46 protein-coding genes (1 of these 46 cut by a window edge) are annotated in these 49,165 nt (G+C 59.9%); 29 read left to right on the forward strand and 17 right to left on the reverse strand.

Going from position 1 to position 49,165, the window contains the following annotated elements; translation table 11 throughout:
- Together mrcB and gloA2 are read left to right on the forward strand one after the other, a co-directional pair.
- On the forward strand, positions 1-838 hold the final stretch of the coding sequence (gene mrcB / locus BN1139_RS04175) for a penicillin-binding protein 1B (protein WP_005354670.1). 1,481 nt of this gene lie to the left of the window's left edge; only the last 838 of its 2,319 coding nucleotides appear in the window; its start codon lies off the left edge, out of view; its stop codon occupies positions 836-838.
- Positions 839-896: 58 nt separating this feature from the next.
- A complete protein-coding gene (gene gloA2, locus BN1139_RS04180) occupies positions 897-1,298 on the forward strand; it encodes an SMU1112c/YaeR family gloxylase I-like metalloprotein (RefSeq protein ID WP_005354672.1) in 402 nt (133 codons plus the stop codon).
- 78 nt (positions 1,299-1,376) lie between these two features.
- Here the strand turns inward: gloA2 and BN1139_RS04185 are convergent, their stop codons facing one another.
- Positions 1,377-1,697, reverse strand: a complete 321-nt coding sequence (locus BN1139_RS04185; RefSeq protein WP_005335659.1) for an SMR family transporter — start codon at positions 1,695-1,697, stop codon at positions 1,377-1,379.
- Positions 1,694-2,080, reverse strand: coding sequence for a DMT family transporter (locus tag BN1139_RS04190; protein ID WP_005354675.1), 387 nt, complete (start codon positions 2,078-2,080; stop codon positions 1,694-1,696). Before BN1139_RS04190 ends, BN1139_RS04185 begins: the two co-directional genes overlap by 4 nt.
- 158 nt (positions 2,081-2,238) lie before the next feature.
- Here BN1139_RS04190 and BN1139_RS04195 point away from each other — a divergent pair, with 158 nt between their 5' ends.
- The 3 genes from BN1139_RS04195 (at position 2,239) to ppa (ending at position 5,557) form a co-directional block, all read left to right on the forward strand.
- Positions 2,239-3,120, forward strand: coding sequence for a LysR family transcriptional regulator (locus BN1139_RS04195; protein ID WP_005354677.1), 882 nt, complete (start codon positions 2,239-2,241; stop codon positions 3,118-3,120).
- A gap of 109 nt (positions 3,121-3,229) precedes the next feature.
- Complete coding sequence (locus tag BN1139_RS04200) at positions 3,230-4,810, forward strand: DUF3369 domain-containing protein (RefSeq protein WP_005354680.1); 1,581 nt, start codon at positions 3,230-3,232, stop codon at positions 4,808-4,810.
- A gap of 216 nt (positions 4,811-5,026) precedes the next feature.
- The gene (ppa, locus tag BN1139_RS04205; protein ID WP_005335667.1) at positions 5,027-5,557 is read left to right on the forward strand and encodes an inorganic diphosphatase; all 531 of its coding nucleotides are present in this window, start codon (positions 5,027-5,029) and stop codon (positions 5,555-5,557) included.
- A 28-nt stretch (positions 5,558-5,585) separates the two neighbouring features.
- On the opposite strand, the gene BN1139_RS04210 is transcribed toward ppa, so the two are convergent.
- Positions 5,586-5,933 carry a hypothetical protein gene (locus BN1139_RS04210; protein ID WP_005354682.1) on the reverse strand — a complete coding sequence of 116 codons (348 nt, stop codon included), beginning with the start codon at positions 5,931-5,933 and terminating at the stop codon, positions 5,586-5,588.
- Positions 5,934-6,072: 139 nt separating this feature from the next.
- Here BN1139_RS04210 and BN1139_RS04215 point away from each other — a divergent pair, with 139 nt between their 5' ends.
- The 10 genes from BN1139_RS04215 (at position 6,073) to BN1139_RS04260 (ending at position 15,320) form a co-directional block, all read left to right on the forward strand.
- Positions 6,073-6,963 (forward strand): hypothetical protein, encoded by an 891-nt coding sequence (locus BN1139_RS04215; RefSeq protein ID WP_005354684.1) that lies wholly within the window; start codon positions 6,073-6,075, stop codon positions 6,961-6,963.
- Positions 6,964-7,183: 220 nt separating this feature from the next.
- The gene (locus BN1139_RS04220; RefSeq protein WP_005354687.1) at positions 7,184-7,726 is read left to right on the forward strand and encodes a YtfJ family protein; all 543 of its coding nucleotides are present in this window, start codon (positions 7,184-7,186) and stop codon (positions 7,724-7,726) included.
- Between the two features lie 44 nt (positions 7,727-7,770).
- Positions 7,771-8,070, forward strand: a complete 300-nt coding sequence (locus tag BN1139_RS04225) for a DUF2607 family protein (protein WP_005354689.1) — start codon at positions 7,771-7,773, stop codon at positions 8,068-8,070.
- A 32-nt stretch (positions 8,071-8,102) separates the two neighbouring features.
- Positions 8,103-8,699, forward strand: coding sequence for a DUF2796 domain-containing protein (locus BN1139_RS04230; protein ID WP_005354691.1), 597 nt, complete (start codon positions 8,103-8,105; stop codon positions 8,697-8,699).
- Between the two features lie 4 nt (positions 8,700-8,703).
- Positions 8,704-9,393, forward strand: coding sequence for an ABC transporter ATP-binding protein (locus BN1139_RS04235; RefSeq protein ID WP_005354693.1), 690 nt, complete (start codon positions 8,704-8,706; stop codon positions 9,391-9,393).
- Positions 9,387-10,634, forward strand: coding sequence for an ABC transporter permease (locus BN1139_RS04240; protein ID WP_005354695.1), 1,248 nt, complete (start codon positions 9,387-9,389; stop codon positions 10,632-10,634). Before BN1139_RS04235 ends, BN1139_RS04240 begins: the two co-directional genes overlap by 7 nt.
- Before the next feature lie 32 nt (positions 10,635-10,666).
- A complete protein-coding gene (locus tag BN1139_RS04245; protein ID WP_041202809.1) occupies positions 10,667-11,140 on the forward strand; it encodes a DUF3299 domain-containing protein in 474 nt (157 codons plus the stop codon).
- Between the two features lie 104 nt (positions 11,141-11,244).
- Positions 11,245-12,105 carry a TIGR03899 family protein gene (locus BN1139_RS04250; protein WP_005354697.1) on the forward strand — a complete coding sequence of 287 codons (861 nt, stop codon included), beginning with the start codon at positions 11,245-11,247 and terminating at the stop codon, positions 12,103-12,105.
- Positions 12,106-12,381: 276 nt separating this feature from the next.
- Positions 12,382-14,019, forward strand: a complete 1,638-nt coding sequence (locus BN1139_RS04255; RefSeq protein ID WP_005354698.1) for a methyl-accepting chemotaxis protein — start codon at positions 12,382-12,384, stop codon at positions 14,017-14,019.
- A gap of 578 nt (positions 14,020-14,597) precedes the next feature.
- A complete protein-coding gene (locus tag BN1139_RS04260) occupies positions 14,598-15,320 on the forward strand; it encodes an FRG domain-containing protein (RefSeq protein WP_005354699.1) in 723 nt (240 codons plus the stop codon).
- 663 nt (positions 15,321-15,983) lie between these two features.
- On the opposite strand, the gene cysC is transcribed toward BN1139_RS04260, so the two are convergent.
- From cysC to cysG, 5 genes are all read right to left on the reverse strand, one after another.
- Positions 15,984-16,574 carry an adenylyl-sulfate kinase gene (gene cysC / locus BN1139_RS04265; protein WP_005354700.1) on the reverse strand — a complete coding sequence of 197 codons (591 nt, stop codon included), beginning with the start codon at positions 16,572-16,574 and terminating at the stop codon, positions 15,984-15,986.
- 138 nt (positions 16,575-16,712) lie between these two features.
- Complete coding sequence (locus BN1139_RS04270; protein ID WP_005354701.1) at positions 16,713-18,437, reverse strand: SLC13 family permease; 1,725 nt, start codon at positions 18,435-18,437, stop codon at positions 16,713-16,715.
- Positions 18,438-18,441: 4 nt separating this feature from the next.
- Positions 18,442-19,869, reverse strand: coding sequence for a sulfate adenylyltransferase subunit CysN (gene cysN / locus BN1139_RS04275; RefSeq protein ID WP_005354710.1), 1,428 nt, complete (start codon positions 19,867-19,869; stop codon positions 18,442-18,444).
- Positions 19,870-19,881: 12 nt separating this feature from the next.
- Positions 19,882-20,814, reverse strand: a complete 933-nt coding sequence (gene cysD / locus BN1139_RS04280) for a sulfate adenylyltransferase subunit CysD (protein WP_332306667.1) — start codon at positions 20,812-20,814, stop codon at positions 19,882-19,884.
- Positions 20,815-20,886: 72 nt separating this feature from the next.
- The gene (gene cysG / locus BN1139_RS04285; RefSeq protein ID WP_013723474.1) at positions 20,887-22,335 is read right to left on the reverse strand and encodes a siroheme synthase CysG; all 1,449 of its coding nucleotides are present in this window, start codon (positions 22,333-22,335) and stop codon (positions 20,887-20,889) included.
- Positions 22,336-22,532: 197 nt separating this feature from the next.
- Between cysG and BN1139_RS04290 the strand changes: the two genes are divergently transcribed.
- Entirely contained in the window at positions 22,533-23,456 is a 924-nt protein-coding gene (locus BN1139_RS04290; RefSeq protein WP_005335703.1) for an SPFH domain-containing protein, read from the forward strand.
- Positions 23,453-23,908 carry an NfeD family protein gene (locus tag BN1139_RS04295; protein WP_005354718.1) on the forward strand — a complete coding sequence of 152 codons (456 nt, stop codon included), beginning with the start codon at positions 23,453-23,455 and terminating at the stop codon, positions 23,906-23,908. Before BN1139_RS04290 ends, BN1139_RS04295 begins: the two co-directional genes overlap by 4 nt.
- A 69-nt stretch (positions 23,909-23,977) precedes the next feature.
- Here BN1139_RS04295 and BN1139_RS04300 read toward each other — a convergent pair whose 3' ends face one another.
- Complete coding sequence (locus BN1139_RS04300; RefSeq protein WP_005354720.1) at positions 23,978-26,083, reverse strand: methyl-accepting chemotaxis protein; 2,106 nt, start codon at positions 26,081-26,083, stop codon at positions 23,978-23,980.
- Positions 26,084-26,223: 140 nt separating this feature from the next.
- On the opposite strand from BN1139_RS04300, the gene nadA reads away from it, so the two are divergent.
- Positions 26,224-27,297: a quinolinate synthase NadA gene (gene nadA / locus BN1139_RS04305; RefSeq protein WP_005354725.1), complete on the forward strand. Its 1,074-nt coding sequence runs from the start codon at positions 26,224-26,226 to the stop codon at positions 27,295-27,297.
- A 70-nt stretch (positions 27,298-27,367) separates the two neighbouring features.
- On the opposite strand, the gene BN1139_RS04310 is transcribed toward nadA, so the two are convergent.
- Positions 27,368-28,234 carry a D-hexose-6-phosphate mutarotase gene (locus BN1139_RS04310; protein ID WP_005354726.1) on the reverse strand — a complete coding sequence of 289 codons (867 nt, stop codon included), beginning with the start codon at positions 28,232-28,234 and terminating at the stop codon, positions 27,368-27,370.
- Positions 28,235-28,320: 86 nt separating this feature from the next.
- The gene (gap, locus tag BN1139_RS04315) at positions 28,321-29,316 is read right to left on the reverse strand and encodes a type I glyceraldehyde-3-phosphate dehydrogenase (RefSeq protein ID WP_005335708.1); all 996 of its coding nucleotides are present in this window, start codon (positions 29,314-29,316) and stop codon (positions 28,321-28,323) included.
- Positions 29,317-29,663: 347 nt separating this feature from the next.
- Between gap and malQ the strand changes: the two genes are divergently transcribed.
- The 4 genes from malQ to msrB all read left to right on the forward strand — a co-directional run bounded on the left by malQ (position 29,664) and on the right by msrB (position 36,724).
- The gene (malQ, locus tag BN1139_RS04320; protein ID WP_005354727.1) at positions 29,664-31,853 is read left to right on the forward strand and encodes a 4-alpha-glucanotransferase; all 2,190 of its coding nucleotides are present in this window, start codon (positions 29,664-29,666) and stop codon (positions 31,851-31,853) included.
- Between the two features lie 82 nt (positions 31,854-31,935).
- Positions 31,936-34,113 carry a 1,4-alpha-glucan branching protein GlgB gene (glgB, locus tag BN1139_RS04325; protein ID WP_005354728.1) on the forward strand — a complete coding sequence of 726 codons (2,178 nt, stop codon included), beginning with the start codon at positions 31,936-31,938 and terminating at the stop codon, positions 34,111-34,113.
- Positions 34,113-36,269, forward strand: a complete 2,157-nt coding sequence (gene glgX, locus BN1139_RS04330; RefSeq protein ID WP_005354729.1) for a glycogen debranching protein GlgX — start codon at positions 34,113-34,115, stop codon at positions 36,267-36,269. The genes glgB and glgX overlap by 1 nt, the downstream gene beginning before the upstream one ends.
- Positions 36,270-36,337: 68 nt before the next feature.
- Positions 36,338-36,724 (forward strand): peptide-methionine (R)-S-oxide reductase MsrB, encoded by a 387-nt coding sequence (gene msrB / locus BN1139_RS04335; protein ID WP_005354730.1) that lies wholly within the window; start codon positions 36,338-36,340, stop codon positions 36,722-36,724.
- Positions 36,725-36,797: 73 nt separating this feature from the next.
- On the opposite strand, the gene chrA is transcribed toward msrB, so the two are convergent.
- Entirely contained in the window at positions 36,798-37,964 is a 1,167-nt protein-coding gene (chrA, locus tag BN1139_RS04340) for a chromate efflux transporter (protein WP_005354738.1), read from the reverse strand.
- A gap of 58 nt (positions 37,965-38,022) precedes the next feature.
- Complete coding sequence (locus tag BN1139_RS04345) at positions 38,023-38,478, reverse strand: nucleotide triphosphate diphosphatase NUDT15 (RefSeq protein ID WP_005354740.1); 456 nt, start codon at positions 38,476-38,478, stop codon at positions 38,023-38,025.
- A 206-nt stretch (positions 38,479-38,684) separates the two neighbouring features.
- Between BN1139_RS04345 and BN1139_RS04350 the strand changes: the two genes are divergently transcribed.
- Complete coding sequence (locus BN1139_RS04350; protein WP_005354741.1) at positions 38,685-38,912, forward strand: hypothetical protein; 228 nt, start codon at positions 38,685-38,687, stop codon at positions 38,910-38,912.
- Positions 38,913-39,057: 145 nt separating this feature from the next.
- Positions 39,058-39,375 (forward strand): hypothetical protein, encoded by a 318-nt coding sequence (locus BN1139_RS04355; RefSeq protein ID WP_005354742.1) that lies wholly within the window; start codon positions 39,058-39,060, stop codon positions 39,373-39,375.
- A 135-nt stretch (positions 39,376-39,510) separates the two neighbouring features.
- On the opposite strand, the gene BN1139_RS04360 is transcribed toward BN1139_RS04355, so the two are convergent.
- The gene (locus BN1139_RS04360; protein ID WP_005304871.1) at positions 39,511-39,987 is read right to left on the reverse strand and encodes an Lrp/AsnC family transcriptional regulator; all 477 of its coding nucleotides are present in this window, start codon (positions 39,985-39,987) and stop codon (positions 39,511-39,513) included.
- Between the two features lie 311 nt (positions 39,988-40,298).
- Positions 40,299-40,922 carry a helix-turn-helix transcriptional regulator gene (locus BN1139_RS04365; RefSeq protein WP_005354743.1) on the reverse strand — a complete coding sequence of 208 codons (624 nt, stop codon included), beginning with the start codon at positions 40,920-40,922 and terminating at the stop codon, positions 40,299-40,301.
- A gap of 106 nt (positions 40,923-41,028) precedes the next feature.
- Between BN1139_RS04365 and BN1139_RS04370 the strand changes: the two genes are divergently transcribed.
- Positions 41,029-42,258: an MFS transporter gene (locus tag BN1139_RS04370; protein ID WP_005354744.1), complete on the forward strand. Its 1,230-nt coding sequence runs from the start codon at positions 41,029-41,031 to the stop codon at positions 42,256-42,258.
- 110 nt (positions 42,259-42,368) lie between these two features.
- Positions 42,369-43,187: a Cof-type HAD-IIB family hydrolase gene (locus BN1139_RS04375; RefSeq protein WP_005354745.1), complete on the forward strand. Its 819-nt coding sequence runs from the start codon at positions 42,369-42,371 to the stop codon at positions 43,185-43,187.
- Positions 43,188-43,238: 51 nt separating this feature from the next.
- On the opposite strand, the gene BN1139_RS04380 is transcribed toward BN1139_RS04375, so the two are convergent.
- The gene (locus BN1139_RS04380) at positions 43,239-43,802 is read right to left on the reverse strand and encodes a DUF2799 domain-containing protein (protein ID WP_005354746.1); all 564 of its coding nucleotides are present in this window, start codon (positions 43,800-43,802) and stop codon (positions 43,239-43,241) included.
- Between the two features lie 206 nt (positions 43,803-44,008).
- Here BN1139_RS04380 and BN1139_RS04385 point away from each other — a divergent pair, with 206 nt between their 5' ends.
- Together BN1139_RS04385 and BN1139_RS04390 are read left to right on the forward strand one after the other, a co-directional pair.
- Positions 44,009-44,848, forward strand: coding sequence for an isopenicillin N synthase family dioxygenase (locus BN1139_RS04385; protein ID WP_005354748.1), 840 nt, complete (start codon positions 44,009-44,011; stop codon positions 44,846-44,848).
- Positions 44,849-45,059: 211 nt separating this feature from the next.
- Positions 45,060-46,373, forward strand: coding sequence for a sodium-dependent transporter (locus tag BN1139_RS04390; protein WP_005354750.1), 1,314 nt, complete (start codon positions 45,060-45,062; stop codon positions 46,371-46,373).
- Between the two features lie 3 nt (positions 46,374-46,376).
- Here the strand turns inward: BN1139_RS04390 and BN1139_RS04395 are convergent, their stop codons facing one another.
- Positions 46,377-47,096: a substrate-binding periplasmic protein gene (locus tag BN1139_RS04395; protein ID WP_005354753.1), complete on the reverse strand. Its 720-nt coding sequence runs from the start codon at positions 47,094-47,096 to the stop codon at positions 46,377-46,379.
- Between the two features lie 432 nt (positions 47,097-47,528).
- Here BN1139_RS04395 and BN1139_RS04400 point away from each other — a divergent pair, with 432 nt between their 5' ends.
- The gene (locus tag BN1139_RS04400; protein WP_005354754.1) at positions 47,529-48,842 is read left to right on the forward strand and encodes a sodium-dependent transporter; all 1,314 of its coding nucleotides are present in this window, start codon (positions 47,529-47,531) and stop codon (positions 48,840-48,842) included.
- Positions 48,843-49,165: the final 323 nt, after the last annotated feature.

Raw genomic sequence — 49,165 nt, forward strand, 5'->3', positions numbered from 1 at the left:
GATCCGCATTCGCGGTCAGGATGGTCAGGTCTGGACGCCGCAAAACTACGATCGCAAGTTCCGCCAGAGCGTGCCGCTGATGGATGCGCTGGCCAGCTCACTCAACGTGCCGACCGTCAATCTGGGTCTGCAAGTCGGGCTGGAGAAGGTAGTCGATACCCTGCACAAGCTGGGAGTCCAGCAGGAGATCCAGCCCTACCCGTCGCTGGTGCTGGGGGCGGTGGCCCTCTCCCCGCTGGAGGTGAACCAGATGTATCTGCCCATCGCCAATCAGGGGCTAACCCAGCCGCTGTCGGCCATTCGCGCCGTAGTCAACGGGGATGGCAGCCTGCTCTATCAGCATGATCAGACCGCCAAGCGGGTCACCGACCAACAGGCGAGCTGGCTGACCCTGTTCGCCATGACCAAGACGGTGAGTCAGGGCACGGCCCGCGCCCTCAGTGCCAAGTTCCCCGGCGCCACCATGGCGGCCAAGACAGGCACCACCAACGAGCTGCGCGACTCCTGGTTTGCCGGGATGGACAACAACGAACTGGTCAGTATCTGGGTCGGTCGCGACGACAACACCCCGGCGGGCTTGACCGGTGCCAGCGGTGCCCTGCAGCTCTTTAGCGGCTACATGAGCCAGCGCGGCGTCAACAGTCTGGGATTGAAGATGCCGGAAGGGGTCACCTGGGCCAACTTCTCCCGCGCCAGCGGCACCCGCGTCACCAGCGACTGCCCGGGCAGCCTGCAGGTGCCGGCCAAAGCCTCCACCATGGGCTCCCCGGCCGGTTGCGCCAGCAGTGTGACGCCACGCAGTGCGCTGGATGACTGGTTCGGCGGTTTCTTCAACTAGATCAACGACACGGGCAGCGCAGGCTGCCCGTTCACTATGCTGCTGACAAGGAAACACCATGACCTTTCCGCTGTTTGACGCCATCCACCATGTGGCCATCATCGCCAGCGATTACCCACGCTCGCGCCACTTCTACCACGAAGTGCTGGGGCTGCCCATCATCGCCGAGACCCTGCGCGAAGCGCGCCAGTCATGGAAACTGGATCTGGCCCTGCCGGACGGCAGCCAGCTGGAGCTGTTCAGTTTCCCCTCGCCTCCCGAGCGCCCCTCCCGCCCCGAGGCGTGCGGCCTGCGCCATCTCGCCTTTCGGGTCAGCGATCTTGACCGGGTCATCGCCCATCTGTTGGCCCATCGGATCGAGGTAGAGCCGGTACGGGTGGACGAGCTGACCGGCAAGCGCTTTACCTTCTTCGCCGACCCCGACGGCCTGCCGCTGGAGCTCTACGAAGCGCCGCGCTGAGCCTGCATCGACCAAGCAATCAGCCAAACAAAAGCCGCTCGGTTGCTACCGGGCGGCTTTTCTTATTGCTTCAGGTTATCAGGCGGTAGTCAGCATAACGACAGCCAGCGCCATCACCATCATGCCAGCCCAGCCGATGGGCTTGAGCCGCTCACCGAAGAAGAGCAAACCGCCCAGCGCCGTACCGACGATGCCGATAGCCCCCCAGGTGGCGTAGGCAACAGCCAGGTCAATCTGGCCGCCACTTACCGCTTCCGAGAGCAGGGTAAAGGCGCCGAGTACCAGCATGATCCCCAGGAATCCCCACCCCTTGTAACGAAAACCCTTGGAGCGGTTGATGGCCATGTTGGCGCCGATATCGATCAGTGCGGCACCCAATACAATCACAAACGGACTCATGCTGTGGCCTCCGCGTCTACTGACTTGTCTGAGGGCTCATCATGGGTCTCTCCCATGGTCACCATAACAATCCCCACTATCGCGAGAGCCAGGCCAATCAGCTCCTGAACGGTCACATCGTAACCAAGGAACATGACCGACACTATGGTGATCAAGGTGATCCCGAGCCCCTCCCAGAGCGCAAACGCAATACCAATGGAGATTGTTTTGGCGGCTTTCGCCAGCAACCAGTACGAGAAGCCGATCAACAGCCACATTGGGATGTAATTCATCCAGCCAGCTCCCTGCTCGGGGATCATGGCCATGCTGGAGGTACCGGCGACCTCGGTCACGATGGCGCCGGTCAAAAACAGCCGGGCCAGAAACATACGACTTAATAACATATAAGATGCCTTTGTTGCTTCGACGGGAGAGATGGTAAACGGGGAGAAGCAACTTGCGACAATCGCTCAGCGTCGATTATTCCGACGCCACAGGTTTGCCTTGCCTTGGTTCGACACGCTAAGGTGATAGTGAAAAACTCCGCCATAGCCTGTAAAACATGAAGCTATATCAGATAGAACTCTTTGTAGAGTCCGCCAATAGTGGCTCTATTGCCAACACTGCCCGTCGCCTCGGCAAAAGCCGCAGCGCCGTCAGCACTGCCATCGCGGCGCTGGAAGTTGAGCTTGGCGTCGAACTTTTTGAACGAGGTGCCAATCAGAGTCGTCTGACCGAGATCGGCGAGCTGGTGCTGGATGATTGCACTCGCCTGCTGCAGGCAGCCAACAGCCTGCAGCAGAAGTGCAAACATTACGCCTCGGGGGCCGAAGTGGCGCTGCGGGTTGCCCGCGATGACGCCATTCCCGAGCCGGTGTGGCGCGAGATGCTGGCCAGCCTGCACAATCAGTTTCCCGGTACCAGTATCTCTCTGGTGCTTGCCTCTCCGCCCGAACTGCCGGCGCTGGTGGAAGAGGGGTTCGTCGATGCCGCTTTTGGCCTTATTACCGAAGATCAGGAGCGCAGCGGCCTCAATATCGACGTGCTCAACCCGATCCGCACCCTGATGGTGGTGGCACCCAGCCATCCGCTGGCCGGACTGAAGCGGGTCAAACAGCAGGATCTGACCGATCACACCCAGGTCACCCTCTCGTATGTAGATGAATTTTCGGTAAAAAGCCTGCTACCTGTGGGAGGCCAGCATATCGGTCTCTCCAGCTTCGAGTTGATGCGCAATGCGGTGCTGGACGGACTGGGCTGGGCGGTGCTCCCCTCGCCACTGATCCAGAGCCAGCTGCGACAAGGCTCCCTGCTGACCCTGAAACACAAGTTCAGCCTGCAGTGGCGGGATTATGGTGTCTATCTGGCGGAAAACGCCTATCACGGCAAGGTGTTGGCCTGGTTGAAGAAGTCTATCCAGGGGTATCTGGAACCTTTCGAGTAGCGATAAAGAGCCGGAGCCAGCTCACGATATCTACTTATCCTGGTGATCCGAGCGGATGTGATCGTGCATACTGTTCACATACTCATTGAGCGCCGGAGGCGTAACCGATATGAGCAGTGCCCAAGACAAGGACGATATCTTGCTGGACGACGACATCATCGAACTCGATGATGAGGAGGTCGTGGTCCCCAAGGCACTCAACCCATGGCAAGTGCTGATCGTGGATGATGAGCCGGATATCCATCATGCCACCCGCCTGGCCCTCTCCAACATTCACTACAAATCCCGTCCGCTGGAGCTGCTCAATGCCTACAGCGGCGCCGAAGCTGGCCGCATGCTGGAGGCCAATCCCAGGATTGCGCTGATCCTGCTCGATGTGGTGATGGAGACCGAAGACGCAGGTCTGCGGCTGGTGCACCGGATCCGCAACGAAATGCACAACTCGCTGGTGCGGATCGTGCTGCGTACCGGCCAACCCGGCCAAGCCCCCGAGCAGCGGGTGATCCTCGATTACGACATCAATGACTACAAGACCAAGACCGAGCTGACGGTACAAAAGCTCTACACCACTGTCATCGCATCCCTGCGTTCATACGAAACCCTCAGTGCCATCGACAAGAGCCGGCAGGGGCTCGGCAAAATTCTCGAAGGGGCGGGCGATCTCTACCATCTTCATTCACTCAAGGAGTTTGCCTCCGGCGTGCTGAAACAGATCAGCGCCATTCTCGATGTGGGCACCGAAGGGGCTATCTGCGCCGAGCGCCGTCCCGGCGAACAGGGGCTGGAGATCCTCGCCGCTACCGGCGACTACGAGACTCTGCTGGATGATGGCAAGATCACCGACTTTCCCACCCTCAATGACTCGGTCATGAAGGCACTGGCGGCGCGCTGCAACCGCTTTGAACACCCTCAGGATTCCCTCTATATCGCCGCCCAGAATGGTCGCGAGTTCGTGCTGAGTTTTACCCCGACCCAGCCCCTCGATCCCCTCGAATGCGATCTGCTGGATGTCTTCTGCCAGCGCATCTCGGCGGCCTACGACAACCTCTATCTCTACAACCAGTTGCTGCGCGCCCAGGAGGCCACCGTGGTGGCACTGGCGGCGCTGGCGGAGTTTCGCGACTCCGATACCGGCGAGCATGTCTTGCGGGTGCAGAAGCTCTCGGATGCCATCGTGGCCGAATTGAAGCAGATGACGGCCTATCCCGAGCAGCTGACCCCGGAGTTTGTCGAGATGATCGGCATGGCCTCCATCCTGCACGATGTGGGCAAGGTGGGCACCCCGGATCATATCCTGCACAAGCCCGGCCGTTTCGACCCGGAAGAGCGGGCCATCATGGAGCAGCATGCCGGTATCGGCGCCAATATCCTGCACAAGGCGGGCGAAATGGTGGAGGGAACCAGCTACCTCTCGCTGGGGGCAGAGATCGCCCGGGGCCACCATGAGCACTTCGATGGTAAAGGCTACCCGCAGCAGCTGGCAGGCCAGCAGATCCCCCTGTCGGCGAGGATTGTGGCGGTGGTCGATGTATTCGATGCCCTGCTCAGCAAGCGCCCCTACAAAGAACCCTGGACGCTGGCGCAGACCATGGAGTATATCCAGTCCCGCTCCGGCACCCAGTTTGACCCTCATGTAGTGACAGCCCTGTCGCGACTGGTCAACGAATCGAGACTCCCCTACTCGCTCTGACCCTCTTTGCTCGCAACTCCACATACTCTGCCGGTGACTTTGCTCACCGGCAGGGCATCAAAACAGCCATTTTGTTGCATCCCGCACACATCAAAGCGCCGCAAAGCGGAAACATCCCCCTTCTTTGTTAGCGATAGCCGCTGAAATATGGTCATTTAACATCACATCGCTATAATATCGGCCTGCAAACCTGATACTAACAACGAAGGAATTATCATGAGCCTGAACCTGGTACCGGCCGGCAAGAGCCTGCCCGACGATATCTATGTCATCATCGAAATCCCGCAGAATGCCGACCCGATCAAATACGAAGTCGACAAGGACAGCGGTGCTATTTTCGTCGATCGCTTCATGTCTACCCCGATGTTCTATCCGTGCAACTACGGCTACGTGAACGCGACCCTCTCTCTGGATGGTGACCCCGTCGACGTACTGGTTCCGACCCCCTACCCGCTGCTGGCCGGTTCCGTCATTCGCTGCCGCCCGGTTGGCGTGCTGAAGATGACCGACGAATCTGGCGAAGATGCCAAGATCGTTGCTGTACCGCACTCCAAGCTGACCAAGCAGTACGACCACATCCAGGATGTGAACGATCTGCCGGAACTGCTGAAAGCCCAGATCCAGCACTTCTTCGAGCGCTACAAAGAGCTGGAAGCGGGCAAATGGGTCAAGGTGGAAGGCTGGGGCGATAAGGCTGCAGCCGAAGCCGAGATCAAAACCTCTGCCGAGCGTTACGCTGCCAAGTAAGCGTCACTTCGCTTGTAAAAAAGGCGCCTTATGGCGCCTTTTTTGTCGGTATTTGCGGTAGCTGACCGGCCGCATCTTCGGCAGGATTGCCCTGAATGTATATTTCACGGCCATCTTTCTGGTAGGGACGATAGTAATCACCGCCACAGCGATAGCCGCCGCCCGGCTGGCTCATCAGCTCGCAGTTGACCGGCAATACCTCCAGCCACTTGATAGCCTGCTGATAACGCAGCCACTCCTGCCATTCGTGTTCGCGCGCCAGCTGGTCACGCAGGGCAAAGGTATCCGCAACGGACATCCCCTTGTTGACGATCACCTGACCCGCCATGGCTGGCAGGCTGAGCAGCCCAAACAGCACTATGCTCCAAGGCTTCATAACCCCTCCAGAGTGACTTAATTTCACAATTAAATTAAAAGTCACATCAATCTGTTATCCAGATCACAAAACGAAACATCACCAAAGTGCTTCCGGCTCACCTAGTTGTTAATTATCGTCCACGGCAGGAAGCACCACCATGAAGCTGACCCCCGCGCTGTTGCTCAGCCTCACTCTCAGCACCACCCTTGGTGCCACAAGCAACGCCAGCGAGATCAACATGAGCTGGCAGTGGCAATCCACCGATGGCCAGCGCAAGCACTTCCAGCTGACCACCGACGATCAGGTGATGGCCGCCAGTCGCCACGAGATGAGCCTGCTGAAGGCTTCCCTCACCAATCCGCTGGAGACCCTTTACGCCTACATCAGCCCGCGGCTCTACAACAGCATCAACCTGATCAACCAGAGCAGCCCCGAGACCGCGACCAAATTTCGCAATCTGGAGCAGGCCTTCACCCTGCGGGACGACAGCATGGAGTCGCTGCTGTTTTGGCAAGCCTACCAGCAGTATCAGGAGGATGCCTTCTACCAGATGAGGGTGATCCCCTGCGTCCATCCTGCCAATCGCAAACTGCCTTGCGTGCGACCCGATTACTCCCAGCTCTTCTACCACTTCAAGGGGCATCTCAAGCCGCTGGCGCAGCAATTTGCGGCCAAGGATCTCGCTACCAGCGTCAGCCTGCTGCAGGAGTGGCTGAACGCCATCCCCACCCAGCCGGAGCAGCTCGATCACTTCGCGCCGCCGCTGCAGGCGTTGCAGGATAACAAGGCCGATAGCGACGAGAAGGCGCTGTTGATGGCCAGTCTGCTTGCGGAGCTGGCGCCGCAATATGTGCTCAGCATCATCTATCCGGATATCAGCATCGGCAGCGTCTCCCCTGCCTGGCTTGCCATTACGGCAGACAGTGGCGTACCCGGTGATGTGGTGGTGATCAACAATCAGCGCCATGTGCTGCTGACCGGCTCGTCCCTGCTGGCCCAGCAGATGACCATGGCCAAGATCCCCCTCATCAGCGAGTCGCTCTACTGACGCAGACAGCTCAGACCAGCAGCCACTTCATTGATTTTTATCGATGTCATGCCATCCTAGCCGCCCTTGCCAGCCAACCACCTGACTGGCGGGGCGCCGACGCTTCTGAACCGCGATCTTATTTAACACTTTTTAAACAGATCCGATCAGTTTAGGATGAAGCTCGCCCATTCCCTCAATCCGAAACTCGTTATAACATAACAAATGGAGTGTCATCAGGATGAAACATCTCGTACTTACTTTGGCGCTGCTGCCATCTCTGGTCTTTGCTCACAACTTCAAGGATGGCAACACGGTGCCGCTGGTCAATGTCAGTGACAAGGGCGAGCTGGTACTGAATGGCAAGGATATCGGCTACCAGCCGTGGCAGAGCACCTCGCTCACCGGCAAGGTGTTCCTGATCCAGCATATTGCCGGTCGCTCCAGTGCCAAGGAGCTGAACGCCCCGATGATCGAGGCGATCAAGGCCGCCAAGTTGCCGCAAGACAAGTACCAGACCGTTACCGTCATCAACAGCAATGACGCCATCTGGGGCACCTCCGGCTTCGTGAAGAGCAGTGCCGAGGACAGCAAGAAAGAGTTTCCCTGGTCCGCCATGGTGCTGGATGCCAAGGGCATGGCGCGCAACGCCTGGGATCTGACGCCGGAAAGCTCGGCGATCATCCTGCTGGATAAAGAGGGCAAGGTGCTGTTTGCCAAAGATGGCCAGCTCGATGCCAACAACATTGCTACCGTGATGGGGCTTATCAAGTCCCATCTCTAAGTCAGAGAGAAAGGGCGCTGATGGCGCCCTTTCCATAAGGGTCTATGGGTCGTATCAAGCTGAAAATCTGGATCTTGCTGCTGGGCTGGTTATGGCTGCAGCCTGCCCTTGCCCGGCACCAGTTTGAATCCGTCCTGCCCGGCCACGACGACCATCACTGCCTGGTTTGCGCCCTCCATCTGGATGGCAAACAGGTCATCACCGCCACCCCCTATTGTTTCCCCGGTTCGACCTCTGTTCTGCCCGCTGTTGCAACCATGCAACGCTCGGCGGATACCGCCACGCTTCACAGCTATGCCATCCGTGCGCCGCCCGCCTCTGTTTTTATCTATCCCTTTGTTTAATTTCACTATTTGTTTTGAAAAAAGGATTAAAGATGAAAGCAGTTACTCTGTTGCTGGCCGCTGCGGCCTTTGGCGCACACGCAAATCACGACGAACACGAGAGCCACAGCCACGGCGCCCACGAGCATGGCCACGGCCACCTCAATCTGGTGGTCGATGGTGACCAGCTGATGATCGAGCTGCAGGCCCCCGCTGCCGATCTGGTGGGCTTCGAGCACGCAGCCAAGAGCGATGAAGAGAAGGCGCAATACGCCAAAGCGGTCGCCCGCCTCCAGCAACCTGACGCCCTGTTCCGCTTCGACCCGGCGGCTGGCTGCAAACTGACCCAGCAGGAGCTGCAAGCAGCCAAAGAAGAGCATGATCACGACCATGACCATGACCATGACCATGACCATGACAAGGCTGCCAGCGACAAACATGAAGACCACCATGATCATGACGAAGCGGGTCACGCCGATATGGGCGCCATGTACACCTACACCTGCGCCACCCCGGCCAAACTGACCGGCCTTGAGGCGACCCTGTTCAGCGTCTATCCGAGCCTTGAGAAGCTGAGCGTGCAGGGGATCCTGCCCACCGGCCAGACCGCTGGCGAGCTGACCCCGTCCGCCAACAAGCTGAGCTGGTAACGCCATGAAAAAAGCCGTGGTTGAGATCCGCGATCTGGCCTTTGCCTGGCCAGGTGGCGACGCTGTACTCGATCTGCCCGCCCTCACCATCCGCGAGGGTGAGCGGGTCTTTATCAAGGGCCCGTCGGGCTCCGGCAAATCGACCCTGCTCGGGTTGCTGGCCGGGATCCAGACCGCCAACCACGGCACCCTGGAGGTGCTGGGCCAACCATTGGCCCGGCTCTCTGGCCGTGCCCGTGACCACTTCCGGGCGGCCAATCTGGGTTATATCTTCCAGCAGTTCAATCTGCTGCCCTTTCTCTCGGTGCAGGACAACGTGACCGCTGCCCTCACCTTTTCGCCCGCCAAACGGGCTCGCCTGCAAGGGAGTCCGGAGCAGGAGGCGCGCCGTCTGCTGGCGGAGCTGCAACTGCCGGACGAGGCGCTGCATCGCCCCGTCCATGCCCTCAGCATCGGCCAGCAGCAGCGGGTTGCCGCCGCACGGGCGCTGATCGGCTCGCCACCACTGGTGATCGCCGACGAGCCCACCTCGGCACTCGACACCGACAACCGGGCGGCCTTTATCAAGCTGTTGTTCGAGGAGTGCGACAAGCAGGGCTCGACCCTGATCTTCGTCAGTCACGATCCTTACCTCGAACCCCTGTTCCCACGGGTGGAAAACCTGCAACAACTTAACCGGAGGGCTACGTGCTAAAGCTCGCCCTGCAAAGTCTCTGGGCCCGTCGCCTCACCGCCGGGCTCACCCTGCTGGCTGTCGCCATCAGCGTCACCCTGCTACTCGGGGTGGAGCGGGTGCGCACCCAGGCCCGCGAAAGCTTCTCCAACACCGTCTCGGGCACCGATCTCATCGTTGGCGCCCGCTCCGGTCAGGTTAACCTGCTGCTCTACTCGGTGTTTCGCATCGGCAACCCCACCAACAACGTGGGGTGGGACTCCTATCAGGCCATCAAACAGAAACCGGGCGTCGCCTGGACCATCCCGCTTTCCCTTGGTGACTCCCACAAGGGATTTCGGGTGCTCGGCACCAATGGCGACTACTTCACCCACCTGAAGTACGGTCAGCAGCAGTCGCTACAACTGCGCGAGGGGCGGCCATTCGAGACGCCGTTTGAAGCGGTGCTCGGCGCTCAGGTGGCCGAGAAGCTCGGCTATCACCTTGACCAATCCATCGTCATCGCCCACGGCGCTGGCAACACCTCGTTCAGCCAGCACGACAATCTGCCGTTCAAGGTGGTGGGTATTCTGGCACCGACCGGTACGCCCATCGATCGCACCATCCATGTGCCGCTGGCGGGGATAGAGGCGATCCATCTCGGTTGGGACACCGGCCGCCACAGCAAGAACGTGACGCCGGAGCAGGCGCTGGCGCAGGATCTCACCCCGAAAACCATCACCGCCTTTATGGTGGGGCTGAGCAACCGGATCCTGGCGTTCCAGCTGCAACGCAGCGTCAACACCTATCCCAAAGAGCCGTTGATGGCGATCCTGCCAGGCGCCGCCCTGCAGGAGCTGTGGAGCCTGATGAGCGTGGCGGAAACGGCCCTGTCGGTCATCGCCGGTTTCGTGGTGGTGGCAGGCCTGATCGGCATGCTGACTACCCTGCTGGCGGGGCTTAACGAGCGGCGCCGGGAGCTCGCCATCTTGCGATCCCTCGGCGCGGGCCCTGCCCACCTGTTCCTGCTGCTGGCGCTGGAAGCCATGGCGCTGACCACGGTCGGTATCGCTCTCGGGGTCGCCGTGCTCTATCTGGGGCAGGGGCTTGCCTCGCCCTGGCTGCTCAGCCACTATGGCCTGCAACTGAGTCTGGGGCTGCCGAGCACCTACGAGTGGCAGTTGCTGGGGGTAGTGTGGCTGGCAGGCATGGTGATCGGCCTGCTCCCTGCCGCCCGCGCTTACCGCTACAGCCTGAGCGATGGCATGAGCATTCGCGTCTAGCGAAACGCCCAAAAATAGAAACAGAAGGACAGATGATGAAGTGGAAAATTGTGGCGCTGCTCGCCAGCCTGCTGGTGCTGCCCGCCCTGGCCGCCGATTACAAGACCATCGACTGGGATGTGCTTATCCCGGAAGGGGAGAAACTGCTGCCACCGCCCCAGGTCAATCACGAAGATCCCATGTCGGTGCCGCAACCGGTGGGTGGGGTAAACAAGACGCTGGACAACCAGGATGTGCGCATTCCGGGCTTCGTGGTGCCGCTGGAAGGGGATGCCAAGAAGATCACCGCCTTCCTGCTGGTGCCCTACTTCGGCGCCTGCATCCATGTGCCGCCGCCCCCCACCAATCAGGTGATCTATGTGAGCTACCCCAAGGGGGCGCCGGTGGATGATCTGTGGGATGCCATCTGGGTGAAGGGCAAGATGCGCACAGTCAGCTCCAGCCACGAGATGGCCACCGCCTCCTATTCGATGGAAGCGGTCGAGGTGAGCGTCTACGAGGAGTAATTCTCCCATTGCAAAAAAAGCGGCCTCCACGGAGGCCGCTTTGTTATCTTGGCATCCCGGTTGGAGTAACATTCAGCTCCAGAACCTGTGCGAATGGAGTCAGCATGGCAGACCTCCCCCCCCCGAAAAAAGAGAGTTCGATCCTGAGCAGCCAGGAGCAGACCCTGCGTCTGGCCCGCAGTCGCGGCATCGACGGCATGCTCACCCGCAACACCGACAGCACCTTCGAACAGCGCGCCACCTTTCGCCATCTGGCGGATCAGGCCGCCCGCCAGCGCAATCTGGAAGCCATCATGGTGATGGCCTCCCGCCACTGCGAAGAGACCGCGGCTGGCGGCGAGATGGACAGCGACTGGCTGACCCGCTTCCTGCAACTGGCGGAAGATATCAGCATGGTGCCGATGCAGCAGCTGTGGGGGCGGATCTTCGCGCTGGAAGTCGCCACCCCGGGCCGCTTCTCCATCCGGGCGCTCGCCACCCTCAAAGAGATGACCCAGCGCGAGGCCCAGCTGTTTCAGCGCATCTGTTCACTGACTTGCCACTACACCGGCAGCGACGAGCAGCGACTGCTGCTGGGGCTGCACAAGGGGGCCACCCTGCTGAGTCGCGCCAAGGCAACGCGCCTTGGCCTTGGCAAATACCGGCTGCCCTACAACGCCCTGCTGCAGCTGTTTGAGCTGGGGCTGCTGCATCGCGCGGAGCTGGAGTCCGGCCCGCTGCCCGCCGATGGGGTCGAGCTGGAGTTCGGCAACCAGCGCTGGCGGCTGCAGTGCAAGCAGAACAACATCACCCTGCTCTACTACCGCCTCACCCCGGTGGGCAACGAGCTCGCCCAGCTGCTGCAAGAGTCGCCGCTGGAGGAGTACCTGCAGGATCTGAAAACCGTGCTGGTGCAGGGTATCCAGATTGAAGTGATGCAGCTCGTCAGCCCCCCCTCCTCACCCGCTCCCGACCCTCTCCCCTGATCTCTGGCGGGGCAGCTGATGCCCCGTCGGTTCGTGGTTCCTTCGCATCAAGCTGCTGGCTCCAAGCTTATGGGCTTGACCAGAATAGGTTGCAAATTGCAGATGCCGCAGAGGCACACCCCGTCAGCTCCGTTGCATATTGCAAACAACCACGCGCTTTTCCTCTCCAAACCTCGCTAATAACACATCAATCATTAGTTTTTGCCAGCTGGCCCGCCCCTTGCAGATGTCTTGATGCAGATCAAAATTCAACCACCATAGCTCGGGAGCAAGGCCATGAGAATCAATCAACCGGTTACCCAAAGAGAACGTCTCTATCCAGACCACCAGAGCCTGATCTCCACCACGGATCTGGAGAGCCGCATCACCTACGCCAACGATGAGTTCTGCGATATTGCAGGCTTCTCGCTCGACGAGCTGAAGGGGGAACACCACAATCTGGTGCGCCATCCTGACATGCCGAAACAGGCCTTTGCCGATCTGTGGGGTCACATCAGGGATGGCAAGAGCTGGATGGGACCGGTGAAAAATCGCTGCAAGAACGGTGATCACTACTGGGTCAGCGCCTTTGTCACCCCCATCAAGGATGCCAGCGGCCGGGTGGTGGAGTATCAGTCGGTGCGCACCGCCCCGAGCGAGGAGATCAAACAGCGGGCCGAGAAGGTCTATGCCGACCTTCGCAACAACAAGCTGCCGCTGGCGCTCAAGTTGCCCACCTTCTCCCATACCCTGACCATCAACCTCTGTCTGCTGCTGAGCCTGCTTGCCATGTTTGCCCTGGGCTACAGCCACGACATGAACTGGCAACTGGCGCTGGCCGCCCTGCCGCTGGCGATAGCGGCCATCACCCTGAATGCCCTCTCCCGCCGCCTCGGCAAGCTCAACAAGATGGCCCGCAGCCGCTTTGACAACCCGCTGATGCAGCTGCTCTACACCAACAAGGTGGACAACATCGCCGCCATCGAACTCTCGATGGTGATGAATCAGGCCGAGTTCAACGCCGTGCTGGCCCGCACCCAGCAGACTTGTAGCAAGATCCTGCAGGCCGCCGAGGGGGATCTGCGCAACGCCGAATCCATCACCGACAACCTGCAACAGCAGCAGGCCGAGACCAATCAGGTAGCGACCGCCGTGACCGAAATGTCGGAATCCATTCGCGAGGTGTCACAAAGCTCGACTGACTCCTCTAGCCTGCTGGATGAAACGGCCGTGCTGTTCAAGAGCGGCAACAGTAGCGTGGCCGAAACCGTGGCTGCCGTGGCGGGCATGAACAGCGAACTGATCACCTCCAAGAGCGTGATCAGTGCGCTGGTCGGCCACTGCCGCGATATCGACGGCATCCTCGATGTGATCAACAACATCGCCAACCAGACCAACCTGCTGGCCCTCAACGCCGCCATCGAAGCGGCCCGGGCTGGCGAAGCGGGTCGCGGCTTCTCGGTAGTGGCCGATGAGATCCGCACCCTCGCCATCAAGACCCAATCCTCGACCAGCGAGATCCAGAAGATGATCACCGAGCTGCAAAACAGCTCTGGCGAGGCTGAGCAAGCGATGGAGAAGGGCTGCCAACTTGCCGACAGTTGCCAGCAGAAGGCCACCGCGACCGGCACCATACTCCAGCAGATCAACAATATGCTGCAGCAGGTTGCCTCCGGCAGCAGCCAGATTGCCCAGGCGGTGCAGGAGCAGTCCCACGTTACCGCCGAGATCAACCGCAACGTGCTCAGCATCAAGACCCTGGCCGATGACTCCAGCGTCGGCAGCCAGCACGCCGTGCACGGCATCACCCAGCTGGTAAATCAGTTGAGCGATCTCGACCGGCTGGTACGCCAGTTCCAGAAAGGGGCTCCGGCAAGCCAAAGCCGCTACGAAGTGGCCACCACCCGCGCCGTGCCGGTTCGCCAAGCCAGATAACCACAACACAAACAATCACCGCAGAAAAACCCTATGGGCCTTTGGGTCCATAGGGTTTTTTAATGCCCGCCAGCAAGCTGGCGACACTCTCGCTTTCACCGTCCGATTTTCCCCAGCTCTGATGGCTGCCACCGTTGAGCGGTTATATCGCCGTCCGTTATTTATTAATTTATTGATCTTGCTCAGAAAACCGCCCGCTTCCACTTTCCACCCCAGCCCCGTTCGGTAACATAGCCGCTTGGCAACCTCTTGTCGGAGTCAGCCATGAGCCAAGCCAGTGCCAAAACGCAGGTAAAAAGCAGCAAACTGGAGGCTGACATTCAGGGACGGTAGCTTTGCTGGTGATGTCCACGGCCTACTCCCTTACGACGTCTTTATTCAGTGGTGATGAATGCGATAAAAGAGGAAGTCAAGCAAATATGCTCAGCTTCAGTGGGTGGCATATAAACCATTTATTTTAAATATAATTTCATGGTCTGTATTATGGCGAAGCATAGCTGTATTAAAAACGGCATCAACTTATTATTACCGCCACCAACCTAATCACCAACTCAGTTAAATAAGAAAAGGAAGTTGAAATGGCAATAAATATTGTTGAATGTACTGACTGGAATGACTTTAAAAATAAAATAATTTCAGACCTTTACGTCGAGGGAAGATTTAAAAAAGGAAAATACCTCTTTAGAGGTCAAGGTGGAGAGGATTGGTCATTAAGTTCCTCATTTGATCGTTGGTATCATGGAGAGCTAAAAAATAAAGTTGCGACAGCAAAAGAATTGTTAAATCAGTTCAAAATGGAATGTGAGCTTGAAGACTTACCTGAGAATGTCAGAGATAATGACATAATGATGATGAGTTTAGGTCAGCATCATCACCTGCCAACTCGTTTGCTAGATTGGAGCGAAAGTCCTTATGTGTCAGCATTTTTCGCATTTAGCTTGCATGTCAGGGCAACGGAGGAATCCAGTAAGAAAGTTGCTATCTGGGTTTTAAATACAGAAGACCCTATCTGGAATCCAGAATTCGGCTGTGAAATTGTTAATGTACCGTCATTTGGTAATGAGCGAATTAAAAATCAACACGGTAAGTTTACATACCTTAAAACACTTGAGTCCTCTATTGAAGAGTATGTTGAACATTCCCCTAATGAAGGTACTTTAATAAAGTATGTGTTGCCAGCACGTGATGCTGTAAAAGCATTATCGGATCTAGACTCCATGGGCATTAATTTCGCTAGGATTTATCCCGGAATATATGGAAATGCAATGTCAGCTCAAATTAGAGTACTGGTGAAATTGTAATTCAAACAATTAGATCAATTTGGAAAAAACTCGCTGCACGGTTTTTGCCATTTAGCTTAGCCTTAATCAGCAAGCCATAGGTATAGGAGCTTTAAAGTGACACAAAAAAATATACAGAACTGTCAGCCATGTTGATGGGTGGGCAGGTCTGCCTCAGTATGAAATTCGTGGCAATCAAATTTATCGAACTGTTTCTCACGCAGATGGCTGGAAGGGGCTGCCCCAATACGAAATTCGCGGCAATCAAATTTATCGAACTGTTTCACATGTAGATGGATGGGAAGGTTTGCCGCAGTATGAAATCAGGGGTAACCAAATATACCGGACAGTTTCTCATGCGGACGGCTGGGAAGGCTTGCCACAGTACGAAATAAAGTAATGTTTCACAAGGCAAGGCATGGCGACGTCTTTATCGTTGCGGCTTCGCCTTCACTACAACGCCGAGCATGCTGGCGGCTTTATGTGATTGCTCTGATGGCTCTGTCAGCTCGTAGGTTCGAATAGCATAGTGTATTCGGATAATCGTAAATAACCCCGCTACAACATAAACAAGGCTCGGAAGATCCCCATGCCGGGGTTATATCGGCAGCCGTAAGCCCATAAGCGCCTGTTGTGGTCAACTTAACGACCGACGGGCGCTTGTTATAGGCTCTTCCGATACAATTACAGATAGTTCCCCTGCCGCAGGGCGGTCAGCAACTCTTCAACCAGTGTATCCAACGGCTTACCGGCATTCAGCAGATGGATTTCCGGCTGCTCCGGCGCCTCATAGGCGGAATCGATACCGGTAAAATTCGTAATTTCCCCTGCCCGCGCTTTTTTATAGAGCCCCTTGGGGTCGCGCTCTTCACAGATGGCGAGCGGCGCATCGACAAAGACTTCGACAAACTCCCCTTCGCCCAAGAGACTGCGCACCAGCGCCCGCTCGGCACGGAACGGCGAGATAAAGGCGGTGAGCACGATAAGGCCCGCATCCACCATCAGTTTCGCCACCTCGCCGACCCGGCGGATATTCTCCTGCCGCGCAGCATCATCGAAACCGAGATCGCCACAGAGGCCGTGGCGTACATTGTCCCCATCCAGCAGATAGGTGTGCTTGCCTTGTGCCGCCAGCGCCTGTTCCAGCGCCCCCGCCAGGGTCGATTTGCCCGCCCCGGAGAGCCCGGTAAACCAGATCACCAGCGGCTTTTGCCCTTTCAATTCGGCCCGGCTCTGTTTGTCCACGGCATGCTTGTGCCACACGATATTGCTCATCCCACACTCCTTGATTGGCGCTCACGCCTCAAAACTTAAACTGTCCGGTGCCACGGGGAGCCGCCTCGGACTATCCGCCGACAACGTGCTGATGCCATGGTATTGCTCACCCAACACTCCTTGATTGGCGCTCACGCCTTAAAACGGAAACAGCAGGGGCACCATCACAATCACCCCGAGGCTATAGGCCAGCGAGACCGGCAGGGCCAGCTTGAGGTAGTCCGGCATCTTGTAGTTGCCCGCGGCATAGACCATCAGGTTGGTCTGGTAGCCGTAGGGCAGGATAAAGCTGGAGCTCGCCCCGAACAGCACCGCCAGAATAAACGGCATGGTCGAGACATCCATGCTGAGCGCCAGCTGGTAACCCATGGGGAAGGCCAGCGCGGCGGCGGCGTTGTTGCTCATCAGCTCGGTCAGCACCAACGTAAACACATAGATACCGATAAAGGCGATGATGGGGCTGGCACCGTTGAACTCCCCCATCAGCCAGTCGGCGATAAGCTTGGCCAGCCCGCTCTTTTCCAGCTGATCGGCGATGGCGAGCGCCCCGCCCACCACCAGCCAGATATCCAGCGGAAAGCGGCGGCGGATCTCGTCCAGGGTCAGAATGCGGGTGAGCAGCAGCGCCACCAGCATCAGCAGCAAGCCCTTGAACAGCGGCACCAGATCGAATACCGAGAGCGCCAACACCCCGAGAAAACCCAGCACCACGGCGGCGCTGCGCTTGCCATCGAGGCGGGTGGAGGCTTCCAGCCCGCTCACCACCACAAACTCCCGCCCCAGCGACTTGTTGCGGGCAAACTGGGGGCCAGGGGCCAGCAGCAGGGTATCACCGGCGTGCAGCTCAATCTGGCCGAGGCCACCGGTGAGCTGGGTTTCGCCGCGGCGCACCGCCAGCACCACCGCATCGAAGTGGGTACGAAATTCGGCATCCTTGATGGTCTGACCCACCAGCCGCGAGCTGTGGCTGACGATCACCTCCACCAGATGCTGGCCGTTGAGGCGGTGCTGGCCGTAGAGATCCAGCCCCTTCATCTCCTGCAGTACACCGACGCTCTCCACATCGCCGCAAAACAGCAGCACGTCCCCTTCGTGCAGTTCGTGTTCCGGCTGCACCGGGCAGATCACCTGCTCGCCGCGAATGATTTCCGCCAGATAGAGGCTTTTCAGGCTGCGCAGGCCGTTCTCCTTGACGCTGCGCCCCGCCAGCGGTGAACCGGCGCCCACCTTGGCTTCGAGAAAATAGCCGGATTCGCGGCTCATCTCGGTATCCTGCTCCGGCAGGTGACGGGCAAACAGCAGCACGGCCACCAGACCGGTCAGCAAGGTGCCCGCCCCCACCATAAAGAAGTCGAACATGCCGAGCGGCGGCGCCCCCATCTTGATGAGGAAGCTGTTGACGATCAGGTTGGTGGAGGTGCCGATCAGGGTCAGCACCCCGCCGAAGGTGGCCGCGAAGCACATGGGCAGCAGCAGCCGCGACGGCGCATGGTTGGGGTTGCGTTTGACCGCTCCCAGCATGGAGGCCACCACGGCGGTGTTGTTGACGAAGGCAGACAGGAAGGCGGTGGAGAACCACACCTTCACCAACACCTTGTTGAATGAACCCGTGCCCACCAGATTGGCGAACCAGCTCATGATGCGGGTCTTCTCCACCGCCAGCGACACCAGCAGCAACAGCACCAGCGTCAGCAGGGCACTGTTGGTGTAGCCCGCCACCACGGCATTGATATCCGCCAGTCCGCTCAGGTAGGTGATGAGCACGGCGCCCGAGAAGAGCAGCGCCGGGCGGAGTTTGCCCTGGATCAGCAGGGCCACGAGAGCAGCCAGCAGACCCAGCACCAGGAATTGTTGCCAGGTCATGGGCTTACTCCTTGCTTGTGTCGTTACCGATGGCAAGGGCTTGCCAGTGCGGGAAGTGCTTGCGCACCAGCGCGTTGAGCTCGATTTCGAACTCGCTGTAGTGCCCTTTTACCGCTTTGGCGGCCAAGCCTTCCACTATCATGCCGGCGCCGACGGTGACGTTGGTCAGCCGGTCGATCAGGATAAAGCTGCCGGTATCGCGGATCTCCTGATACGGGTCGAACGCCACCGGGTCGGTGAGGCTCAGCTCGCACAGGCCGATCTCGTTGAGCTTGAGTTCGCTGGCGGGCAGCTCGTCCAGCTTGTTGATCTCGATTCGGTGGCGGATGGCCTCCACCTGACCGCGACTCTTCTTGGTGGCCAGTTTGACGTCGTAGACCCGACCCGGTTGCAGGGACTCCTCCCCCATCCAGACGATATGGGCCAGCACATTCTGGGTCACTTGCGGCCGCTTGGCGGCATCCACCAGCAGGTCGCCGCGGCTGATGTCGATCTCGTCGGCGAAGGTGACTGTGATGGCCTGACCCGGCAGGGCGTACTCCAGATCCCCGTCGAAGGTGACGATGCGGGTCACGGTACTCTCTTTGCCCGACGGCAGCACCGCCAGCTTGTCGCCCACCCGCAGAATGCCGGAGGCGAGCGTCCCCGCGAAGCCGCGAAAATCGAGATTGGGGCGGTTCACATACTGCACCGGCAGGCGCACCGGATGGCGCTCCAGCTCGCGCTCAACCTCGGCAGACTCCAGCAGGGAGAGCAGGGTTTCGCCTTCGTACCAGGCCAGCTTGTCGCTCTGGTTGACCACGTTGTCACCGTCCAGTGCCGAGACCGGCACGATATGGATGGTGTCGACGCTGAGTTTTTTGGCGAACTCGCGGTAGTCGGCGCTGATGCGCTCGAACACCTCCTGACTGAACTCCACCAGATCCATCTTGTTGACCGCCACCACGAACTGCTTGATGCCGAGCAGGCTCGCAATAAAGCTGTGGCGGCGGGTCTGATCCAGCACCCCTTTGCGAGCGTCGATCAGAATGATGGCCAGATCGCAGGTGGAGGCGCCGGTCGCCATGTTGCGGGTGTACTGCTCGTGGCCCGGGGTATCCGAGATGATAAATTTGCGCTTGGCGGTGGAGAAATAGCGGTAGGCCACGTCGATGGTGATGCCCTGCTCGCGCTCCGCTTGCAGGCCGTCTACCAGCAGTGCCAGGTCCAGCTTCTCGCCGGTGGTGCCGAGCTTCTGGCTGTCGGACTCCAGCGCTTTGAGCTGATCTTCATAAATCTGCTGGGAGTCGTGCAGCAGGCGACCGATAAGGGTGCTCTTGCCGTCATCCACGCTGCCGCAGGTGAGAAAACGCAGCAGACTCTTGTGCTGCTGGGCGTGCAGATAGGCTTCGATGCCCTGTTCGGTGATGGCGGTCTGAATATGGCTGTTCATGCTGACGACTCCTTAGAAATATCCCTGACGCTTCTTCTGCTCCATGGAGCCGGCCTGATCGTGGTCAATCAGCCGCCCTTGCCGCTCGCTCGAAGTGGTGAGCAGCATCTCTTCAATAATTTCCGGCAAGGTGGTGGCATCGGATTCGATGGCCCCGGTGAGCGGATAGCAGCCGAGGGTACGGAAGCGCACCAGCTCCTGCTTCACCTCATCCTCGGCGGTCAGCGGCATGCGCTCGTCATCCACCATGATCTTGATGCCGTTGCGCTCCACCACCGGACGGTAAGCGGCGAAGTAGAGCGGCACTATGTCGATCTTTTCCAGATAGATGTATTGCCAGATATCCAGCTCGGTCCAGTTGGAGAGCGGGAACACCCGGATGCTCTCCCCCTTGTTGACCTGGCTGTTGTAGACCCGCCACAGCTCCGGGCGCTGGTTCTTCGGATCCCAGCGGTGAGACTTGTCACGGAAGGAGTAAACACGCTCCTTGGCGCGGGACTTCTCCTCGTCGCGACGGGCACCACCGAAGGCGGCATCGAAGCCGTATTTGTTGAGCGCCTGCTTGAGCCCCTCGGTCTTCATGATGTCGGTGTGCTTGCCGCTGCCGTGCACGAAGGGGTTGATGCCCATTGCGAGCCCTTCCGGGTTCTTGTGGACGATCAGATCCAGCCCGTACTTTTTGGCGGTCTCGTCGCGGAACTTGATCATCTCCTTGAACTTCCAGTCGGTGTCGACGTGGAGCAAGGGGAAGGGGATCTTGCCCGGATAGAAGGCCTTGCGGGCCAGATGCAGCATGACGGAGGAGTCCTTGCCGATGGAGTACATCATCACCGGGTTTTCAAATTCGGCAGCCACCTCGCGGATGATATGGATGCTCTCGGCTTCCAGCTGCTGCAAGTGCGTCAATCTTTCACGGTCCATGTTGGTCCTCGGGTCATTGCTTATGCGCCTGCTCGGGGCGCTGGGTGGTTCAGTGCGCGGCCGCACCAGCAGCCGCATCAAATATCTCTTTCCGGGTCAGGCCAGCTGCACCAGCTTGAGGTCGCAGCCATCGAGGTCCGGGTTAGCGCGCTGCTGCTCGCCGCCCAGCTCTCCAAACCAGGCGAGCCGATCGCGCAGGGCGACCACTTCGCCGATGACGATAAGCGAAGGGCTCACCGCCTGTTTGGCCAGCTCGGCCAGATCAGCCAAGGTGCCGGTCAGCACCCGCTGGCGGGATGTGGTGCCGCGCTCGATGATGGCGATGGGGGTGGCTTGGCTTCGGCCGTGATCCACCAGCTGCTGCTGGATATGCTCGGAGCGCATCAGCCCCATGTAGATCACCAGGGTCTGACTGGTGGCGGCCAACTGCTGCCAGTCAGGCTCCTTGCCCTCTTTCTGGCCATTTTGCTTGCAATGACCAGTGATAAAGACGGCGCTCTGGGCGTAATCACGGTGAGTGAGCGGAATGCCGGCATAGGCGGTGGCACCGGCAGCGGCCGTGATGCCGGGCACCACCGAGAAGGGGATACCTTCGTCGGCCAGCACTTCCAGCTCCTCGCCGCCCCGGCCAAACATAAAGGGATCGCCCCCTTTCAGCCGCACTACCCGATTACCCGCCTTGGCGTATTCCACCAGCAGGCGATTGGTCTCCTCCTGCGGCACGCTGTGGGCGCCCGCCTTCTTGCCGACCGACACCAGAGTGGCGTCGCGGCGCACCAGATCGAGGATCTCGGCGGAGACCAGCTGGTCGTAGAGCACCACTTCAGCCTGTTGAATCTGTTGCAGCGCCTTGAGGGTCAACAGGCCCGGATCACCGGGGCCCGCACCGACCAAGACCACCTCGCCCACTTCGCTTTTCGCCTGGTCGAGGCCATCACTCAGCCACTGCTCGGCCCCTTGCCAATCCTCTTTTTCAATCAGGCTGGCGAGGGTGTTGGAGGCAAAGGCGCGCTCCCAGAAGCGGCGACGATCGGAAATCGAGGAGAGCACCCGCTTGGCCTTGTCACGGACCCGGCCGGAGAGCTCGGTCAGCCCGCCAAGATGGCGCGGCAGCAGGCTCTCCAGCCGCTCGCGCAGCAGGCGCACCAGCACCGGCGCCTTGCCACCGCTGGAGACCGCCACCATCAGCGGCGAACGATCGATGATCGAGGGAAAGATAAAGCTGGAGCGTTTGGGGTCATCCACCACGTTGACGAACAGACCCAGCTGATTGGCACTTTGATAAACCAGTGCGTTGACTTCGAGGTTGTCGGTCGCCGCCACCACCAAAATCTGACCAGCCAGATGGGCCGGGGTGAAGCGCTCCGCCAGATGGGTGAAACGACCGGTGAATTCCGCAAATTCCGGTTCAAGCTCCGGGGAGACCAGGGTCAGCCGGGCACCGGCTGCCAGCAGCAGGCGCGCCTTGCGCAGGGCAACCTCGCCCCCACCCACCAGCAGTACCGGGCGGCCTTCCAACTTGGCAAACATAGGTAAATAATCCATTTCGGCCCATCCCTCGGAACACGACTAATATGGGGCGACTATAGGCAGGGCAGCTTATCCCTCAAAATAATAAAAAATGCTTTTTAATGCGTTTTGGTAATTAGCAAAGCCAATTCATGACAAAGGCGTACAAAGTCACTTGTGGTACCTGACGCCAGACCATAGGCTAGGGACTGTGTTTCATAAGGAGCTAAATGATGAATGAATCATTGATTGTGCTAGGGATTTTCGTGTTCCTGGTGCTCGCCACCCTGAGCGCGGGCATCAAGATAGTGCCCCAGGGCTACAACTGGACGGTGGAGCGCTTCGGCCGCTACACCCGCACCCTGACCCCGGGTCTTAACCTGTTGATCCCCTACGTGGATCGGGTCGGCCACAAGATCATCATGATGGAGCAGGTGCTGGATATCCCGGCACAAGAGGTGATCTCCCGCGATAACGCCAACGTCACCATCGACGCCATCAGCTTTGTGCAGGTGGTGGATGCCCGCAAAGCGGGTTACGAGGTCAACGATCTCACCAGCGCCATCCGCAATCTCACCATGACCAATATGCGGACTGTGCTCGGCGCCATGGAGCTGGACGAGATGCTCTCCCAGCGCGACACCATCAACGAGAAACTGCTGCGCACCATGGATGCCGCCACCGCCCCCTGGGGCATCAAGGTGACCCGCATCGAGATTAAAGATGTGCGCCCGCCGCTGGCACTGGTCGAAGCGATGAACGCCCAGATGAAGGCCGAGCGCCAGAAACGGGCCGAGGTGCTGGAGGCCGAAGGGGTGCGCCAGTCCAAGATCCTGAAAGCGGAAGGCGAGAAGCAGTCCCAGATCCTCAAAGCCGAAGGTGAGCGTCAGGCCGCCTTCCTCGCCGCCGAAGCGCGGGAGCGGGCTGCCGAGGCGGAAGCCAAGGCGACCCATATGGTTTCCCAAGCAATTGCGGAAGGAGACCTGCAGGCCATCAACTACTTCGTGGCCCAGAAATATACCGAGGCACTGGCCCGCATCGGTGAAGGCCCCAACAGCAAGATCATCATGATGCCGCTGGAAGCGGGCAGCCTGATTGGCTCGGTGGCTGGCATGGCCGAGCTGTTCAACAAAGATGGCAAGGGCAGCAAGTCATGACAGCCCTGTTAGAGGGGCTGACCCACTGGCACTGGCTAGGGCTCGGCTTCATTCTGCTGGCCATCGAGGTACTCGGCTCGGTGGGCTTTTTGCTATGGACCGGCATCGCCGCACTGGAAGTGGGCCTGCTGCTGCTGATCTGGCCCTTTGGCTGGCAGGCGCAGCTGCTGCTGTTTGCGGTGCAATCCCTGCTCACCACCTGGGCCTGGTGGCGCTGGCAACACCAGCGTGACAACTCGGGTCAGGATGCCGCCAGCACCATCAACGAGCGGATGCAGAGCTATATGGGCCGCGAGCTGACCCTGCTGGATGATGTCGCCCAGGGCACCAGCCGGGTACATCTGGACGACACGGTCTGGACGGTGCGCTGCGACGAGTCGCTGCCTGCAGGCAGCAAGGTCAGGGTGGTGGGGGCCGACTCCCACATCCTGCTGGTTGAACCCCGCAACTGACGCAACTCTGCCATCGAGCCATAAAAAAGCCCGCGATAGCTCGCGGGCTTTTGTCTCTCTGGCTGCCACTCAGGTACGCAGCCGATCGAGCTGACTGGCCAGCGCCGTGGCCGCTTGCTCCAGCGCTTCGCTCAGTTGATGGCTGGAGCTGGCCTCCTGCCCGATCACGTTGGCGGTATCACCGATCCGCATCAGGTTCTGGTTGATGGTATCGCTCACCGCACTCTGCTGCTCGGCGGCGGTGGCTACCTGACTGATGTGGTCGTGGATCTGCTGGATCTGGGCCACCACCCGATTGAGCGCCTCAAACGCCTGCTCGGTACCCTGCACCGTGGTAGTGGAGCGCTCGATGCCGGTATTCATCAGACGCTGGCTGCTGCTCACTTCGGTCTGCAGGCTGCCAATAAGCTGGCCGATCTCGTCGGTCGATTCACGGGTCTTGGTCGCCAGCGCCCGCACCTCGTCCGCCACCACTGCAAAGCCGCGGCCCATGTCCCCTGCCCGCGCCGCTTCGATGGCGGCGTTGAGGGCCAGCAAGTTGGTCTGCTCGGCAATGGCGCGGATCACATCGAGGATCCTGCTGATATTGGTGCTGCGCTGGGCCACCAGCGCCACCGCTTTATCCGCCTCATGCATATCGCCGACCAGAGTATGGATCTCGTTGCGGGCATTGCTGAGGGTCTGCTGGGCGGTATTGATATGGTGGGTCGCCGCTTCCGACTCCTGCGCCGCCTGCTCGGCATAACCTGCCACGCTGACTGCCGTGGTGCTCATCTGGTGCATGGCGCTCACCACGCTCTCCAGCTCCAGATTCTGCTCATCCAGACTGTTGCGCATGGTGTCGGCGGTATGTTTCATCTCCCGCGCCTGCTGGTAGACCTGCTGACCGATCCCCTTGCTCATTTGCACCATGCCCCGCAGCTTGCCGAGGAAGGCATTGAGCTGGGAACCCAGATCGATCAGCTCCTGATGGGTGTCGATCTCCATCTGCTGGGTCAGGTCCCCCTCGTTGCTGGAGAGATGGCCCACATGGCGGCTGATAAGAGAAAGTGGCGCTGTGATGGTCTGGATAAACCAGACCAGCAGCCCCAGCACCAACAGGGTAATCCCGCCCATCGCGATGATCTGCTGCCGCTGGGCATCCACCAGCAGGGTGCCCAGTTCATTGCTGATGGCATGCGCCTTGCCGAGCGCCAGCGCCTTGGGCACCTTGATCATCAACCACCACTGGGTATTGGCTGCCTCAACCCGGATGGGCTGATGAAGAATGAAGTCACTGTCGCTGCTGACCGGCTGACCGTCAGGCAGGGTCAGGCCCACCTCCTTGAGTGGACGGCCCAGCTTGTCGGCATAGCGGTTGCTGCCCACAATCAGCCCCATCTTGCTGACCAGGGTCACATCCGCCTTGTTGTCATAGAGGCTCTTGCCAAGGTTTTCAGCCAGTTGCTGGAAGATGGGCAGGTTCATATCCACCCCGGCCAGCCCGACAAACTTGCCGTCACGCAGCACGGGCACCGTCAGACTGGTCATCAGCATCTTGTTGCCCGGGCTGATTTCGTAGAGGTAGGGCTCCATCAGGCAGGGCTGGCGGGTATCGCGACCACAGAGATACCACTCGCTGTTGCGAATGCCAAACTCGTTGAGGGAGGTATCAAACTTGGCCTCGCTGGCAGCGGCGTCCACCGCTTGCTGAGCGACTGCCCCTCCCTGATCCTTGGTGAAATAGACCTCCAGACTCCCCTTGCCTGCCACCGAGTGGCTGGCTCCGCCCAGCCAGTTGCCATCCTCACCATCATAGCCATCCGGTTCAAACTGGGCGTAGATGGAGCTGATCCCGCTCGCTTGCTGCAGGCTGCTGCCGAGCAGAGACTCCACTTGGGGCCGCGACAACCGCAGTTCCGGCTTGGCCATCCCGGCTTCAATCTGGGCAGTCACGGTCAGGGGGATCTGATAGGAGTTCTGCATCAGCGAGGCAATCTGGATGGCATAGCGCTCCGCCTGATACTGCAGGCTGCGGGAGACCTCCTCTTCCAGTGCATCGCTGGTCTGGGTCATCACCATATTGCGAAGGGAGCTGAAAGAAGCCGATTGCAACAGGGTCATGGCCAGCCCGGTCAGCAGAAACAGCCCCATGGTAAGGCACAACAGCTTGAACTTGAGGGAACGTTGCTTCATGCGACAACTCCTTATGGCAGAATAACAACGAATTACTTGAGTATATTCGCCCACTTGCGCTTCACCCGATTTGTTGATGGGTTTGTGGCAGGCTTCTGGTTATAATTTTTGCCTTCCCGAGCGTTGATGGAACAGTCGCAATGAGCAATGCACTGAGCAGTGTCCCGCCGGTAGTCGCAATGGACTACCCCTTTCCGGCCAAACCTCTTCCCCTGAGTGCCGAGCAGAGAACGACCTTGACCACAGAAATCAAGGCGCTGCTCAAGGAACGCAAGGCGGTACTGGTTGCCCACTACTACACGGATCCCGAGATCCAGGCGCTGGCCGAAGCCACCGGCGGTTTCGTCGGTGACTCGCTGGAGATGGCCCGCTTTGGCCGCGATCACGAGGCGCAAACCCTGATCGTCGCCGGGGTGCGCTTTATGGGGGAAACCTCCAAGATCCTGAGCCCCCACAAGCGGGTGCTGATGCCGACTCTGGAGGCCGAATGCTCCCTCGATCTGGGTTGTCCCATCGAGCAGTTCTCCGCCTTCTGCGATGCCAATCCCGACCATACCGTGGTGGTCTATGCCAATACCTCGGCCGCCGTCAAAGCACGGGCCGACTGGGTGGTGACCTCCAGCATCGCGCTGGAGATCGTCGAGCACCTCGACAGTCTGGGTCACAAGATCATCTGGGGCCCGGATCGCCATCTGGGTGCCTATATCGAGAAGAAGACCGGGGCGCAGATGCTGCGCTGGCAGGGCCACTGCATCGTCCACGACGAGTTCAAGGCCCGCGCTCTGCGCGAGCTGAGAGAGCAGAATCCTGACGCCGCCGTGCTGGTTCATCCGGAATCCCCCGCCTCGGTGATCGAGCTGGCCGATGCGGTGGGCTCCACCAGCCAGCTGATCAAGGCGGCCAAGGAGCTGCCCCAGCAGAAGCTGATCGTGGCGACCGATCGGGGCATCTTCTACAAGATGCAGCAGGCTTGTCCGGAGAAAGAGATGGTGGAAGCTCCGACCGGTGGCGATGGCGCCACCTGCCGCAGCTGCGCCCACTGCCCCTGGATGGCGATGAACGGTCTGGTGGCGATCAAGGAGGCCCTCACCGACGGTGCCGAGCGCCACGAGATCCATGTCGACGAAGATCTGCGGGTCAAAGCCTTGATCCCCCTCGATCGCATGCTCAATTTCGCCGCCGAACTCAAGCTCAAGACTCAGGGCAACGCCTGATTGTCGCCGTCACGAGATGCAAAGAGGGCTCCCGTGGGAGCCCTCTTTATTTATCTGAACCTCATCCTGCTCAGATGATTACGGTGGAGAAGCTGTGCTCTTCATCCGGCGCGACGGTCACCCCAGCGTCGCCGGCGATGGCCGCTTCGACGCAGAGCATGGTGCGATAGCCATCGTCGCTCATGTCGGCCATGGCGGTGGCCCCTTCCAGCCAAGGGGTCCAGACCACCACGCTGTCGTGGTTGCCGCTCACTACCCGCGTCTCGCGCTCACCATCCTGCACCCTCACCAGCGCCTCTGGCTGCCAGTAGACCCGATCCAGCGGCCCGTTCAGGGTCAATGCACCCTGCTGCTTGGCATCCTGTCCGGTCAGCTTGTCGGCATAGGGCTCGCCCAGTCCGGTGACGCTTACCGCCTCTGGTGCGCTGATCTGCAAATAGGTATGCAGCGCACCGCTATAGGTCAACGGCTGAGCACCTGTGTTGCGAGTGGTCAGCACCAGCGAAAGCTCTTTGCCCACCAGCACGTCCAGTTCCAGCTCGAAGGGGTGATCCCACAGGGCACGGGTCGCATCGCTGTCGTGCAGGGAGAGATGAACAAGCGTGCCATCGGTGTGATCGGAGACCCCGTCCAGCATCCAGAGGGTGGTACGGGCAAAACCGTGGGAGGGCTTGCCGCTACCGACGCGGGCGGGCGCCGGGCCAAACCAGGGCCAGCAGATCGGGATACCACCACGAACAGGCTTGCTGCCATCCAGCACCGCTTTGTCACTCAGCCAGATGGAGGCCGGCTCGCCATGACGCTGATAGCTCAGCACATGTGCGCCAAACAGGCTGATCTCGGCCTTGGCATAGTCGTTATTAATGGTGAGAACCGGCAGACCGGCGGCATTGTTGGCAAGCTTGCAATTGGCTGTCAGGGGACGAATGGATTGCATGTGGACTCCTGTCATCAGGGGAAACCGAAAAACAAAAAGGCGGCCAATGGCCGCCTTTTTCAAGCTACGCGATTGCGCATCCCAAATTACTTGGAGATGTGAGCGATCAGGTCCAGAACTTTGCTGGAGTAGCCCATTTCGTTGTCGTACCAGGATACAACTTTAACGAATTTGTCGTTCAGCTGGATACCAGCCTTGGCGTCGAATACGGAGGTCTGACGCTCACCCAGGAAGTCGGTAGATACAACTTCGTCTTCGGTGTAGCCCAGAACGCCTTTCATAGCGCCTTCGGAAGCAGCTTTCATCGCTTCGCAGATTTCTGCGTAGGTGGCAGCTTTCTTCAGGTTAACGGTCAGGTCAACAACAGACACGTCCGGAGTCGGAACACGGAAAGCCATACCGGTCAGCAGGCCTTTCAGTTCCGGGATAACTACGCCAACAGCTTTGGCTGCACCGGTAGAGGACGGGATGATGTTCTGAGCCGCACCGCGGCCACCGCGCCAGTCTTTGGCAGACGGACCATCAACGGTCTTCTGGGTAGCAGTGGTAGCGTGAACGGTGGTCATCAGGCCAGACTCGATACCGAAGGTATCGTTCAGAACCTTGGCGATCGGTGCCAGGCAGTTGGTGGTGCAGGAAGCGTTGGAAACGATGTCCTGGCCAGCGTAGGTAGAGTCGTTAACACCCATTACGAACATTGGGGTAGCGTCTTTGGACGGGCCAGTCAGAACAACTTTCTTGGCACCAGCAGCGATGTGCTTACGAGCAGTCTCGTCGGTCAGGAACAGACCGGTAGCTTCAGCAACAACGTCAACACCGATTTCGCCCCACTTCAGGTTGGCCGGGTCACGCTCAGCGGTAACACGTACGGTTTTGCCGTTTACAACCAGGTTGCCGTCTTTAACTTCAACGGTACCGTTGAAACGACCGTGAGTTGAATCGTACTTCAGCATGTAAGCCATGTAGTCAACATCGATCAGGTCGTTGATACCAACAACTTCGATGTCTGCACGCTCGCAAGCCAGACGGAATACGAAACGACCGATACGGCCAAAACCGTTAATACCTACTTTGATAGTCATATTTAGTTACCTAACTGTTCAGTAGTCAAAGAAAATTCCGCTTGTAAATTTACTAGAACTCTCCGGTGAGTCAACCAACATTCTGTCTGAAATTGCGCTATATCATGAAAAACTGTGAAATTAATTTTCTGTTTATGTAACTGATTACCACGTTTTGACGAAAAAAGTGCCAGATCGTGGCATCGCGCAGATATCAACAATAGTGCCTACTCGGTCACACAACCATTCACAGAGATATGTAAAAATGTGCGCGGTTTAGCATGGCCAAAGAGCCACTGTTCAAGTACCACCCCATAAAAATCAAACAAAATAGTATAGATAGAATCCACAGCGGGAATTCTCAAACTATGACCACCCTGATTGAACAGCTGGCTGCCGCAAAAGGTATCGCCAGCGAGTATGTCGATGCTTGGGGCCACCCGGCCCAGGTATCCGAAGAGAGCAAGGCCGCCATGCTGGGCGCCATGGGCTACCGCGTCGATGACGAGGAAGCACTGGTGCAGCAGCTGGAAGAGGAGCATCGCCAGCACTGGCTGCGGGCGCTGGATCCTGTGATGGTGGTTCGCACCGGCGACGCCGTCACGCTCGAAGTCCGTCTCCCCATCGAATTCGTCAACGATGCCCTCACCTGGCAGCTCCAGCAGGAGCAGGGTGCTGTGCTGTCCGGTCAATTCACTCCCATCGAGGGCGAGCTGGTTGGCGTGGCCGAATTTGAAGAGATGGAGTGCCAGGCCTATCGCGTCACGCTGGATATGGCCCCGGAGCTGGGTTATCACCAGCTGGTGCTGCTGGAAGAGGGCAATGACGAGCCGCTGGCCACCATGCGCCTCATCGTCGCCCCCAAGGCCTGCTACAAGCAGGCGCCAATTGCCAATGGCCGCAAGGTATGGGGCCCGAGCGTGCAGCTCTACTGCCTGCGCAGCCGCCACAACTGGGGTATCGGTGATTTCAGCGATCTGGGCCAGCTGGTCGAAAAAGCCGCCGCCTGGGGTGCCCACTTCGTCGGCCTCAACCCTATCCACGCCCTCTATCCGGCCAATCCGGAGAGCGCCAGTCCATACAGCCCCTCTTCCCGTCGCTGGCTCAACGTGGCCTATATCAATGTGGAAGCGGTGCCCGAATTCCGGCAGAGCGATCGCCTGAAAGCGGAAGTGGCGAGCCCTGCCTTCCAGCAACATCTGGCCGATCTGCGTGCCAAAGAGAATGTCGATTACACCGGCGTGCTCCAGACCAAACTCGGCATGCTGCGTCAGGTGTTCAATGAAGCCACCCTGAGCGCCGAGCGTCAGGCCGCCTTTGATGCCTTCGTGGCCGCCGGTGGCGACAGCCTGCAACAGCAGGCAGCATTCGATGCCCTGCAGGCCCACTTCTATGCCAAAGGCGAAAATGCCTGGGGCTGGCCGGTATGGCCGCAGGAGCTGCGCGATTACCACAACCCTGCCGTTGCCGCCTGGATGGCCGCGCACCCGCAAGATGTCAACTTCTACCTCTATCTGCAGTTCCTGGCCGACGAGCAGCTGGCGCAAGCCGATGCCCGTGCCAAGGCTGCCGGCATGGTGATGGGGATCTACCGGGATCTGGCAGTGGGCGTCTCCGAAGGCTCCACCGAGATCTGGGCCAATCAGGATCTCTACTGCCCGAAAGCCTCGGTCGGTGCGCCGCCCGATATTCTCGGCCCGCTTGGTCAGAACTGGGGCCTGCCCCCGATGAACCCGAACAAGCTGTTTGAAGCGGCCTATCAGCCGATGGTGGACTTGTTCCGTGCCAACATGCGCTCCTGTGGCGCACTGCGTATCGACCACGTGATGGCCTTGCTGCGCCTGTGGTGGGTACCGCCCGGAGCGTCCGCAGCCAAGGGCGCCTACATCTACTATCCGGTCAACGACCTGCTGGGCATTCTGGCCCTCGAATCCCACCGCAATCAGTGCCTGCTGATCGGCGAGGATCTGGGCACCGTGCCGGAGGGGATCGACGTGACTCTGAAAGAGAACGGCGTCCACTCCTACAAGGTGTTCTTTTTCGAGCGCTCCAAGGAAGATGGCGGCTTTATCTCCCCGGCACACTACACCGAGCAGGCGATGTCGGCCCTGACCACCCACGACATGCCGACCCTCAAGGGCTTCTGGCATTGCGACGATCTGGCGCTCGGCCGTCAACTGGGTCTGTATCCGGATGAAGATGTATTGAAGACTCTGTATGCTGATCGTCACCAGGCCAAACAGCGGATCCTCGACAGCCTGCATGCCCACAAGGTCATCTCTGACAACATCAGTCATGACGTGAACTGGGTCGGCATGAACACCGAACTCAACCACGGTCTGCAGATCCACATGTCCCGCGGCAGCTGCGCCCTGTTCAGTACCCAGCTGGAAGATTGGCTGGAGATGGACAAGCCGGTCAACGTACCGGGCACCAGTTACGAATACCCCAACTGGCGCCGCAAGCTTTCCGCTGATCTGGAAGATATTTTTGCCAATGAGGCACTCAAGGCACTGGCTGGCAAGATGAGCCAAGCCCGTGATGAGGCCAGTCGTTGAGACGCTGTCTCCCACAGCGCTCTCACCTAAATCCACTCCGGCTTCGGCCGGAGTGGATGCTCTGTCATGAAAGGAAATCTCGATGCTCGTTGAACGTTTGGTTGCTGCCCGCTGTTCCGATCCCTTCTCTCACTTAGGCCTGCAGGCCAATCCGGATGGGCCCGGCCTCAAACTGACCGCCTGGTTGCCTGATGCCCTCGAAGTCCGCGTCAAGGATCTCAAGTCGGGCAAAGTCGTTGCCACCCTGGCGCCCACCGATGAATCGGGTCTTTTTGAAACTGTTTTCACCCGCCGCAAAAACTCCTTCCCCTATCAGCTGATCGCCAGCTACCAAGATGCCACCACCGAGGTCATCGACCCCTATCAGTTTCAGGATGCCGCTTGGGCAGGCCTGGCCGAACTGACCGCCCAGCCGGAAAACCTCTATCACACCCTTGGCGCCCAGCTGCGCACCGTGGAGCACCTTGGCCAACAGGTGGAAGGGGTGCGTTTTGCGGTCTATGCGCCGAGCGCCACCGCCGTGAGCCTCATCGGCGATTTCAACTTCTGGGATGGCCGCCGCCACCCGATGCAGCGCAGCCTGTGCGGTCACTGGGTGCTGTTTGTGCCGGGCCTCAAAGTCGGGGATCGCTACAAGTTCGAGCTCAAGGACCCCATGGGCAACCGGCTGCCCCACAAGAGCGATCCGGTCGGCTTTTACTGCGAGCAGTATCCGTCGTTCGCCTCCGTGGTCTATGACCACGCCCAGTATCAGTGGCAGGATGCCGAGTGGATTGCCAGCCAGCACAACGACAAGCGTGAGCAACCGCTCTCCATCTATGAGCTGCACGTCGGCTCCTGGAAGCGCCACCCCAACGGCGACAGCCTGAGCTGGCGCGAGCTGGCGGTGGAGCTGGTCGCCTACGTCAAGGAGATGGAGTACACCCACATCGAGCTGCTGCCGGTCTCCGAGCACCCCTTCAGCGGCTCCTGGGGCTACCAGCCGGTGGGCATGTTCTCCCCCACCAGCCGCTACGGCACCGCAGATGATTTCAAATACTTCGTCGACCAGTGCCACCAGGCCGGGATCGGCATCATTCTGGACTGGGTGCCCGCCCACTTCCCGTCCGATGCCCACGGCCTGGCCCGCTTCGATGGCACCCCGCTCTACGAATATGAAGATCCGCGCCGTGGCTGGCACCCGGACTGGAACTCCTACATCTACGACTTCGGCCGCGACACAGTGCGCCAGTTCCTGGTGGCGAGCGCCCTGTTCTGGCTCGACAAGTTCCATATCGACGGCCTGCGGGTGGATGCGGTCGCCTCCATGCTCTATCTGGATTACTCCCGCAACGCCGGTGAGTGGGTACCGAACGTCGATGGCGGCAACCACAACTACGAGGCGATCAGCCTGCTCAAGTGGACCAACGAGGAGGTCTACGGCAAGTATCCCCACGCCATGACCATAGCCGAAGAGTCCACCGCCTTTGCCGGTGTCTCCCGCCCCACCTTCCTCGGCGGCCTCGGCTTTGGCTTCAAGTGGAATATGGGCTGGATGCACGACACCCTCACCTATATGCAGAAAGAACCGATCCACCGTCGCTACCACCACAACGACATGACCTTCTCCATGGTTTACCACTATGACGAGAACTTCATCCTGTCGCTCTCCCACGACGAGGTGGTGCACGGCAAACACTCCATGCTCTACAAGATGCCGGGCGACGAGTGGCAGCAGGCTGCCAACCTGCGCGCCTACATGGGCTTCATGTACGCCCACCCGGGCAAGAAGCTCAATTTCATGGGCACCGAAATCGCTCAGAGCAACGAGTGGAACCACGACGCCCAGCTGCCATGGCATCTGCTGCAATATCCCAAGCATGCCGGTCAGCAGCGGCTGATCCACGATCTCAATCACCTCTACCGTCATGAGCCTGCCTTGTATCAGGCCGATTATGAGCAGACCGGCTTCCGCTGGCTGGATCACAACGATGCCGACAACAGCATCTTTGCCTGGCTGCGGGCGGACAAAGAGGGCAAGCAGGCTATTGTGGTGGCTTGCAACTTCACCCCGGTGCCCCGTCTCGAATATCGGATCGGCGTCCCTGCGGCGGGCCACTATCGGGTGGTGCTCAACACCGACAGCGAGTATTACTGGGGCAGTAACTATGATGTAGGTCTGGTGTTCGCTGCCGAGCCGACCCCCTGGCAGGGGATGGCACACAGCATAGTGCTGGATCTGCCGCCGCTGGCGACCTTGTTTATCAAACAGGAGTCTTGATGCTTGTAATGGAAAAAGGGGTGGGCCACCCGCTGGGGGCCCGCCTTGACGAGAACGGTTGCCACTTCTGCGTCTGGGCCCCCCAGTCGGACAAGGTGGAAATCTGCCTGTACGACGAGCAGGAGCAGGAGCTGATGCGGCTGGAGTTGCCCGGCCGCCGTGGCCAGTATCGCTTTGGCTACGTGCGCGGTGTAAAGGCCGGTCAGCGCTACGGCTATCGGGTCTATGGCACCCCGCAGGAGGGGATGCTGTTCGATCCGCAAAAACTGCTGATTGACCCCTACGCCAGGGCGCTCAGTCGTCCCACCTACTGGGATGAAGCCCTCTATCAGGGTGACAGCGCCGGTATGATTGCCAAGTCGGTGGTAGTGGATGACAGCTTTGACTGGCAAGGGGTTGGCAAACCCGGGATCAGCCCGGCCCGCACCATTATCTACGAGACCCACGTCAAGGGCTTTACCAAGCAGCACCCGGGGATCCCCAAAGCGCTGCAGGGCACCTACCTTGGCATCAGTCATCCGCTGGTTATCGAGCATATGAAGAGCCTCGGCATCACCTCGGTGCAGCTGATGCCGGTGGCCGCCTTCATGTCGGAACCGCGACTGGAGCAGCTGGGACTGACCAACTACTGGGGCTACAACCCCATCGCCTTCTTCGCCCCGGAGCCGCGCTACAGCACCCGAGCCGACGAGGCGGTGACCGAGTTCAAGACCATGGTGCGCGAGCTGCACCGGGCCGGGCTCGAGGTGATCCTGGATGTGGTCTACAACCACACTGCCGCCTCTGGCTTCGATGGCCCTACCCTCTCGTTCAAGGGCTTTGACAACGCCGGTTACTACGCCTTCGAAGCGGGCCCCCACGGCCCGGACTACACCCGTCACGCCAACGTGACCGGTTGTGGCAACAGCGTCAATCTGGATCACCCCAACACCCTGCGGCTGGTGCTCGATGCTCTGCGTTACTGGGTCACCGAGATGCAGGTGGATGGCTTCCGTTTCGATCTGGCGGTGACGCTGGCGCGGGAAGCGGGGGAGTTCGAGCCCATGGGCGCCTTCTTCAAGGCCGTGATGGCCGACCCAGTGCTGTCACAGGTCAAGCTCATCGCCGAACCCTGGGACATCGGCCCCTTCGGCTACCGGCTGGGTCAATTCCCGAGCCAGTGGCAGGAGATCAACGACCGCTACCGCGACACGGTGCGCGCCTTCTGGCGCGGTGATGCGGGCAAGATGGGGGACTTTGCCACCCGCTTGGTAGGCTCGCGGGATATTTTCCCGAAGAACTGGCGCTCCCCCCACACCAGCGTCAACTACCTCTGCTATCACGACGGTTTCACCCTGGAGGATCTGGTCTCCTACAACCAGCGCCACAATCAGGCCAACGGTGAAGACAATCGCGATGGCCACGGCAACAACCTCTCCTATAACCACGGGGTAGAGGGGCCGACCCTGGATCCGCGGGTCAACAGCCTGCGCCAGCAGCAGAAGCGCAATCTGATTGCCACCCTGCTGCTCTCCCAAGGTACTCCCCACTTCCTCGCCGGGGACGAGATGGGACGCAGCCAGCTTGGTAACAACAACGCCTACTGTCAGGACAACCAGATCAGCTGGGTCAACTGGCAGTGGCGACCGGAGGATGAGCGGCTGTTCGCCTTCACCCAGCAGATGATGGCGCTGCGGGCGGAGTCCTGCGTCTTCTCCAACCTGCAACTAAGCGACGACAGCTGGAATGGCACCCCGTCCAGCTGCCATCAGGTCAACTGGTATCACCCGGACGGCCACCAGCTCACCGATCAGGATTGGCACGCCCCCATGGGGCAGGCGTTCGCCATGGATATCGGCATGATCAACTGTGTCGGCGAGCGCTGGTACGTGCTGTTCAATGCCAGCGATTACGACATCCAGTTCCGCCTGCCGCCTCCGGGAGAAGGGCTGGAGTGGATCCAGACCATCGACACTGCCACCAACGATGGGCTGCCCTTTCTGCCCGATGACATCAAACGGCAGGTGGCAGTCGGCCGGGCCCACTCCCTCAAACTGCTGGAGCGGGTGGCGCTGGCCAGCACGGCGGAGGATGCCCAACCACCGCAGCAGGAAATTCTCCCTGCATCCGGTGAGGAGATGGTTGCCACCTCGATCACAGATACAGGCAAAGCATAAGAGGCATGCTGGAGTCAGCTTTACAGAGCCGCTATGCTGGGCTCCGGTATGGATGGCAAGGAGTCGGTATGAGCAGTAACAATCCGGAACAGTGGCGCAGCAAACTGACCCCCGAGCAGTTTCACGTCTGCTGGGAGAAGGGCACCGAGCGCCCCTACAGCGGCGCCCTGCTCCACAATCGCAAGAGCGGCGACTACCTCTGTGTCTGCTGCAAGAGCGTGCTGTTTCACTCAGGAGCCAAGTTTGATTCCGGCTGCGGCTGGCCCTCGTTCGACAAGGCCATCGAGGGGACGGTGGAGTACACCGAGGACAACAGCCACGGTATGAAGAGGGTGGAGATCACCTGCCGCCAGTGCGGCTCTCACCTCGGTCACGTCTTCCCCGATGGACCGACCGAGACCGGCCAGCGCTACTGCGTCAACAGCCTGAGTCTGGATTTCGATCCCGACGCTTAAGCGGCTGACCCATTGCAATAAAAACGGCGCCTCCATCACGGAGGCGCCGTTTTTTATCGGGATTTCACCGCGTTCACGCCAGCAGGATAGCAGCCATCACCAACAGGGCCGCGATGGCCGGCACCGGCAACTTCAACACCCGCAGCAGATAAAAGCCGATGGCCGCCAGCGCCAGATCGGTCGGCGCCAGCACGGCGCTCTGCCACACCGGCTGGTAGAGCGCGGCCAGCAAGAGCCCCACCACGGCAGCATTGATGCCGGTGACAGCCCCCGCCAGACGGGGACTGGCCAGCCACTGTTGCCAGCAGGGGCCCACCGCCCAGAGCAGCAGAAAACCGGGTGCAAAGAGCGCCAGGGTCGCCGACAAGGCTCCGATCATCGGCATCTCGGGCTGCAGCTGGGCGCCAAGATAGGTGGCAAGGGTAAACATGGGGCCCGGCACCAACTGGGCCAGGCTGTAACCGGTCAGAAACTGTTGCGCGTTGAGAGTGTGGCCCACGCTCTCTTGCAGCAGCGGCAGCACCACATGGCCACCGCCAAACACCAGACTACCGGCGCGATAGAAGTCGGCAACCAGCTGGCCAATCGGGCTACCGAGCAGCGGCAGACCGATAAAAAGGATGCCAAACAGCAGCAGGGTCGGCCAATGGGGCTGACTGCTGGCGGCAGCAGGCAGCTCGGCGGAGGCTGGCACACTACCCGCCCCGCGCTGGCTGCGGGCGCAGATCAACGCCGCTCCCGCCAGCATCAATAGTTGAGTCAGCAGACCGGGCTGCCACCAGAGTGCAGCAGCGGTCACCACCATAATCCCTTGGGTCATTCCCGTGGCACAGAACTGACGACTCATGGTGAGCACCGCATCGGCCACCACGATGAGCGCCAGCAGCTTGAGGCCATGCAGCGCCGCATCAAGCCACAGATTGCTGCCCAGCTGGCCGATGCCGACCGCGGCCGCCAGTAGCAGCAGAAATGAGGGCAGCGTGAAACCAAGAAAAGCTGAGAGCGCCCCGCCCAGACCGGCGCGATGACGACCGATAGCGAAACCAAGCTGGCTGGAGGCGGGCCCCGGCAGCAGTTGGCACAGCGCCAGCAAGCGGGCAAATTCGGCCTGTGTCAGCCAACCGAGCCGCTGGACGAAGGTGCGCTGGAAATAGCCGATATGAGCGGCCGGGCCGCCAAAACTGATGCATCCCAGCCATAAAAACTGAATAAATACCTGCCCCACGATCTTCCCCCTCATCCCTCTCCTCCCGATGGAGAGGGGATATTATGACAGCGCGATGATCGTTTTATGACAATCAGACTGATTCGGCCGACACCATGGGCATATCACCCGGCAGATAGCAGCGTCCCGCCAGCCAGCAGGTGATGGACTGACGGCTGGCGTCGAAATGGGGCTCGGGCAACTCGCGCGGATCGCACCAGACCCAGCCTTCGCACTTCTCCGGCTCCAGCAGTTGCGGCTCACCATCGGCCCGGGCGTGCAGCGTCACCGAGATATAGTGCAGCCCGCTCTCGCGCCAGGTCTCCAGATTGTTGGTCACCGCCACCACCTCGGGCCCATGGATCTCAAGTCCCGTCTCCTCGGCCACCTCGCGGATCGCCGCCGACTCGAAGCTCTCCCCCAACTCCAGATGACCACCCGGGATCGACCAGTAGGGGGCATGGCTCCCTTTGCGTTTGCCAAGCAGCACCTGGCCTTGGGCGTTGGTCAGGATGACGCCGACCCCGACGCGGGGATAGAGAGTGGACATGAAAACGCTCCTTCAATAAGGCAGTAAAACGGCCCCACCTTAGGCCCAAGGAGGGCACAGGGCAAGTCCCGGCTGCACGGCACCTGTGCCTGTCGGTGGCTCCTCCCCTTGCCCCTTAACCGGTTATCACTGATGCTGGGGAGTGAAGCCCGGATGGAGAGGTCATCCCAATCCTCTCAGTCCCCCATTACCCCGAGGAGTCTGCCATGAAAAAATTGCTCCCCCTGTGCGCCCTGCTGCTCACGGCTTGCCAAACCACGCAGCCCCCCAACTCGCTCGCCATCGATGATGCCGACGCCTGGCAGGCCATTTGCAAAGATGGCACCCGGGTTCGCGCCGTGGTGGCAGAGGGGATCTGTGGGGATCATCGCGGGGTAGCCATGTGGACGAATAAGCCAAGAGCTGAACGGATGGCAGAAGAAGCCGCCAAATAGTGTGATCCAGGCACCATAAAATGACACTGCCGGCCAATTGGCCGGATTTTTTCGCGATCTCGCCAGCACTTTGCCACCTTGTTCATGGTGCGCTCAGTTTTCTGTTCCCATACTGGCCCTACAGTTCCAAAAGAGGAGAGACAAGATGCAAACATCCATCGTCGGGCTCTCCATTCTGTGGGGGCTAGCCAGTTTTGGTGTTCAGGGGGATTTCATCGAGAGCCGTGATTCCGTTGCGCCATCCTGGCAAGCCGAGTCCAGAGTGGAGATGGAAGGTTATCTGATTGAATCGCTTGGCGAAGATCGCTGGCTGTTCGACAACGGCAGCGAGAGCCTGCTGGTCTCCCTGCCCGAGGGGCAGTGGGTGCCGACCGGCGAGCGGCTGCGAGTCAGCGGCGAACCGCAGCAGGAGCAGAGCGGCTGGCTGCTGCAGGTGGAAGACATCAGCCAGGTCAGCGCCTGACCACGGCAGTCGCCATTCCCCGTCACCGCGACAGCTAATCCAGACCGATAACCACTACCGAATAACCAAGAGCGAATAGCAAAAGAGGAGGCCACTGGCCTCCTCTTTCTGTTTCTATGAGCGGTTTGCGCGGGCTCACCCCAGATGGTTGAGCGGCAGCGCCGTCTTGTGCTTGATGCGGCGCAGCACGAAGCTGGAGCGCACCCCGGTCACCCCCGGAATATGGGTCAGCTTGTCCAGCAGGAAGTGCTGGTAGTGCTCCATGTCGCGCACCACCACCTTGAGCTGGTAGTCGGCATCGTTGCCGGTGATGAGGTCACACTCCAGCACTTCGGGCAGTTCGCTGATGGCGCGATCGAAGTTTTCGAACCGCTCGGGCGTGTGTCTGTCCATGGAAATGTGAATGTAGGCGGTGAGGGTGAGGCCAAGCTGGCGGGCGTTGAGCAGAGTAACGTGGGTGTCGATGAGACCGGCATCCTCCAGCGCCTTGACCCGGCGGGAGCAGGGGGACGGCGAGAGCCCGACCAGCTCGGCCAGTTCCAGATTGCTGATGCGGCCATTCTCCTGCATCAGCTCGAGAATATGTCTGTCTATGCGATCAAGTTTCAGCATTTACCCTTCCTCGTTGCAATGACTAATCCACTTTTCCTAGATTAAGGGTGAACTATTGCAAAAACAACCGAAATAAGTGGTTACTTTGCAACCACTCACCGGTACGGGAGGGATACTATGGTTACATCTTCCGGTGGCAAAGCAGATACCTGACCGGGTCTCTGCGGTGAAGGACCTTACCGGGTCAAGAGCCCCATCAGCCGTCTTACCTTATCGGGAAACGACGGGCTGGAACGAGAGAACCCCCTCCCCGAAGGCAACAAAGCAGGCATCCCGGCGCCTGCTTTGTTGTTTTTGGGCGTTTGACGAAATCAGAGCGCGGGCGGCGTGATGCGATAGAGGCAGCGATGCGCCCCCTCCAGCAGATATTGCTCCCGCTCCACCGTCGCCGGCGCCAGCAGCTGGCGAAACAGCGCCAGTTCGCTGCGACAGAAACCGCGGCAGGTGCGCGCCGCCGCACAGATGGGACAGTGGCTCTCCCACAGCAGCCAGCTGCCATCCTCTTCGCGGCGGATCTCCGCCATATAGCCCTCGCGGCTGCGCAGCTCCTTGAGCGCCGCCAACCGGCCAGAGAGGCCATGGGACCCCAGCGCCTCCTGATAGCGAGCAAGCATCTGCAGCTCCCGCTGCTGGATCAGCCCTTCCATCCCCTCCTCGCCAAACAGCTCACGCACGTTGTCGATCAACTGCACGGTCAGGTCGCTATGGCTATCGGGGAAGCGCTGCCAGGCCTGCTCGGTGAGCTGCCACAGCCGCACGGGACGACCGCGCCCGCGCGCCTCGTCGCTGAATGTGACCCACCCCTCCTGCTCCAGTGCGAGCAGGTGCTGGCGGGCGCCCATGGAGGTCATCTGCAACTGCTCCCCCAGCGCGGCGGCGCTCTGCGGGCCATGGCTCTTGAGCAGAAACAGGATCTTGTCGGTGCTTGCGTTCATGATCTCATTATGGGGAGCGCCCTTTATTAAATCAATAATTCACTTTACTTAATCCAGTCTATGAACCAGCATAAATAAACCAATAACTTTACTTAATGGGTGCAGCATGGAGAAACACGAGCACAAAAATCCCCTCTGGGTGCTGGTCATGACGGTCACGCTGGCAGTTGCAGGTTTCAGTCTCCCCTCCCCGGTGTTGGCACCTTTGCTGCTGGATCCGGCGCAGGGGATGCTGACGCCGGATGCCTCCGACTGGAGCCGCAAGGTGTGGCTGGGGGTCATCATGGGGCTCTATCCCCTGTTCCAGCTGGTGGGCAGTCCCTGGCTCGGTCGCCTCTCCGACCGCTATGGCCGCAAGCCACTGCTGTTGCTCTCGCTGGCGGGGGTTCTGGCAGGCTATGCCCTGATGGCACTCGGTATCGCCTGGCGCTCCCTCCCCCTGCTGCTGCTCAGCCGGATTGTGGAGGGGCTATGCAACGGCAACATCGCCATCGTGCAAGCGATGGCAGCGGATCTCGCCGGCAAGGAGCACAAGGCCCGCAGCTTCGCCTGGATCAACATCGGCATGAATCTGGGCTGGGTCGTGGGGCCGATGATCGGGGGCTACGCCGCGGTGATCTCGGGGGATTACAGTCTGGCCGCCTGGCTGGCGGTAGGAATGACCCTGCTCAACCTGCTGCTGGTGTACTGGTTGATCCCCTATCGTCCGCCGGTGGCGGCCACCCGTCAGACAGCGACCCTCTCCAGCCGCCAGCTGTTGTTGCAACCGGCCCTGCTGCCCTACTTCGCGCTCACCCTGATCAGCTATGGCGCCGTGCAGCTCTATTTCACCTACTTCAATATCTGGCTGGTGGAGAGGCTGGCCTGGGATCCGGCCCAGCTGGCGCAGGCGGCGGTGCTGGTGAGCCTGCCCATGATGGCGGGCTCCTGGCTCGGCTCCCGCATCGCCCGTCACTGGCGCGGCAGCTCTCTCGGGATCGTCGGCCATCTGGTGATGGCGACCGGCATGCTGCTCTTTATCCTGCCCGTGCACTGGTGGGGGCTGGCGCTTACCTTCGTTCCCGCTGGCATCGGCATGAGTCTGGGGGAGCTGGCCACCTCGGTGGCGATCTCCAACCGCAGTCACCCGGAGCAGCAGGGGCAGGCGATGGGGCTCTACCGCGCCCTCGCCGTAGGCAGCGAGATCCTGGCGGTGCTGCTCGGTAGTCTGGTGCTGCTGGCCGGTACCGAGTGGCCCTTCTATCTCGCCACCCTCTGCTCCCTTGCCAGTGCCGCCGGTTTCTATCTGCTACGCCGCCGTGCCGACCGTCGTCAACAGCTGGCCAGCTGCACCTGAGCCACGAAGGGATCACAGTTCGGTGCTTCGGCCGCGGGCAAGACTTGCATCGGGGCGCCGGGTCTGGGACGGTAAAGCTCTTTGCGGATTTGTTCGATGCTGGAGGAGCTATGAGTGAGTACAAGGCCATCGCGCTCGATATGGATGGCACCCTGCTGACCCGGGATCACAAGATCTCGTCGGCCACCCGGGCAGCCCTGGCGCAGGCCCGCGCCCACGGCATCAAGGTGCTGCTGGTCACGGGGCGACACTACATGACGGCGCGTCCCTTCCACCACGAGCTGGCCCTCGATACCCCCCTCATCTGCAGCAACGGCGCCTATCTCTATGATCCGGTGCAGAACGGGATCCTCAGCGGCGACCCGCTGGCGGCCGCCCCGCTTACCGAGCTGCTGGCCGCGGTCGAGGCGCAGCAGATGGGCGCCCTGTTCCACCTGAGCGAGGGCATTGGCTACATCGGCTGCGAAGAGCATGTCACCCGCATCCGCCACTGGTCGGCCAATCAGCCGGACCACCTCAAGATCGCCATCCATCCGGTCGAGGAGCTGGCAGGCTGGCTCGACAACCCGGTCTGGAAACTGGAGCTGTTCAATCAGGATCCGGCTCGCCTGCACACCTTTATGGGCGAGGTGGTCGAGCAGATGCCCTTTACCCGCGACTGGGCGGCCCCCTATGCGGTGGAGCTGGTACAGCCAGGTTGCAGCAAGGGCAACCGGCTTGCCCAGTGGGCCGCCAGCGAAGGGATTGCGATGGAGCAGGTGGTGGCGTTTGGGGACAACAACAACGACATCAGCATGTTCGAGCAAGTGGGGCTGGCAGTGGCCATGGGCAATGCGGCCCCGCAGATCCAGAGCCATGCCCATCGGGTCACGGCCGACCACAACGAAGATGGCATCGCACTGGCGCTGCAGCGCTGGGTACTGCCCTGAGCTGACAAGATGCAACATGGCCAGCACGCGGGCTGGCCATGAAGAGAGGGATTAACCGCCGAAGGAGAACTGGATCACCCGATCCGGATAGCGCAGACGGTTGTACTCCCGGCGCAGGGATTCGTAGTGGCGAATGGCCCGATCGCGCTTGGCGCGGTAGTAGTCGCGCTGTTCCGTGTTGGTTTCGTTGCGGATGCTGCGCTCCAGCGTATCGATATCACGCTCGGTACGCTCCAGCTCGTCGCTGATCTCCCGCATGCGGGCAGCCAGTTTGTACTCTTCGTAGCCACGCTGATACTGTTTGAGGAATCTGGCGTCATTGGGGCATACCCCCAGATAAGCCTGCCCCTCCTTGCCCTTGCTGTAAGCCAGCTCGGGAATGCAGTAGAGCTCCAGCCCCTTGTCGTAGCCCCGTTTCCACTCGGCTTCATCCACTTTGAGGCCATACTCGCTGCAAGACGAAACGTAATCGCGGCTCGCCTGACGGGTTTTGCCTTCCGATCCATCCTGATAACCCAGGTTGTACCAACTCATGGTGCGGCACTCATCTTCTGACAGGGCACTGCATCCCGCCAGCAATACCGGCAGGGTCAGCAACAGGATTTTGGGGGACATGAACAGACTCCGGAAAAGATAGTGAGCGGCATTCTAGAGAGGATAAAAGGCCATAACAAGGGATGCGCTCCCGTGCGGTCTGGCGGGGTTTATTTGATGTTTTTGTCACTATTCAACGCCGTGCCGGACGGGGCGGCCAACCCGCTTTCCTTGTTATCAGGTGCAAGGTAAACTGCGCCATCTTTTAACTGGCGCGCAACAAAAAAATGAAAGTCCTGACCGTCGATTACCGCTCACCCGATGCAGCCCAACGCTTCACCGAATCCCTGCGAACCACCGGCTTTGGCGTGCTGACCAACCACCCCATTCCGAAAGAGCTGGTGCAGTCCATCTACGACAACTGGTATCGCTTCTTCATGAGCGAGCAGAAGCAGGATTTCCTGTTCAACCGCGAGACCCAAGATGGCTACTTCCCGCCCTCGGTCTCCGAGGTGGCCAAGGGCCATAGCCAGAAAGACATCAAGGAGTACTTCCACATCTACCCCTGGGGCCAGATGCCGGAAGAACTGAAGGAGCAGGCGATGGAGTACTACCGCCTCGCCAACGGTCTGGCCGCCGAGTTGCTGGGCTGGGTCGAGCAGTACACCCCGGCCGATATCGACGCTCACTACAGCTGCCCCCTCTCCTCGATGATCGAAGAGAGCCAGAAGACCCTGCTGCGGGTGCTGCACTATCCGCCGTTCGATGGTACCGAGGAGCCGGGCGCCATCCGCGCCGCCGCCCACGAGGATATCAACCTGCTCACCATTCTACCCGCCGCCAACGAGCCAGGGCTGCAGGTGAAGGGTTCCGACGGCGAATGGATGGACGTGCCGTGCGACTTTGGCACCCTCATCATCAACATCGGTGACATGCTGCAGGAGGCCTCTCGCGGCTACTACCCCTCCACCACTCACCGCGTCATCAACCCGACCGATGGCAGTGCCGCCAAGTCGCGTATCTCCCTGCCGCTGTTCCTCCACCCGCGCCCGGATGTGGTGCTCTCCGAGCGCCATACCGCCCACAGCTACCTGATGGAGCGGCTACGGGAGCTCGGGGTGATCTAGTCCGCCGACGAGCAGCTGTCAGAGACCAAACCGGAGCAATCTCGCTCCGGTTTTTATTTGGTGGCAGGATTGGGCAAAAAACAGAATTAAATTAGCAAATCATGCCAATAAATCGCATTTACACCTGATAACCGTCGTAGTGATTGCGCAGTGACCTCCGTAACATGAGCGCCATTCTGCCCCTGCCAAGGGGCGCTCGATTGGAGTTCTTATGAAGCAGTCCCAATGGTCATCCCGACTCGGCTACATCCTCGCCGCAGCGGGTTCCGCGGTCGGTATCGGCGCAATCTGGAAATTCCCCTACGTCACCGCCGTCAACGGCGGCGGCGCCTTCCTGCTGGTCTTTCTGCTGTTCAGCTTCACCCTGGGGGTTGCGGTACTGATGGGGGAAACCCTGCTCGGCAGCATGAGTCGCCGCGGGGTAGTCGGAGCCTTCTCCGATCTGCTCGGCAAACAGTGGCGCTGGGTTGGGGTAATGGGGGTGATCTCTACCCTACTCATCTACTGCTTCTACAGCGTGGTGGGCGGTTGGACCCTGGGTTATACCGGCATGGCCATCTCCGGTCAGCTCAACCATGGGGATGCGGCGGCCCTCACCGCCCGCTTCAATGACTATGTCAGCGGCGACGTCTGGCCAATCCTCACTCACCTGCTGTTTGCCGCCTTCACCTGGATGGTGGTACAAGGCGGGATCCAGAAAGGGGTAGAACGTACCCTGCGCTGGATGATGCCGGCCCTGTTCCTGATGATCCTGATGCTGGTCGCCTTTGGCCTCACCCTGCCCAATGCGATGGCGGGAGTACGTCACTTCCTGATGCCCGACTTCAGCAAGCTGGGGATGTCCGGCGTGCTCGATGCCATGGGGCTGGCCTTCTTCTCCCTCTCCATCGGTCTGGGCATTCACACCACCTACGGCGCCTATCTGCCGACCAGCGAAGGGGTTGGTCGCTCCAGCCTCTGGGTGGTGCTGCTGGCCAGTATGGTGGCGGTACTGGCGGGCTTGATGATTTTCCCGGTGCTGGCCTCGACCGGTATCGACCCGGCCTCCGGCCCCGGTCTCACCTTTATGACCATGCCGGCAGTATTTCAGCTGCTGCCCTTCGGTCAGGTGCTTGAGGTGATCTTCTTCGCCCTGCTGGTCTTTGCGGCGCTCTCCTCGGCCATCTCCCTGCTGGAACATTTGCAGTGCTTCCTGTGCGAGACCTGGGGCTGGTCACGCCGCATGGCCTGCAGCGCCATCACTGGATTCGTCATGGTTAGCGGTGTTCCGGTCAGCCTGTCGTTTGGCCCGTTGCAACACGCCACCCTGTTTGGCAAAACCATCTTCGAGCTGCTGGACTTTGTCACCTCCAACCTGATGATGCCGCTGTTCGGCCTGATGCTGACGCTGCTGCTGGGCTGGAAGCTGGGACGCAAGGCGCTGCCGCAGGGGATTGCCAGCCATTGGCATCACCTGCTGATGAACTGCTGGCGCTGGGTTGCCCCCTTGCTGATCGGCGGGATCTTGATTCGCGGTCTGGTGTGACGGTTACTCTTCGCGGGTGGGCCCATCGGCCCGCCCCTGTGCGACTCTGACGGCATCCAGGGCATGCTGCCAGCGGGTGATCTCGGCATCATCCGTTCCCTTGGAGAAGACGATATAGAGACCGGCCTGATGGAGCAGCACTCCACTGCTGACGATGCTGCGCCGGGATAACCCCATCTTGTCGAGGGTGGCCTCCATCACCAGCTCCGCCATCGGCAAAGCATCGATCTTGCCCAGCATCAGCCGCTCTATCGCCTCCCCGACCGTCTTGTAGCGCACCAGATTGGTGTAGCCCTCATGGGTCAGCCGCACGTCATCGGCATTACCCAGCACTACCCCCACTCTGGGCAGATCTCGCAGCTGCGCCAGCGAGGTCAGAGGGTGGCGACTATCCGGCGCCTGATAGATAAAGACCCGATTGATAAAGAGCGGGCCAACCCATTTGAAATGGGACTCCCGCTCCGGGAGCCGCTGTACCACGAACAGTCCATAGCCGGGCTCGACCCGTGCCAACGCCAGCGCCCGCTTGAGCGGGTAAATCCGCACCGGATAGCGGGTGCCAAGCTCCTCCTGCACCTCATCAATCAAACGAATGGCGAAACCATCGAGCTTGCCGTCGCGGTATTCGGTAAAGGGGGGTAAGTCGTGACTCAGCAGGGTTAATCCGGGCTGCGCCGACACACTCAGGCTGATCAGTAACCAGGGCAGCACCATCCATCTCATACGACATCCTGTCTCATCGTTGTTCCCGTCAGCGCCATGTAGCGGTCACTAGTTCCAGAAGAAGCTACGTCGATTATCGCCCAGTAAATAGCCACAAGGTAGAAAAGATACGGCCCGGCGAGGTTTTCCCCCATTGAGTTCTACGTATAGCCAGAGTGGTGACAGCGGCACACATAAAAAATTTTTTATTTTATGTGTCAATTATTCTTTCCATGGTTTAGGCTGTTCCCTCATTCATTAGTCAGGTTGCCACCTCATGTCTGCCATCCTCGTGCTGTTTGGTCGATTTTTTAGCTCGCAAGAGAGGTGACCTTGCACGCACAGTTTTTCTGAATGTTCATTGCAAAGGTCGCCTCAGGCGGCCTTTTTTATGGTCTGTCGTTTATTGCTACAGAGGAGTATTGCTTCGATGTCGTGTTACCCGGAGGTTGTATGAGCCAGGTTCAGTGGTCTTCCCGTCTCGGTCATGTGCTGGCCGCAGCAGGCACAGCGATTGGCCTTGGTGCCATCTGGAAGTTTCCCTATGTGACCGCCACCAATGGCGGTGGCGCTTTTCTGCTGGTTTTTCTGCTGTTCAGCTTCACCCTGGGGGTAGCGGTACAGGTCGGCGAAACTCTGCTCGGCAGCCATAGCCAGCGCGGGGTGCTCGGCGCTTTTCGCAAACTGGTGGGGCCGAACTGGCGCTGGATGGGGTATATGGGGATCGCCTGCGGCTTCTTTATCTACAGCTTCTACAGCGTGGTGGGCGGCTGGACCGTGGGTTACGCCGCGCTGGCGATGGCTGGCAAGCTCAACCTGAGCGAGGGGAGCGCCCTCACCGCCCTGTTCAACGGCTATGTCAGCAACCCCTGGTGGCCGGTGCTGACCCATCTGATCTTCGCAGGCCTGACCTGGTGGTTCGTGCAGGGGGGTATTCAGAAAGGGGTTGAGCGGGCACTGCGCTGGATGATGCCCGCGCTCTTCATCATGATGTTGCTGCTGGTGGGGGTCGGTCTCTCCATGCCGGGCTCCATGGCGGGTGTACGCCAGCTGCTGCTGCCGGACTTCTCCATGCTGACCGGCCAGAGCGTGCTGGACGCGCTGGGACTGGCCTTCTTCTCCCTCTCAATCGGGCTCGGGGTACACACTACCTATGGCGCCTACCTGCCCAATAGCGAAGGGGTGCTGCGCTCCGGGGTCTGGGTGGTCACTCTGGCAAGCCTTATCTCAGTGCTGGCGGGCTTGATGATCTTCCCGGCGCTGGCCTCCACCGGCATCGATCCCACCGCAGGGCCAGGTCTCACCTTTATGACCATGCCCGCCGTTTTCAGCCATCTACCGCTCGGTCAGGGGCTGGGGGTAGTCTTCTTCCTGTTGCTGCTGGTCGCCGCCCTCTCCTCCTCCATCTCCATGCTGGAGCATCTGGTGCGCTTCACCACCGAGGAGTGGGGCTGGTCGCGCCGTGGTGCCTGCCGGGTACTGACTCTGCTCATCATGGCCTCCGGCATTCCGGTGAGCCTGTCGTTCGGCCCATGGAGCGATCTGACCCTGTTTGGCAAGACCATCTTCGAGCTGCTCGACTATCTCACCTCCAACCTGATGATGCCGCTGTTTGGTCTGGTACTGACCCTGCTGCTGGGCTGGCGCTTGGGTGATGCCATTCTCCCTGTAGGCCTGTCACCCGCCCTGCGTCTGGCGCTGCTCTGGTGCTGGCGCGTGGTGGCGCCGCTGCTGATCAGCGGGATCCTGATCCGCGGGATCATGTAACGCTTTGCGAATCCGTGCGGGCAGGCCTTGGCCTGCCCTTTTTATTGCTGGCGTTCACTTTATTACAGGCGTTCATATAAGCAGCATCACGATGGACAGGAGTGCAGTCGGGCAATCTCGGAAGAGCAGGATGAAGAAGGATCGGAGTGACAGAGTGGCAGAGGGCACTATAAGAGGTAGTGCTCGGCTCGCCACAACGGCAACAGAAGACGCTGGAGTACTGAATTGCGGGCAAAAAAAATCCCCATCTGAATGGGGACTTTCTCTGCAATCGCAGCTGATATCTCAGCCTCGCTTGCGAATATGGTGGTCGTTACTGGGAT

This window comes from Aeromonas veronii bv. veronii (assembly GCF_000820225.1).
GTDB lineage: Bacteria > Pseudomonadota > Gammaproteobacteria > Enterobacterales > Aeromonadaceae > Aeromonas > Aeromonas veronii.

Coding starts and splice junctions, on each gene's coding strand:
- cysC (WP_005354700.1), bottom strand. CDS start 16,574: ATGAGCAATATCGTGTGGCACAAGCATGCCGTGGACAAACAGAGCCGG.
- BN1139_RS04215 (WP_005354684.1), top strand. CDS start 6,073: ATGAAGCTGACCCCCGCGCTGTTGCTCAGCCTCACTCTCAGCACCACC.
- BN1139_RS04365 (WP_005354743.1), bottom strand. CDS start 40,922: ATGAACGCAAGCACCGACAAGATCCTGTTTCTGCTCAAGAGCCATGGC.
- BN1139_RS04380 (WP_005354746.1), bottom strand. CDS start 43,802: ATGTCCCCCAAAATCCTGTTGCTGACCCTGCCGGTATTGCTGGCGGGA.
- BN1139_RS04290 (WP_005335703.1), top strand. CDS start 22,533: ATGAATGAATCATTGATTGTGCTAGGGATTTTCGTGTTCCTGGTGCTC.
- BN1139_RS04295 (WP_005354718.1), top strand. CDS start 23,453: ATGACAGCCCTGTTAGAGGGGCTGACCCACTGGCACTGGCTAGGGCTC.
- BN1139_RS04200 (WP_005354680.1), top strand. CDS start 3,230: ATGAGCAGTGCCCAAGACAAGGACGATATCTTGCTGGACGACGACATC.
- BN1139_RS04355 (WP_005354742.1), top strand. CDS start 39,058: ATGCAAACATCCATCGTCGGGCTCTCCATTCTGTGGGGGCTAGCCAGT.
- BN1139_RS04260 (WP_005354699.1), top strand. CDS start 14,598: ATGGCAATAAATATTGTTGAATGTACTGACTGGAATGACTTTAAAAAT.
- BN1139_RS04250 (WP_005354697.1), top strand. CDS start 11,245: ATGGCAGACCTCCCCCCCCCGAAAAAAGAGAGTTCGATCCTGAGCAGC.
- BN1139_RS04210 (WP_005354682.1), bottom strand. CDS start 5,933: ATGAAGCCTTGGAGCATAGTGCTGTTTGGGCTGCTCAGCCTGCCAGCC.
- malQ (WP_005354727.1), top strand. CDS start 29,664: ATGACCACCCTGATTGAACAGCTGGCTGCCGCAAAAGGTATCGCCAGC.
- BN1139_RS04245 (WP_041202809.1), top strand. CDS start 10,667: ATGATGAAGTGGAAAATTGTGGCGCTGCTCGCCAGCCTGCTGGTGCTG.
- BN1139_RS04195 (WP_005354677.1), top strand. CDS start 2,239: ATGAAGCTATATCAGATAGAACTCTTTGTAGAGTCCGCCAATAGTGGC.
- BN1139_RS04400 (WP_005354754.1), top strand. CDS start 47,529: ATGAGCCAGGTTCAGTGGTCTTCCCGTCTCGGTCATGTGCTGGCCGCA.
- BN1139_RS04270 (WP_005354701.1), bottom strand. CDS start 18,437: ATGACCTGGCAACAATTCCTGGTGCTGGGTCTGCTGGCTGCTCTCGTG.
- BN1139_RS04225 (WP_005354689.1), top strand. CDS start 7,771: ATGGGTCGTATCAAGCTGAAAATCTGGATCTTGCTGCTGGGCTGGTTA.
- BN1139_RS04220 (WP_005354687.1), top strand. CDS start 7,184: ATGAAACATCTCGTACTTACTTTGGCGCTGCTGCCATCTCTGGTCTTT.
- BN1139_RS04190 (WP_005354675.1), bottom strand. CDS start 2,080: ATGTTATTAAGTCGTATGTTTCTGGCCCGGCTGTTTTTGACCGGCGCC.
- BN1139_RS04235 (WP_005354693.1), top strand. CDS start 8,704: ATGAAAAAAGCCGTGGTTGAGATCCGCGATCTGGCCTTTGCCTGGCCA.
- glgX (WP_005354729.1), top strand. CDS start 34,113: ATGCTTGTAATGGAAAAAGGGGTGGGCCACCCGCTGGGGGCCCGCCTT.
- BN1139_RS04345 (WP_005354740.1), bottom strand. CDS start 38,478: ATGTCCACTCTCTATCCCCGCGTCGGGGTCGGCGTCATCCTGACCAAC.
- cysG (WP_013723474.1), bottom strand. CDS start 22,335: ATGGATTATTTACCTATGTTTGCCAAGTTGGAAGGCCGCCCGGTACTG.
- gap (WP_005335708.1), bottom strand. CDS start 29,316: ATGACTATCAAAGTAGGTATTAACGGTTTTGGCCGTATCGGTCGTTTC.
- BN1139_RS04300 (WP_005354720.1), bottom strand. CDS start 26,083: ATGAAGCAACGTTCCCTCAAGTTCAAGCTGTTGTGCCTTACCATGGGG.
- ppa (WP_005335667.1), top strand. CDS start 5,027: ATGAGCCTGAACCTGGTACCGGCCGGCAAGAGCCTGCCCGACGATATC.
- cysN (WP_005354710.1), bottom strand. CDS start 19,869: ATGAACAGCCATATTCAGACCGCCATCACCGAACAGGGCATCGAAGCC.
- BN1139_RS04255 (WP_005354698.1), top strand. CDS start 12,382: ATGAGAATCAATCAACCGGTTACCCAAAGAGAACGTCTCTATCCAGAC.
- BN1139_RS04370 (WP_005354744.1), top strand. CDS start 41,029: ATGGAGAAACACGAGCACAAAAATCCCCTCTGGGTGCTGGTCATGACG.
- gloA2 (WP_005354672.1), top strand. CDS start 897: ATGACCTTTCCGCTGTTTGACGCCATCCACCATGTGGCCATCATCGCC.
- BN1139_RS04230 (WP_005354691.1), top strand. CDS start 8,103: ATGAAAGCAGTTACTCTGTTGCTGGCCGCTGCGGCCTTTGGCGCACAC.
- glgB (WP_005354728.1), top strand. CDS start 31,936: ATGCTCGTTGAACGTTTGGTTGCTGCCCGCTGTTCCGATCCCTTCTCT.
- BN1139_RS04185 (WP_005335659.1), bottom strand. CDS start 1,697: ATGAGTCCGTTTGTGATTGTATTGGGTGCCGCACTGATCGATATCGGC.
- nadA (WP_005354725.1), top strand. CDS start 26,224: ATGAGCAATGCACTGAGCAGTGTCCCGCCGGTAGTCGCAATGGACTAC.
- chrA (WP_005354738.1), bottom strand. CDS start 37,964: ATGAGGGGGAAGATCGTGGGGCAGGTATTTATTCAGTTTTTATGGCTG.
- BN1139_RS04385 (WP_005354748.1), top strand. CDS start 44,009: ATGAAAGTCCTGACCGTCGATTACCGCTCACCCGATGCAGCCCAACGC.
- BN1139_RS04390 (WP_005354750.1), top strand. CDS start 45,060: ATGAAGCAGTCCCAATGGTCATCCCGACTCGGCTACATCCTCGCCGCA.
- BN1139_RS04310 (WP_005354726.1), bottom strand. CDS start 28,234: ATGCAATCCATTCGTCCCCTGACAGCCAATTGCAAGCTTGCCAACAAT.
- BN1139_RS04395 (WP_005354753.1), bottom strand. CDS start 47,096: ATGAGATGGATGGTGCTGCCCTGGTTACTGATCAGCCTGAGTGTGTCG.
- BN1139_RS04360 (WP_005304871.1), bottom strand. CDS start 39,987: ATGCTGAAACTTGATCGCATAGACAGACATATTCTCGAGCTGATGCAG.
- BN1139_RS04350 (WP_005354741.1), top strand. CDS start 38,685: ATGAAAAAATTGCTCCCCCTGTGCGCCCTGCTGCTCACGGCTTGCCAA.
- msrB (WP_005354730.1), top strand. CDS start 36,338: ATGAGCAGTAACAATCCGGAACAGTGGCGCAGCAAACTGACCCCCGAG.
- BN1139_RS04375 (WP_005354745.1), top strand. CDS start 42,369: ATGAGTGAGTACAAGGCCATCGCGCTCGATATGGATGGCACCCTGCTG.